Below are 53,250 nucleotides of genomic sequence, written 5' to 3' on the forward strand. Positions count from 1 at the left end.
CGGCGACCAGCGCTTCTTCTACGGCTGGGCCCAGGTCTGGCAGTCGAAGTATCGCGACGAGGCGCTGAAGCAGCAGGTCGCCACCGACCCGCACTCGGCCGCCCAGTTCCGCGTCATCGGCCCGCTGCGGAACGTGGACGCCTGGTACGACGCCTTCGACGTCCAGCCGGGAACCAAATACTATCTGACGCCGGACCAGCGCGTTCGCATCTGGTAGGCGACGGGTCTTCTATAGACGGAAAAGGCCGGGGTTCGCCCCGGCCTTTTTCTTGCCTGCCTCGTCGCTGGCCCAAGGCTCCACGGGCCTTCAACCCCAAGGTCGCAACTGGATTTCAGGCATAGAAAAGCCCGCTGCGGGGGATACATCGCAGCGGGCTATCTTGCTCTTTAAAGAGCGGACGTTTCCTCCCCGAAACGCCTTCGAGTGCTGCGCGCTTGAGCAACGCTTGCTCTCGAGTGAGTTCATTTGACGCAAGGGCCGGTCGGTCGTCAACGGCCCGTTTCACCAAAGTCGAACTTTCTTCGACTTATCGCTGATAACCCATTTTCGTCGCCCAGTATTATCGAAACTTATTCGATAATAACCTTGATCGCCGTTATCAGCCCGTCGCGTCGGATCGTCATCTGGCCCGGGCGCGCGGCCTTCCAGGCGTCGTTGTCGGCGATGGCGGCGGCGGCGGCGCGCCCGGCGTCCAGGTCCTTGATCGTGACCTCGCCCGCCGCGATCTCGTCTCCGCCCAGGATGACCACGGCGGGGGCTCCGCGCCGGTCGGCGTATTTCATCTGGGCCTTCATGCCGGCGCGACCCAGATAAAGCTCGGCGGCGATCCCGGCGGCGCGCAGTTCGGCGACGGCGTCTAGATAGTGGGACATATCGTCCTCCGAGAAGACGATGACCACGACCGGGCCCCGCGTCGCATCCTCGGCGCCGCGACCGGCAGCGCGCAGGGCCGAGGCCAGACGCGACACGCCGAAGGAGAAACCGGTCGCCGGCACGCTCTGGCCGGTGAAGCGGGCGACCAGGTCGTCGTAGCGGCCGCCCCCGCCGATGGAGCCGAACCGCACCGGCCGGCCCTTGTCGTCGACGGTGTCCAGCAGCAGTTCGGCCTCGAACACGGCCCCTGTGTAATATTCCAGGCCCCGCACGATGGTCGGATCGAACTTGACCGCTTCCTGCCCGACCGACATGGCGTTCAGCGCCCGGTCGACGGAGGCCAGTTCGTTCAGCGCCGCCTCGCCCGCCGCGCCCAGGTCGCCCGAGCGGGCCACGGCGTCCAGGGTCTCGGCCCGCGACAGGCCCGGCGTATTGGCCGAGGCCAGGAAGGCTTCGATAGCCGCCGTGACCTTGGCGGGCAGTTGCGCGCCCTTGGTGTAGTCGCCGGACTCGTCCAGGCGGCCTTCGCCCAGCAGTTGGACCACGCCGTCCCAGCCCAGGCGGTCGAACTTGTCGATGGCGCGAAGGGCCGTCAGGCGCCGACCGGCCTCGGTCACGCCGCCCGCGTCGAACAGGCCGTCGAACAGCTTGCGGTTGGAGACGCGAATCTGGGCCTGGCCGGCGTCGAGCCCGGCGCCGCCCAGGCCCTCGCAGGCCATGGCGATGATTTCGGCGTCCGCTTCCGGCCGGTCCGAGCCGACGGTGTCGGCGTCGCATTGCCAGAACTCGCGGAAGCGGCCGGGGCCGGGCTTCTCGTTCCTCCAGACGGGGCCATACGCGTAGCGCCGGAACGGCTTGGGCAGGGTCTCCCAGGTCTGGGCCGCGAACCGGGCCAGGGGCGCGGTGTGGTCGTAGCGCAGGGCCATCCACTCGCCCGGCTCGTCCGACCCCGCGTCGTCCTGAAGCGCGAAGACGCCCTCGTTGGGACGGTCGGCGTCGGGCAGGAACTTGCCGAGCGCATCGGCGTATTCGAAGGCCGGCGTCTCCAGCGGCTCGAAACCCCAGCGCTCGTAGACCTGGGACACGCGCGCCACGATGCGGCGCTCGGCGGTCAGGTCGCGGCCGCGCTTGTCGGCGAAACCGCGAGGATTGCGCGCGAGGGGGCGGGTCGGACCCGAGGCTGACGAAGGGGTGTCGGCTTTGCTCATGGCGCGCGCTTAAGCCAAGGGGAGGGCGACCGCAAATTGCGCCGGCCAGGCTAGGCCCGCTCCGCCGGGCCTTTTCGGCGCAAGGGCTTGGCTGGAAACGATAAATCGGCGCGCCGGAGGAACCGGCCCCGAGGCCCTTCGTTGAAGCGTGGCATGACGCCCCACGCCCTTCTCGTCGCCCGGACCTGCAACACCTCGGATCGCCGCACCATCCGATGGTGGGAATGCGAACTGGTGGAGGACGGCGGGGCGCGGCGTCGTCATGATGGCGCCTTCTTTTCGATACGCGAAGCCCGAACCTGGGCCTCGGCCCAGGGCTATCCGGTCGCCGACGAAGGGGCGCAGGACGACGCGCGATGAGCCAGGCGAGGCCCGGCGCGCATCAGGACTCCAGCGTCTCCACCGTCAGATTGCCATTGGTGTAGACGCAGATTTCGGCGGCGATCTTCATCGCCTTTCTGGCGATCTGTTCGGCGTCGAGGTCGGTTTCCTCGATCAGGGCGCGGGCGGCCGACAGGGCGTAATTGCCGCCCGAGCCGACGGCCGCGACGCCGTATTCCGGCTCCAGCACGTCGCCGACGCCGGTGACGGTGAAGATCGACGACTTGTCCGCCACCAGCAGCATCGCCTCCAGGCGGCGCAGATAGCGGTCGGTGCGCCAGTCCTTGGCCAGGTCGACGCAGGCGCGGGCCAACTGGTCTGGATACTGCTCCAGCTTGGCCTCCAGCCGTTCGATCAGGGTGAAGGCGTCGGCCGTGGCGCCGGCGAAACCGGCCAGCACCTTGCCGCCGGCCAGTGTGCGCACCTTGCGCGCGGCGCCCTTGACGATGGTCGGGCCCATCGAGACCTGGCCGTCGCCGGCGATCACCGTGCGGCCGTTCTTGCGCACCGCCAGAATGGTCGTGCCGTGCCAGTCGGGAAAGGCGGATGCGGTCGGGTCGAAGGATCGGGTCATGTCCGACAGATGGACAGGACGGCGCGGCCGATCAAGCCCGGGCCTCGGAACCGATGCCGACGCGCGCCTGATGGCCCGGGTCGGGGCCCCGCCAGGACGATCGCTGGACGCCGGACCCCTGCTGCAATCTATTAATGCTCTTGGCCTAGCACTCTGCGGCCGGGCCGCGGCCCACAGTTGCGTATGAGTGAGTCCATGGCCCTGTTCCGCGTCGTCTATGTCAGCGAGGCCGCCGGCCCGGCCGCGTCCGGCCTGATGCCCCTGGTCGACATCATCGGCGTGTCGGACCGCAACAACCGGCGCGATCAGCTGACCGGCGTCCTGATGCGCCACGACGGCCGCTTCCTGCAGGTGCTGGAAGGCGCCCGCGTCGACCTGGACCGGACGCTTGCGCGCGTGCGGGCGGACGGCCGCCATTCCGGCCTGCGCATTGTCGATGACCGGGCCGTCGCCGCGCGGATGTTCCCCGACTGGGCCATGGCGCGCGTCGAGGCGACGCCGGGCATAGCGCATTTCCTGGCGTCGGACTTCGAAGGGACCGACGGGGAGGCCGCGCTGGACCGACTGCTGGCCGAGATCGCGCCTGCGGCGGCGGGCGCCGTGTGACGGTCGCCCCTCGCGATCCCTCGCCGGGATCGCTAGATGGGGGCGTGATCTTTTCCGAAGACGAAGTCGAACGCTATGCGCGCCACCTGGTCCTGTCCGAGGTGGGCGGGCCGGGGCAGCAGGCGCTGAAGCGCGCGCGCGTGCTGATCGTCGGCGTCGGCGGCGTGGGCTCGCCTGCCGCCCTCTATCTGGCGGCGGCGGGCGTGGGGACGCTCGGGCTGATCGACGACGATGCGGTGGGCCTGTCCAATCTTCAGCGCCAGATCGCCTTTTCGACCGACGAGGTCGGGAAGGCCAAGGTCGCGGCGGCGGCGGATCGGCTGAGGGGGCTGAACCCTCATGTCGCCGTCGAAACTCACGCCGAACGCCTGACCCCGGCCAATGCGACCGAGCGGATCGCGGCCTACGACCTGGTGCTGGACGGAACCGACGATTTCCAGACGCGGCTGTGCGTCAACGCCGCCTGCGTGGCGGCGGGCCGCCCCTTGGTGTCGGGCGCCCTGGGGCGCTGGAGCGGACAGGTCGGGGTGTTCGCCGGCCGGCCCTGCTATCAATGTCTGGTTCCCGATATTCCGCCGGATGCGGAGACTTGCGCCCGCGTCGGGGTGGTCGGCGCCCTGGCCGGGGTGATCGGGTCCATGGCGGCCCTGGAGGCGATCAAGCTGATCGCCGGGGCGGGCCAGACGCTGACGGGGCGGCTGATGCTCTACGACGGCCTGGCGGGCGCGGGGCGCACGGTCCGGGTCGCGGCCGATCCGACCTGTCCGGTCTGCGGCGGCGGACAGGTCAGGCGGCGTTGAGGAAGCGCACGTCGGCCAGGTCCAGATCGTTCAGCGGCGCGGCGAACCCCAGGGCGGGATTGCTCAGAACCGTGACCAGCCGCTCGCCGCAATAGAGATACAGGGTCTCGAACCCGGCCCAGTTGCGCGCCACGTCCTCGAGCGCCCGATTGGCCGACTGATCGTCCGAGGCGTCCAGAACGCAGATGTCCCTGACCGGCGCGCCGGGCAGGTTGACGATGCAATAGTAGGAATCCAACGCGATACTTCCTTGAACAGGACGCCGGAAACGAAGTCCGTCCGGGGCGGTTCCGCTGATGCCCGTGGTTTTCGACAGCCGTATAAGGCGCGTTCGACAGACGTGTGAAAAGAGGAGGCCCGATGGCCCGCAGACCCGCCGCGCCCAAACGTCTGAACGCCGCCAATCTGAGCGGACTGGGGGCGGACCGGCTGGGCGAGCTGCTGATGCAGGCGGCCGATGCGGACCCGATCCTGAAACGTCGTCTGCGGCTGATCCTGGCGGGAGAGGCGGGCGCGGACGCCCTGGCGCTGGAGTTGGACAAACGATTGGCGACCCTGGCGGCCGGCCGGGCGCGGGTGTCGTGGCGCAAGCGGCCCGACCTCCTGCGCGATCTGGCGGTCCTGAACGAAGGCGTCGAGACCCTGAGCCGCCTGTCGCCCGCCGAGGGGCTGGAGCGTCGTCTGGCCTGGTTCGACCTGTTCCGCAGTCTGTCGATGCGGGTCAAGGATCCGCGCGGCGAGGTGGCGGACGCCTTCGAAACAGCCGCGCCGGCGCTTTGGCGGGCGGCCGAGGCGGCCATCGAGGGCGATTCCGGGGTCGCCGAACGCCTGGTCCAGGCGATCCAGGACCATCCGCTGGACTACGCCCGCTGGATCGGCGCGGGCGGCGAGGCCCTGACCCCGCCCGTGGCGCGTCGTCTGTTGGAGGGGTTGGACACGGCGTCCGGCGCGCGCGGGATTCGCACGGTCCTGCGGCGCCTGGCCGACCGGGCGGACGACTTGAATCTGTGGCTGTCGCTGGTCACGCCGGAGGAGCGCGGATCGCCCGACTTCGCCGCCGTCATGGCGCGACGCCTGCTGATCGCGGGCCGTGTCGCCGAGGCGCGCAAGGCGCTGGAGGCCGCGTTGCAACCGTCGCCGGCCAATCGCCATTGGACCTTCGGCCGCTCGCCAAGCGGCGCCCCGCGCCTGACCTCGGCGTGGGAGGCCGCCTCGATCGACCTGATGGAGGCGGAGGGCCGCAAGGACGAGGCGCAGGAATTGCGCTGGGCCTTGTTCGAACGCGACCTGTCGGCCCCGGCGCTGCGGGCCTATCTGGCCCGCCTGCCCGACTTCGACGACGTGGAGGCGCTGGATCGCGCCCTGGCCCATGCTGCCGCCTATGCGGATTTCGAGACGGCGCTCGGGTTTCTGATGGACTGGCCCGCCCACCGCGAGGCCGCCGCCCTGGTCGAGCGTCGGATCGGGGAGGTGCGCGCGCCTCTGCCCCTCAAGGCCGATTGGGCGGCGCGGCTGGGGCAAAAATACCCCCAGGCCGCCGAGCGGCTGCTGGCCTCGGCCTAAAGCATCGCCGGGATGACGCGGTCGGGCGGGCGGTGGCCGTTCTGATAGGTCATGACATTGGCGATGACGCGGTCGCCCATGTCCTGACGCGCCTCCAGCGTCGCCGAACCCAGGTGGGGCAGAAGCACCACGTTCGGCTGGCCCAACAGGCCGGGATGGATGTCCGGCTCGTTCTCGAACACGTCCAGTCCCACGCCGGAGACCGCCCGCATGGCCACGGCCTGGGCCAGGGCCGCCTCGTCGATCAGTTCGCCGCGCGCCGTGTTGATCAGGATGGCGTGGGGCTGGAGCCTGGACAGCCGTGCGGCCGACAGCAGGTGATGGGTGTCCTTGGTCGCCGGGCAATTCAGCGACACGATGTCCATCCGCGCCAGCATCTGGTCCAGATCGTCCCAATAGGTCCCGCCCAGTTCTTCCTCGATCAGGGCCGGGACGGGCTTGCGGTTGTGATAATGGACCTGCAGGCCGAAGGCCTTGGCGCGGCGGGCCAGGGCCTGGCCGATCCGGCCCATGCCCACGATCCCCAGCCGCTTGCCCCACAGCTTGCGCCCGCACATCCAGGTCGGGGTCCAGCCCTCGAACCGGCCCTCGGCGACGACCTGGGCGCCCTCGACGATGCGGCGGCTGACGGCCAGGATCAGGCTCATGGCCAAGTCGGCGGTGTCCTCGGTCAGGACGCCGGGGGTGTTGGTGACGATGATGCCGCGCGCCACCGCCGCGTCGATGTCGATATGGTCCACGCCCGCGCCGAAGTTGGCGATCATCTTCAACTGCTCGCCCGCCCCATTGATCAGGTCGGCGTCGATGACGTCGGTGATGGTGGGCACCAGAACCTCGGCGCGCTGGACGGCGGCGGTCAGGGCGGCGCGGTCCATCGGCTGGTCCTTCAGGTTCAACTCGGCGTCGAACAGCTCGCGCATCCGCGTCTCGACGGCGTCGGGCAGACGTCTGGTTAATACGACCTTAAGCTTGCGGGCGGACATTCTGGGCCTTGGTTTGCGGGCGGCGGTTCTTAAGGGACGAAAGCCCGCGCGACGGGTCGTTCCATCCAGTGTCTAGCAAAGCCGCCGCCATCTTCCAAAGTCTGCGACGCCGCATCGCCGCCGTTCTCGCCGTTCTGGGTCTGGGCGTCCTGCTCGGCGTGGGAACCGGCGCGGGCGCGACCATGCCCGACGGGCGCCCCACGCCCACGGGACTTCAGGTGCCGCGCTGGATCTCGCTGAAGTCGTCGCACGTGCGCGCGCGCCAGGGACCGGGTCTGGACTATCCGATCCTGTGGGAATACCGCGCCGCCGGCCTGCCGGTGCAGGTGGTCGCTGAGACCAGCGAGTGGCGCAAGATCTGCGACCCCGACGGGGCCGTGGCCTGGATCCACCGCACCGTGTCCTCGGGGCGGCGCTATGTCTTCAACACGACGGCCCAGGAAATCCCCATCCGCTCGGGCCGGTCCGAGACCGCTTCCGTCCGCGCCCGGCTGTCGCCGCGCGCCCTGATCGCCCTGGACGAATGCGAGGACGGCTGGTGCAAGGTCCGGGCGCGTCGGATGGAAGGCTGGACGCCCCAGCGCGCGGTGTTCGGCACCCAGGAACGGGCCCTGTGCAACGCCAACCGGCCGGCAGGCGCCGGCCGCAACTGACGCCCCGCTGTTGAGCGAAGCGGCGCGGTCGTGTAACCCGCGCGCAACGCCTTAAGAAACGGAAGCGCCTTGACCCAGTCCCAATATCCCTCGTCCTTCGATCACGAGGCCCTGCTCGCCTCGGGCCGCGGCGAACTGTTCGGTCCGGGCAATGCTCAGCTGCCCGCCCCGCCGATGCTGATGTTCGACCGGATCGTCACGATCAATGCGGATGGCGGCGACCACGGCAAGGGCTATGTCGAGGCCGAACTGGACATCAATCCGGAGCTCTGGTTCTTCCAGTGCCACTTCATCGGCGATCCGGTCATGCCGGGCTGCCTGGGCCTGGACGCCATGTGGCAGTTGGTCGGCTTCTATCTGGGCTGGATCGGCGGGCCAGGCCGCGGGCGCGCGCTCGGCGTCGGCGAGGTCAAGTTCACCGGCCAGGTGACGCCGGACGTCAAGAAGGTGGTCTACAGGATCCACCTGAAGCGCGTCATCAACAGGAAGCTGGTCATGGGCATCGCCGATGGCGTGCTGGAGGCCGACGGCCAGGTCATCTACACCTGCAACGACATGCGGGTGGGACTATTTGGCGCCGCCAAGGATGAGCCAATCGGCGGCTGAGCCCCTATATTCCGTCGCGAGGCGGAGGACCTTCGGGTCGAAAGCATTCAGAAGGAAACACCATGCGTCGTGTCGTCGTCACCGGCCTGGGCATCGTCTCCTCCATCGGCCATGGCGCCGAGGAAGTGACCCAATCGCTGCGGGAGGCGCGGTCGGGCGTCGTCCACGCCTCCGATCACGCCAAATACGGCTTCCGCAGCCAGGTCTGGGCGCCGCCCAGGATCGGTCCGTGGGAAGAACTGGTCGATCGTCGCGCCGCCCGTTTCCTGGCCAACGGCACGGCCTGGGCGCACATCGCCTTCGAAGAGGCGCTGAAGTCGTCGGGCATGACGGCGGACGAGATCAAGGACGACCGCATCGGCCTGATCGTGGGCGAGGGCGGCCCCTCGACCCAGGTGATCCTGCAGGCGGCGGCGACCACGGTCGAGAAGTCCTCGCCCAAGCGCATCGGCCCGTTCGCCGTGCCCAAGGCCATGGCCAGCGGTCCTTCGGCGGTGCTGTCGACCTGGTTCCAGATGCGCGGGATCAACTATTCGATCTCCTCGGCCTGCGCGACCTCGGCCCACTGCATCGGCGCCGGGGTCGAACAGATCCAGTGGGGCAAGCAGGACGTGGTCTTCGCCGGCGGCTGCGAGGACATCGACTGGTCCATGTCGAATATGTTCGACGCCATGGGCGCCATGTCGTCCGACTTCAACGCGACCCCATCGGTCGCCTCGCGCGCCTATGACAAGGATCGCGACGGCTTCGTCATCGCAGGCGGCGCGGGGATCGTGGTGCTGGAGGAATACGAGCGGGCCAGGGCGCGCGGCGCGACCATTTACGCCGAAGTCACCGGCTATGGCGCCAACGCTGACGGCTACGACATGGTGGCCCCCTCGGGCGAGGGCGCCCAGCGCTGCATGAAGATCGCGCTGGAACAGGCCGGCAATCCGAAGATCGACTATCTGAACCCGCACGGCACCTCGACCCCCGTGGGCGACGCCAAGGAGATGGAGGCCGTCCGGGCCGTCTTCGGCGACCAGACGCCGATGATCTCCTCGACCAAGTCGCTGACGGGCCACAGCCTGGGCGCGGCGGGGGCGCAGGAAGCCATCTACTGCCTGTTGATGATGCAGAACGGCTTCGCCGCCGAAAGCGCCCATATCGAAAACCTCGATCCGGCCTTCGAGGGGATGCCGATCCTGCGCCAGCGCCACGACGGCGAACTGACCCACGTCATGTCCAACAGCTTCGGCTTCGGCGGCACCAACGGCACGCTGATCCTGTCCAAGGTTTGAGGCCGCCTGCGTATTTTACGTCATCCCAAGGCTTGTCCTCGGATCCAGACTCCCCGGGCGCGCAACGGCGGCGCACCCTTTGGATAGACCGGGCGTATTCGTCTCAAGCGACATCCTGAGGGAGAACGCGGCCCTGAACGCAAGCCTGATCGCCGAGGTGCTGGCGCGGAAGCGCGGCTGACGCACCCACAGGCGGGGTTCAATCGTAGCGCACGCCGCTGAGATAGAGGCCGGCGGAAGGGGCGACGGGGCCGCAGCGGGCGCGGTCCTTCGCCTCCAGCGCCGCCTTGACGTCGCGGGCGGTCCAGCGGCCCAGGCCCACTTCGACCAGGGTGCCGGCCATCGACCGGACCTGACGGTGCAGGAAGCTGCGCGCCTGGAAGACCAGGTGCACCTCCTCGCCGAAGCGGCTGACGCGGGCCACGTCCAGCGACTTGACCGGCGACTTGGACTGGCAGGCCACGTCGCGGAAGGTGGTGAAGTCGTGATGGCCCACCAGGACCTGGGCGGCATGGTGCATGGCCTCGGCGTCCAGCGTCTTCTTGACGTGCCAGACCCGGTCGCGCTCCAGCACCGGCTGGGGGCGGCGGTTCAGGATGCGGTACAGATAGCCCCGCCCGGTGGCCGAAAACCGGGCGTGCCAGTCGGGATCGGGCGCATAGGCGGCCTCCAGCACGCAGACGTCCTGGCGCGCCAGATGGGCGTTCATCGCGTTCAGGACCGTGGCGGGGGGCCAGTCGCGCTCCAGATCGGCGTGGATCACCTGGGCCGTCGCATGGACGCCGGTGTCGGTGCGCCCGGCGGCGGCGATGCGGATGCGTTCGCCGGAAAAGGCGTGGACGGCGTCCTCGATCGCCCCCTGCACCGTCGACTGGCCGTCCTGGGCCTGAAAGCCGTTGTAGGCCGTGCCGTCGTATTCGAGGATCAGCTTGTAGCGCGGCATCAGCCGAGCACGGTCCCGGCCGTCAGGGGAAAGCCGCGCAGCATCTCCTCGGCCGATTGCGCCGCCTTGCCCTCGCGCTGGACGCGGATCAGACGCACGGCGCCGTCGCCGCAGGCCACGGTCAGGGCGTCATCCAGCACCGTTGCCGCAGCGCCTGAGCCGGCTGCCAGGGCGGACAGCAGGGCCTTGATCCGCACCGGACCCGTCGCGGAGGGCGCCTCGAACCAGGCGCCGGGGAAGGGCGACAGGCCGCGGATATGGGCGTCGATCTCGGCCGCCGGGCGGGTCCAGTCGATCCGGGTCTCGGCCGGCGTGATCTTCCTGGCGTAGGTCGGCCCGCCGACCTGATCCGATGGCGTGACCCCGCCGCGTTCGATGGCGGCCAGGGCGCGGGGCCAGAGCGCGGCGCCGACATGGGCCATGCGCTCGGACAGGGTCGCGGCCGTGTCGTCGGGATGAATGTCCATCCGTTCGCTGAGCAGGATCGGACCCTCGTCCAGCCCTTCGCTCATCTGCATGATCTGGACGCCGGTCTGCCTGTCCCCGGCCATGATGGCCCGCTGGATCGGGGCCGCTCCGCGCCAGCGCGGAAGCAGGGAGCCATGCAGGTTCAGGCACCCCAGACGCGGCGCCTCCAGGACCTCCGGCTTCAGGATCTGGCCGTAGGCGACCACGCAGGCGGCGTCCAGGTCCAGGCTCTGGAAGGTCTCGACCACCTCCCGGGCCTTCATCGATTCCGGCGTGAAGACAGGCAGGGCCATGGTCTCGGCGAAGGCGTGGACCGGCGACGGCGTCAGCTTCTGGCCCCGGCCCCTGGGGCGCGGCGGCTGCGAATAGACGGCGACGATCTCGTGGCCCGAGGCGATCAACTCGGCCAGGGACGGCACGGCGAAGTCGGGAGTTCCCATGAAGGCAAGGCGCATGGGCACGCCTTTAGAACGTTGCGGCGCTTACTGCCAGCGGGTGAAGACGCCGCCGCCTTCGTCCCACTCGCCGCCCGCGTCCAGGGCGTCGTCGAAGTCCAGCAGCCGGTCCAGCAGCAGGCCCGCGACCACGCCGATCAGGGCCACGCCCGCCAGGGTCGCCACGCCGGCGACGCCGACCTTCTGGCTGCGCGTCAGGCGACGACGGCCTTCGGTGTCGATGACCAGCGACTGGCCGCGGCGCGGAAGGGGGCGGGCGGTGCGTTTCATCAGGCGGCGATCCTGTCCTTGGCGGCCTTCTTGACCTTGGTCACGGCGCGATCCCGCTTCAACCGCGACAGGTGGTCGATGAAGAGCACGCCGTTCAAATGGTCCATCTCGTGCTGGATGCAGACGGCGTAGAGACCTTCGGCCTCCTCCTCCACCGACTGACCGTCACGGTTCAGATAGCGAATGCGGACGCGGGCGGGGCGTTCCACCTTGTCGAAATACTCCGGGATCGACAGACAGCCTTCCTCGTAGGTGAAAAGCTCGTCCGAAGCCCACAGGATTTCGGGGTTGGCGAAGAAGCGCGGGTTCTTGCGCGCCTCGGCGTTTTCGGCGGCCTCTTCCTCGGTCTCGCAGACCACGCCGTCCTTGTCGCCCAGATCCATGACGATGACCCGGTCCAGGGCCCCGATCTGCACGGCGGCCAGGCCGATGCCGGGCGCGTCGTACATGGTCTCCAGCATGTCGTCCATCAGGGCGCGGACGGCGTCGTCCACCGCCGCCACGGGCTTGGAGACCTGCTTCAGGATCGCCAGGTCGGCGGCGTTGTCGATGGTGAGGATGCGTCGGATGGCCATGGCCGGGACGTAGGCGCGCCCCGGCGCCAGGTCAAGATTTCCCAGCGGCGGGCTTGGATTTGTCGCGCCCTTTCCGCCCCGTTTCAGGCCTTGTCGGGAAGCGCGCGGGGCTTGCGATCTTGGTCGATGGCGACATAGGTGAAGACGCCCTGGGTCACGCGCGCCGAGGCGGCCTGGGGCTGGCCCCGCGCGCGCTTCCAGGCCTCGACATGGACGCGGATCGAGGTGCGGCCCGAGCCGATGACATGGGCGTAGATGCTGACCTCGTCGCCGACCGAGACGGGCTGGTGGAAGACCATGCTGTCCAACGCCACTGTGGCGCAGCGCCCGCAGGCCAGTTCGAACGCCGGGGTCGCCCCCGCCAGGTCCATATGCGCCAGCAGCCAGCCGCCGAAGATGTCGCCTTCGGGGTTGGTGTCGGCGGGCATGGCGATGATGCGGCCGACGGGCTGGAAGGCGGGCGGCTGTTCGGGGGCGTCGGACATGGGGAAAAGCCTTGTGAGCGGGGAGACGGGGTCCTTAACGCGGCTTTCGCCGCTTGTCGCGTGCGGTCGGCCTCGGCGGGGCTGACGGTTCCGGCGCGTCCGGCACGGAAAGCGACAGGCGCGAGGCGCGGATCGGCTGGGCGTCGCGCAGCGCCCGCCAGGCGGCCCCCAGTTCCATCGCCGTCAGCAGATGATCCCGGGTCAGGACCTCGCGGCGCGAGGCCCTGAGGCGGGCGATGTCGCCCAGCAGACGCGAGGCGGCGCGCAAATCCTCGCGTTCGGATCGCGCGCCCAGATCTTGAAGGCGCGCGAAGCGCCAGCCCTGCTCCGGCGGATGCTCCAGCGCCAGGGCGAACCGCTCCTGGGGCGTCAGTTCGGCGGCGACGAAACGCCAGCCGTCGCCGTCCGTCCCGCGTCGGTAGTGGCCGCCCTGAGTGGGCAACCCCCCTTTGGCGTAGATGTCCAAAGCGCCGGCCTCGATCTCGTCCAGCGCAAGGCTGAGCGGATCGGGCTCGGCCGGCGCCGCCTCCGGCCGCTCGAACGGATTGACCCGGTCGGCGGGCGGGACGTCGGCGGGCCTTTGTCGAAACAGGCCCCGGATCGACAGTCGCCCGCCTGCCACGGGCTCAGTTGTTGTTCAGCGTGCTGGTCACGGACACGTCGTAGACCACGCGCGTCAGGCTCTGCACCACTTCGAAGAATTTGCGCATCTCCGCGGCGCCGGCCAGGGGCACGTAGATCACGTCCTCGGGCATGACCTGCATATTGGTCGCGGCGAAGACATTGGCGGCGTCGGCGAAGTCCAACTGGTACACCACCGGAACACCGCGCGGGGTGGCGGGCTGGCTGATCCCCAGGGCCTGGGCCACTTCGGGGCGTTCGAAACGGAAGATCAGCACCCGGCGCGCATTGGCCGTATTGGTGTTCAAGCCGCCGACCTTGGACATGGCCCCCGTAAGGGTCATCGGACCGGCCGGCATGTCGACCTGGGTCACGGCGTTCAGACCGCCGAAAGTGGAGAAGCGGCGGGGCTTGTACTGGACGTTGACCACGTCGCCGCGTTGCAGGCGCACGTTCTCGCCGAACTCGGTCGTGACCGCCGACAAGGGGGCGGTGTAGGTGCGGCCTTCGCGCTGGATGCTGATAATCAGGTCGTCGGTGGTGCGGGCCGATCCGCCGGCCGCCGCGATGACGTCCAGGATGCGGTCGCTGTTGACGCCCAGCGGCGCGCGGCCCGGCTGGCGCACGTCGCCCAGCACATTGACGGTGTTGGAGGCATTGCCGACGACCGAGACCAGCACCTGAGGATTGGCGACCTTGCCGACCAGGGCGCGCCGGATGGCCGCCGCCGCCTGGGTGGAGGTCAGGCCCTGGACGCGGACCTGGCCGCCGAACGGGATCGTAACCGATCCGCTGCGGTCGACCGTCGCCCCCGGCAAGGCCTGATTGCCGCCCGACAGGGTCGCGGCGCTGCGGCCCGACGTCGAGCCGGCCCCCAGGCTTCCGCCGAACAGCGACCCGGACGGGTCGAAGATGGAGATGGCCAGGGTGTCGCCCTCGCCGATCACATCGGCGGGCTGGTCGCTGGAGCCGGCGGCCAGGGAGCCGAAGAATTGGGGCGGAACCTGTTTGATCCGCTCCGTCACCTCATAGGTCAGCGGCACCAGGGCGTAGCTGCCCAGGGTCGAGGCGGTGGTGGCCCCGGCGTTGACCGAGGCGCCCGACGGCCCGTCGCGCGGCAGGGTGGAGCAGCCGCCTAGGATGGCGACGATGGCAAGCGGCAGGATGGTGCGCGTCATGAAGCGGGAAAGCCCTTGTTCGCGGATTGATTACAAGCCTTTGACCGCGCTCGCCAGAGGCGAAGCGCGTCCAAGTCCGATGGCCTCGGCGACGATGCGGAAATGTCCGCTCCAGGCCGGGGCGGCGTAGACCGAGGCGGGGCCGGCCGGTGCGAAGGTCGCGCGCTCGATAGCCTCCATCCAGCCCAGCCCGTCCAGCGGGTCGATCAATTCGGCGTCCGGCGTCAGCTCGCGGTGCGGCGGAATATCGGAGGCGATCAGCCTCAGCCCCATGGCGCAGGCCTCCACCGCGGGCAGGTCGAACCCTTCGACAGACGACGGCGCCAGGACCGCCCGCGCGCCGCGCATCAGCCGGGCCAGGGCGGCGTCCGACAGGTTGGACGCCTGGTGCACCACCCCTTGCAGATTGGGCGAGCGTTGCAGGTGGTCCAGCACCGCCTCGTTCTCCCAGCCATAGCGCCCGACCAGCACCAGAGACGGCGTCCGCTCGCCCAGCCGTTCCTCCAGCCGCCGCCAGAGGGTCAGAAGCAGCGCCAGGTTCTTGCGCGCCTCGATGGTGCCGACATGGACGAAATAGGGCCGGGGCGCTGCGATCGCGTCGCCGGCGGCGAAGGCCGGCTCCAGGCCCAGGTGGGCGACGTGGATCGGCGGCCGAGGCAGGCCTTCCCTTCTGGCGAAGGCCTGCAACTCCTCGCCCGTATAGGCCGAGTTGACGATGATCCGGCTGGCGTGGCGCAGGGTGTTGGCGACGCGGGCGTGGTGTTTGTCGCCGTCGCCCGGTCGGCAGAATTCGGGATGGGTGATGGGGATCAGATCGTGGATCAGCACGACGCGTTCGATCCCCGCCGCCTCCAGGGCCTTGAGCGCCGTAGGCTCGTGCAGGGTGGTATGGCCGACATTCAGATAGAGGTCGGCGTCGGGCAAGGGCGCGACATAGCGGGAGCGGAAGAATTGCTTCAGCACCCGCCCCTTGTCGGCGGGCCTGTCCTGGACCGGCGCCGGCGGGGCCCCGATGACGGACACAGCCGGGCGCGTCGGCGCCGTCAGCGCGTCCAGCAGCCGCGCCTCGTGCGCCCGGTCGGCCGGCGCAGCGGCGGCGCCGTTCCAGCGGCGGCGCAGATCGGCGACGAAGCGGCCGAACCAGGCCGGATCGACCGGCGCGAGCCGATTCTTGCGGCCCCGCACCGGCAGGACGGCGACGCCGGGCGCTCCCAGCAACCATTCGGCATAGGCCAGACAGACCCGGTCCACGCCGGTCGGAGCGGAACGGTCGGCCCGGCTCATCAGCCGGCTGGCGTCATAGAGAATACGCATGATCAGGCGACGTAGCCGGCCTGCATCAGTTCGGCGATATGGACGATGGCGGTTGGCCGACCGTCCTCGACCACGAACAGATTGGCGATCTTGTTGGCCGTCAGCAGGTCGACCACGTCGCTCATCCGCGCGTCGGGATCGACGGTGATCGGATTGGCGCCCATGATGTCGGACGCCTTCAGATTGGTCGTGTCGCGCTGGAAGGCGCGGCGCAGGTCGCCGTCGGTGACGATCCCGGCCAGGGCGCCGTTTTCGTCCAGCACCGCCACGGCCCCCTTGCGTCCCTCGGTGATGGCGGAGACGACTTCGCCGAAATCGGCGTTCAGCGGCACGCTGGCCGGCGCGGCGGCGTTGTCGCCCATCCATTCCCGCACGCTCTGCAGGCTCATGCCCAGGGCGCCGCCCGGATGGTGCAGGCCGAAATCCATGGCCGTGAACTGGCGCCGGTCCATCAGCACCATGGCCAGGGCGTCGCCCAGCGCCAGGGTCATCAAGGTCGATGTGGTCGGCGCCAGGCCGTTGGGACAGGCCTCGGCGACGCGCGGCATGGTCAGGCAGACGGCCGCGTTGCGGCCCAGGAAGCTGGCCGGCCGTTGGGTTATGGCGATCACTGGAATGTCGTTGCGCTGGCAATAGATCAGCGGATCGCGCAGTTCGCGGCTCTCGCCCGAGTTGGAAATGGCCAGAAGCGTCACGTCGGGCCGCAGCATCCCCAGGTCGCCGTGGCTCATTTCCGCCGGGTGGACGAAGAAGGCGCTGGTGCCGGTCGAGGCCAGGGTCGCGGCGATCTTGCCGCCGATATGGCCCGACTTGCCCATGCCCGTGACCACCACATAGCCCGGCCGGCTCATGATCACGTCGACCGCGCGGGCCAGGGATACGTCGATGGACCGCTCCAGCGCCTCCAGCGCTTCGACGTTCAGCCGGACCACCTCGCGGGCGCGATCGGTCATGGCGGCGATGTCCTGGGGGGCGGAATGGACGATCTCGGTCATTGTCTCAGCGGCCCGCAACCGGGCGCTCCTTGTTTACGCGGCGCGCGCTCCGCGAGAGTTGCGGACATCGGCGCGCGTCTCCCTTTCAGACGACTTTGTCGGTTTCGGGTCAACCTTTGCCGCCCTGGCGTGTTAGCGTTGCTGGGGAAGTTGATTAAAGAGTCTGACGATCCATGCCGTCTCACGCCGGAGCCGCCGAACTGTTGCTTGCGCGCCCCCCTGTCGTCGCCGACGGGATCGCGCTGTTTCTCGACATGGACGGGGTGCTGGCCCCGATGGCCCCGACGCCCGATGCGGTCGGGCCGGTCGCGCGGCGCACCGCGGCGCTGAAGGCGGTCGAGGCCCGACTCGACGGGCGCGTGGCCATCGTCAGCGGCCGCACCATCGCGGAGATCGACCGGATTTCCGACAACGCCCTGGTGTCCGGCTCGGGCGTTCACGGCCTGGAGCGCCGGTTGAAGGACGGCTCGATCCAGCGACGCGTCGCCGACCCGGGCGTGGCGCGCGCGCTCGCCGCCTTCAGGGTCTTCGCCGCCGACCATCCGGGGGTGATCGTCGAGGACAAGGGCGTGTCGGTCGGCCTGCACTACCGCCTGGCCCCCGACGCCGCCGGCCCGGCGAAGGCGCTGGCGCGGGCACTGGTCGACCAGACGGGCCTGGCCTGCCAGCCTGGGCATATGGTGGTGGAGCTTAAGACCCCCGGCGCAGACAAGGGCGCCGCCGTAACCGCCTTCATGCACGAGGCGCCGTTCCAGGGCGCGGTCCCGGTCATGCTGGGCGACGACCTGACCGACGAATACGGATTCGAGGCCGCGGCGGCGCTGGGCGGCTACGGCGTTCTGGTCGGCCCCGAGCGGGATACGGCGGCGCGATACCGCCTGGACGACGTGGACGATGTCCTGACCTGGCTCGAAGCCGTAGCGGAGGCCTGATCCGATGACGCCCAACCTGGACCTCTTTCCCATCGGCAATTGCGCGGTCAGCGCCCTGATCGACCGCCGGGGCCGTTTCGTCTGGGCCTGCGCGCCCCGGGTCGACGGCGATCCGGTCTTCTCGGCCCTGATGGACGGATCGGACCCCGACCACGGCTTCTGGGCGATCGAGATGGACGGGATGGCCGTGATCGAACAGGCCTATGTCCGCAACACCCCCGTCCTGCGCACCGTGATGAGGGCCAAGGACGGGTCGTCGTGCGAGATCATCGACTTCGCCCCCCGCCATCCGAAACATTCGCGGACCTATCGGCCGCTGGCCTTCGCGCGCATCGTGCGGCCGTTGTCGGGCACGCCGCGCATCCGCGTCCGGCTGCGGCCCGCGACCGACTGGGGCGCGCGGCCCGCGCCCCACACCTCAGGCTCCAACCACATCCGCTATCGGTGCGCCGAGGTGACGTTCCGCCTGACCACCGACTGTCCGGTGTCGCACGTTCTGGAGGAAAGGGTGTTCCGCCTGGAACGGCCGCACGCCTTCTTCCTGGGGCCGGACGAGGGTTACGATCAGGACGTGGGTCATGGCGTCCAGGCGGCGCTGGACCGCACCGTCGCCTATTGGCAGGATTGGGTGCGCAAACTCTATCTGCCGCTGGATTATCAGGAGGCGGTGATCCGGGCGGCGATCACCCTGAAACTGTGCGCCTACGAGGAGACGGGGGCCATCGTCGCCGCCATGACGACCTCGGTGCCCGAGTTCAAGGAGAGCGGGCGCAACTGGGACTACCGCTACTGCTGGATCCGCGACGCCTATTATACGGTGCGGGCGCTGAATCGGCTGGGCGCTGTGGACATCCTGGAGAATTATCTCGTCTATCTCAGGAACCTGGTCGACGATTCCGCAGGCGGCCACGTCCAGCCGGTCTATGGCGTGGGACTGGAGCCGGGCATCGGCGAAAGCATCGTCGAGACGGTCGAGGGGTATCGCGGCATGAAGCCGGTGCGGATCGGCAATCAGGCCCACGAGCATCTGCAACACGACGTATACGGACAGATCGTCCTGCCACTGGTTCAGGCCTTCTACGACCAGCGGCTGCTGCGGCCCGGCACCATCGACGACTTCCATGCGCTGGAGAAGGTCGGCGAGCGGGCCTTCGCCATGCATGACCAGACCGACGCCGGCCTGTGGGAGTTCCGCACCATCGCGCGGGTCCACACCTATTCGTCGGTGATGTGCTGGGCCGCCTGCGACCGGCTGGCCAAGGCGGCGGAGCATCTGGGCCTGCCGCACCGGGCCGAAGTCTGGCGCGAGCGGGCGCGCCTCATCCGCGAACGGATCGAGGCCGAGGCCTATCTGCCCGACGAAGGCCGGTTCGCCGCCAGCTTCGGCGGGCGCGAGCTGGACGCCTCTCTGCTGCAGATGACCGACCTGAGCTTCCTGGAGGCGCACGACCCCCGTCAGGTCGCCACCTTCGACGCCATCGAGCGCGATCTGAAGAAGGGGCCGTTTCTGTTCCGCTATGTCGAGCCGGACGACTTCGGCGAACCGGAGACCGCCTTCAACTTCTGCACCTTCTGGTTCATCGAGGCGCTGCATCAGAACGGCCGGATCGAAGAGGCCCGCGCCATCTTCGAGGAGATGCTGAACCGTCGCACCGTCGCCGGCCTGCTCAGCGAGGATATTTCGATCGAGGACGGCGAACTGTGGGGCAACTACCCCCAGACCTATTCCCTGGTCGGCATCATCAATTGCGCCGTGTTGTTGAGCCGATCCTGGACCGACGTGCGTTGATCTGTCTGGCCCCGGGCCCGGGGTCGCCGAACGAAGTGGAATCATGAGCCGACTGATCGTCGTTTCCAACCGGGTGTCCGCCCCGACGGACCCTGCCGCCGGGTCCGCCGGCGGCCTGGCCATGGCCCTGTCCGCGGCGCTGCGAAAATACGACGGCCTGTGGTTCGGCTGGTCCGGCGAAACGGTCGAGCAATGGACCGGCGAGGTGAAGATCGAGGATCGCGCCGGCGTCACCGTGGGCCTGGTCGATCTGGAGGCCCAGGACGTCGATGAATACTACAACGGCTACGCCAACAAGACGCTGTGGCCGCTGTTCCATCACCGGATCGACCTGGCCCAGTACGAACGGTCCTATGGCGAAGGCTACGAGCGGGTGAACCGCCGCTTCGCCGAGGTGCTGGTCCCGTTGATCCAGCCGGACGACATCATCTGGATCCATGATTATCACATGATCCCGATGGCGCGGGATCTGCGCCGCCTGGGGGTCAAGAACCGGATCGGCTTCTTCCTGCACACGCCTTGGCCGGCGCGCCAGCTCCTGGTGACGCTGCCCCACCACCGCCGCCTGGTGGAATCGATGTTCGCCTTCGACCTGATCGGCTTCCACACCCGCGAATGGAGCGATCTGTTCACCGACTATGTCGTGTCTGAGGCGCAGGGCGAACTGTTCGGCCACGGCGGGCTGGAGTGTTTCGGCCGCCGCGTCCAGACCGGGGTCTTTCCGATCGGCATCGACGTGGACGGCTTCCTGGCGGCGCGCAATTCGACCCTCGGGGCGCGGACCTATGACCGGATGGCGGCCTCTGCGGCGTTTCGGTCGATGATCGTGGGCGTGGACCGGCTGGACTATTCCAAGGGGCTGGAGGAGCGGCTCCTGGGTTACGAGCAGTTTCTTCAGGACAACGCCTCGATGCGCGGCGAGGTCTTCCTGTTGCAGGTCACGCCGATCTCGCGCGACGACGTGGACAGCTATCAGGACATCCGCGCGCGGCTGGACGCCCTGGCGGGGCGGATCAACGGCGCCTTCGCCGACATGGACTGGCAGCCGATTCGCTATCTGAACCGCACCTATCGCCGGGACCAGCTGGCGGGAATCTATCGCGCGGCGCGGGTCGGGTTGGTGACGCCGCTGCGCGACGGCATGAACCTGGTGGCCAAGGAATATGTCGCCGCCCAGAACCCGGACGATCCCGGCGTGCTGATCCTGTCGCGCTTCGCCGGCGCGGCGGAGCAGATGGGCGAGGCCCTGCTGGTCAATCCCTACAGCCGCGAGGAGCTGTCCGACGCCATCCAGAAGGCCCTGACCATGCCCAAGGCCGAGCGGATACGGAAATGGGAGGCCCTGATGCAGGTGGTGCGCGACACCGACGTCGGCATCTGGCGCGACGACTTCGTGCGGGCGCTGCAGGGCGTTCAGGTCGCGGCCGAACCCCTGGCGGGCGCCGCCTGATCGTCAGCCAAGGTCGAACGCCAGCAGCAGGGTGCGCTGGGCCGGGCTGAAGTTGTCGTCCGACAGGATGTAGAGCCGCGTCTTGCCGTTCCTGGTCTCGGCGGCGATCCCTTCGAAATTATCGGTGACGCCGGGCAGCTTCAGTTCGATCAGCACCGGCCCCAGGGTTCCGTCGGGGGCCAGGCGACGCACATGGGCGCGGGCGTCGATGGGCGCGCGATAGCGGCGCTGGACGACGAACCATCCCCGCCCCGACGGATCGCGGTCGATACCGGTGATGCGGTATTCGCTGTCGGGGATCGGGGCGCCGGGCGGCGGCGTCACGACGACGCAGCGGGCGGGCGAACAGTCCCACAGGCCGCCGGCCTCGCCCGAGACCCGCCAGCCGTTCGGCGCCGCCGCCAGCCCTTCCATCCCGTCGTTCTCGGCGAAGGCGAAGTCGGGCGACCGCACCGGCGTCGGCCGGTCGCTCAGCCCGGTCAGCGGACCATAGTTCCAGATTCGGTGACGCCGCTCGAAACTGACCAGCAGATCGCCGGATTCGGTCAGGACCAGACCCTCGGCGTCGCCGTCCGACTTGTCCGAAATCGGCTGGCCGTCCTGGAGCGTCAGCCGCCGCGTGCGCAGACGGTCCAGCCCGATCAGACGCCCCTGCCCATCCAGCCGGATGTCGGCTTGCGCCAGGTCGCCCACGTCCGACACCGAGATCAGGCCGCCGTCGCCGGTCAGCTTCAGGTCCGACAGGCTGTGCAGAGGCGAGGTCGGCGCCGCGAGGATGTTCAGCCCGCCCGCGAAATGCACGCCGGACGCCAGCTTGGCCCCGCCGGGCAGACCCAGGCCGACGCTTCTCAGTTCCGCCGCGGCCGGGGTCCAGCCGTCCGCCGCCAGCGGATAGGGACGCGGCGCGCCCAGGGACGCGGCGCAGGCCGTCAGCGACAGGGCGGCCCACAGGACCGCCAGACGACGAAAACGGCTCATGCTGCCGCCTTGCGGCGCGACCGGCGCGCGGGCGCCGCCCCTTCGTTCTCGAACAATTCGGCCAGTTTCTCGGTCATGGCCCCGGCCAGCTGTTCGACGTCGACGATGGTCAGGGCGCGGCGATACCAGCGGGTCACGTCATGGCCGATGCCGATGGCCAGCAGTTCGACCGGCGATCGGTTCTCGATCTCGGCTATGACCTGGCGCAGGTGCTTGTCCAGATAAAGCGCGGCGTTGGCCGACTGGGTCGAATCGTCGACCGGCGATCCGTCGGAGATGACCATCAGGATGCGGCGCTGCTCGGAGCGGGCCAAGAGGCGGCCATGCGCCCATTGCAGGGCCTCGCCGTCGATGTTCTCCTTCAGCAGGCCCTCGCGCATCATCAGGCCCAGGCTCTTCTTGGCGCGGCGCCACGGCGCGTCGGCGGCCTTGTAGATGATGTGGCGCAGGTCGTTCAGCCGCCCCGGATTGGGGGGCTTGCCGGCGCTGATCCAGGCTTCCCGACTTTGTCCGCCCTTCCAGGCGCGAGTGGTGAATCCCAGAATCTCGACCTTGACGCCGCATCGCTCCAGCGTGCGCGCCAGGATGTCGGCGCAGACCGCCGCCACCATGATCGGCCGTCCCCGCATCGAACCGGAATTGTCAAGCAGCAGGGTGACGACGGTGTCGCGGAACGGGCTTTCGCTCTCGGCCTTGAAGGACAGGGGGGCGGTCGGGTCGGTGACGATCCGCGTCAGGCGGGCGGTGTCCAGCATCCCCTCTTCCAGGTCGAAGATCCAGGCGCGGTTCTGCTGGGCCAGGAGGCGGCGTTGCAGCTTGTTGGCCAGCCGCGACACGACGCTGGACAGGATGGCCAGCTGGCCGTCCAGCAGGGCGCGCAACCGATCCAACTCGACCGGGTCGCACAGGTCGGCGGCGTCCACCACCTCGTCGAAGGCGGTGGTGAAGACGCGGTAGACGTCGACGGCGTGGCCGTCGTCGGCGGCCTGCTGCCGGTTGGGCTGCTGGCCCTCCTGCAGTTCGGGGCCTTCGTCCGAGCCTTCGCCGTCGGGGTCGGCGGGGGCGCCGTCGGGGCGGCTTTCTCGCTCATCATCCGAAGACTGATCGTCGGCGTCGCCCTCCATCGACTGGGAGCCTTCGCCGCCGTCCTCTTCCTCCTCCTGGTCCTGATCGTCGTCGGCGGCGGGATCCTGGGGATCGGGCTCCTCGTCGCCGGGGTCTTCGGCCGCGTCCTCGCCGCGTCCGTCGCCTGGGTCCAGGTCCAGCGCGCGCAGCACCTCGTGCATCTTGCGGGCGAAGGCCTCCTGGTCGTCCGCGATCCCGGTCAGGGCGTCCAGACGGCCGCCGGCCTTGGCCTCGATCCCGGCGCGCACCAGGTCCAGCATGGCCTTGGCCCCGTCGGGCGCCGGACGCCCGGTCAGCCGCTCGCGCACCAGAAGGGCCAAGGCCTCGGACATGGGCACCCGCTCGGCCTCGTTGATCCTCAGGGCGCCGGTCTTTTCCAGCCGGGTCGCCAGGGCGGCGCCCAGATTGTCGCGCACCCCGGCCAGATGCTCCGACCCGACGGCCTCGATGCGGGCCTGTTCAACCGCATCGAACACCTCGGCCGCCTTGGCGTCGGCGGGCCGCATCCGGCCGTCGACCGCCGTGTCGTGGTTGGCCAGCCGCAGGGCCAGCCTGTCGGCCTGGCCGCGCAGGGACGCGCTTTCGGGGCCGGACGGGTCGCGCGGCGGATGGGGCAGGGTCAGGACGCCGTTCGCCAGGCGCGGCCCGTCCGAACCGAAGGCCACCTCCAGCTCGGGCTGTTCGGCCAGGGCCCGCGCGGTCTGGCCCAGCGCGCGCTTGAAGGTTTCGGCGGGGGTGTCCGGGGCGGCCATGCCCTTCAGTTAGTCGGTTCGCGCCGGCGATAAAAGCGCCGTCAGCCCGGTTTTCGCAGCGGCAGCCGCCGCCCGTGGGTCAGGCTGCGCCACAGCCATTCGGTCGGCCCCATCTGGAAGCGCGACAGCCACAGCGGCGACCAGGTCAACTGCAGGGCCCAGACGCCGATAACCACGGCCCACAGCATCGGCCGATCCACCTGTCCCATCAGCCCCAGTCCCCGTCCCCCATAGAACAGGCTGGTCATGATGATCGACTGGGCCAGATAGTTGGTCAGGGCCATCCGCCCCGTCGCCGCCAGCGGCCTCAGCGCCCCCGCCCGTCCCGCCTTCCAGATCAGGATCAGGACCGAGGCGTAGGCCAGGCCGATTAGCGGGTTCAGCAGCCCCTCGACCCCCGCCGTCCACATCATCTCCATACGCGCCACATCGTCCGTCCAGGTCAGGCCGCAGACCACGACCAGGGCCGCCGCCCCCGCCGCTGCGACCCGGCGGTACAGGCGCGCGGGCAGGGCGCCGCTCAAAAATCCGGTCTTGAACAGCCCTAGGCCGATCATCATCAGCCCCACGGTCGGAAAGACGAAGATTGTCAGACTGGACAGCTGCAACTGCGTCCAGGCCTTGAAGTTCTGGCGATAGGCGCCGGCCAGGGATCCGGCCGCATCGGCGATGTCGGCCTTCACCTGGGCGATCTGGGCGGCGGCGGGGGTCATCTGAGCGGCGATCCGCGCCTGCACATCGGCCGGCGCGAACTGCAGGCTGAGCGGCCCGGCGATCTGCACCAGGGAAAAGAGGCCGAACAACACCAGCCCGACCCGAAACAGAACGACCGGCCGCCACGACCGCGCCAGCATCACGAACAGCCCCGACCAGGCGTAGAGCAACAGCACGTCCCCCCACCAGATCGCCAGCCCGTGGATCAGGGCGATCGCGACCAGCCAGGACAGCCGTCGCCGCAACAGGCGCCCGCGCCGGACGTCTCCGCGCTCCCCGCCGACCAGAAACAGCGAGGCGCCGAACAACATCGAGAACAGCGAGATGAATTTCTGGTGGAACAGGGCGTCCACGATCCACTGCGCCGCCGCCGAGACGCCTGTCTCTGGAAAGGGCCACAGTCCCGGATTTCCATAGGCCGACAGGGTGACGGCGAAGCCGTCCGCATTGACCGCCAATATGCCCAGCACCGCCAGTCCGCGCACCAGGTCCAGGGTGGCGATGCGTTCCGCGGCGGGCTCGGCCTGCGCGTCCGGCCGGGTTTGCGAGTGCGGCATTCTGCGGACCCCCCGATCCTCGATCGGCTCCAGCTTTCCGCGCGCCACGCCTTCCCGTCAATCCCCGCGTCGATTCCCGGCGCGACGCCGGGCGTCGGCGATCAACCCTTGGGCATCAAGCCCAGGCGATCCTTGACCGCAGGCCGGGTGTCGAAGGCGATGAAGGCCGCGCACAGGCCGGCCCACAGGGCGTAGCTGACGCCCACGACCATGGCGATGGGCAGGCCGCCGACGCCGAAGATCAGCAGGGTCGTCTCCGTGGCCCCCAGGGCCTGCATGACGTCGCCGGCCTCGAACCAGCCCATCACGCTCATGGCCACGGCCATGACGATCTGCACCGCGGCCGCCGCTAGGCCGCCGTACAGCATGAAGCGCCACACCACGCCCAGCCGCGTGCCCGGCCGTCCGTCGCGCCGGCGCTCGGCCAGGATGCGATAGAGGGCCAGGGGAACCGCGATCAGCCCGATCAGCAGCACCACCAGCCGCCAGTCCATGTCACGTCCCGGCAGGACCGCATGCGGCGGCCAGACCAGAAGCGTCGCCCACAGGGGCGGCCAGGCCGCCCCCGCCAGACAGGCCAGGATGGGATACAGCGGCGCCGGGCGCGCCGCGATGACCGCCTGTCCCGGCAGGTCGGAATAGGTCTCGAACCGGCTCATCGCGTCGGCGCCGGCGTCGAACCGGAATAGTCGTAGAAGCCGCGCCCGCTCTTGCGTCCCAGCCAGCCCGCCTCGACATATTTCACCAGCAGCGGGCAGGGCCGGTATTTGCTGTCGGCCAGGCCGTCGTAGAGCACGTTCATGATGGCCAGGACGACGTCCAGCCCCATGAAGTCCGCCAGTTCCAGCGGCCCCATCGGATGGTTGGCCCCCAGCTTCAGCGCCTTGTCGATGGAGGCGACGTTGCCGACGCCCTCGTACAGGGCGAAGATCGCCTCGTTCATCATCGGCACCAGGATGCGGTTGACGATGAAGGCGGGGAAATCCTCGGCGTCCGTGGTCGTCTTGCCCAGGCTCTCGGCGAAGGCGACGGCGGCGGAGTGGGTCTCGGCCGAGGTGGCGATGCCGCGCACGATCTCGACCAGTTTCATGGTCGGGGCCGGCTTCATGAAATGCAGGCCCACGAACCGATCGGGCCGGTCGGTCGCGGACGCCAGACGGGTGATCGCGATGGAGGAGGTGTTGGACGCGATTAGCGTCTGGGGCCTCAGGTGGGGCACGACCTCGGCGTAGATGGCCTTCTTGACCGTCTCGTCCTCGACGGCCGCCTCGATGACCAGATCGGCGCCCGCGACCGCCTCGGCGATCCCGCCGGTCAGGACGATGCGGGCCAGGGCGTCGTCGGCGGCCGCCCGATCCACCAGGCCCCGCCCCGCCTGCCGGGCCAGGCTGGCGGCGATCTCCCCCTGGGCCAGCGGCAGACGTCCGGCGGCGACATCGTACAGCCGCACCGAATAGCCCCCCAGCGCGACGGCCTGGGCGATGCCTGCGCCCATCTGTCCGGCGCCCAGAATGGCGACTGTGGAGATCGTGCTCATGAACCGTGGTCGAAAGTGGTCGGGCGGGCACCTTTAGGAAGGACGGCGCGCGGCGCAAGAGCGGATCGACGCTCGAAGGCCAGATTCCGCCCGCCCGTGTCGCCTCAGCCCAACAGCTGGATCAGCGCCGGCGCCGCCGTGCGGTTGAACAGCACGCTGAGGAACTGCAGCAGCAGGATCACCACGATGGGCGAGATGTCGATGCCGCCCAGGTTGGGAATGATGCGCCGGAACGGCTCCAGCAGGGGGGCGGTGATCCGGTCCAGGAAAGTCCCGACCGAATAGACGAAGCGGTTGCGATAGTTGACCACGTCGAACGCCACCAGCCAGCTCAGAATGGCCTGGGCGATGATGAGCCAGATCATCAGACTGACGATGGTGTTGATCAACCAGACGATCGCGTAACCCATGAACCCTGCCTCCTTGCCGGAACGGCGCTTCTAGCCTGTTCGTCCCCCGCCCGACAACGCCCGTGTCGCCCCTGCGCCGATTGCGCGCACAAGCCCGTTGACACCACGGCCGCCCGCCTTCTATGTCCGCCCTCGCCTGTGAACCCGATCCAGCCGGACGGGGCCGTAGCTCAGTTGGTAGAGCGCGTCGTTCGCAATGACGAGGTCAGGGGTTCGACTCCCCTCGGCTCCACCAGGCGTAGAATTCTTCCAGTAAAGACAACAATTTAACGGTAGTTATGGATCTCGCTTCCGGGGTGCAAGCGGAGATCCCAGACTCTGATAAGCGCTGGATAAGCAGGAAGCGATGACGATCCTATTTGCAGCCGCACTCGAGGACGCGGCGATCCTTGGCTCAGATGGTCGGCGATCGAACCTGACAACCGGCCAGGTCGAGTCTTTCGATAAGACGTTGCAGATCTCGTCGACTATTGCGGCGGCCAAGTTCGGCTATGGGGGACCCGAAGCCGACGTTGTGTGGGAGCGCGTAAGAGATCTACCACCTCTGGATCTTGAAGATATCGAAGGGCTATTACCCAAAATTCAGCCCTTAGGCGCCGTGGTGTACGAACAGCAGCGAGCACTATTCGCGGCCCGCGGCCAGCCTGACTGGGGAATGACGTTGATCTTCGCTAGCTATGACGAGCGTGGCGCTGGCATTCACTGGATTGATTATCGGGATGGTGAGGGCAAGCCGAACTCGGCATGGCGTCGCAACAGCGCCACTGAGATGGTGATTGCCAAGGGGCCGCCGGGGTCAGATCGAGTTGCCATCGACGCCATGGCCAGAAGCCTACGGGACGATCCTACGCACAGCACGGTAGCACCCCGACGCTGGGCGCAAGACGTGGTCAAGGCGGCCGGATCGCTTGGCTCCACGATCGGCCCCCCGGCGTTCGTGCGTGTCATTTCTGCCGCCGGGCAAATCCACAGCACGATCACTCCACACGAGTTGGTCAGCGACCCAATCCGTTACCACCTTTAGTCGCGGCACCCTTGGGGGGCAGGTGGCCCCACTCGCGCGCCAGTTGGGCGGCGGGCTGTCGATCGGGAGCCGCGCTCATGGGGACATTATCGGATCCGTACACTGCGAAGCGCGACCGGTTCGCGGGTCCTTCCCCGTCCCCTGAGCAATACGGTCGAGCTGGGCGTGTGCGTTTTCTAGTACGCGGGTTTACAAAACTGGTTGACGGTTGACCGAGCGGTTGACGTTTCGGATGGGAACGCCGGGAACTCTGGGAACCGAGGCGTATGGAGGCGGCGGGTCAGGACAATCTGCGGTGCCATAGTTCCCACTATTCTCTTCTTTAGTGGGAACTAGTGGGAACTATTGTTCGGGCTAAAATCCACGCGCGATGATGCTTCGTCCCCACTTTCAGACGGCGGGATGTTTTTGTGCGTGTCTAGAAGAATTGGCATGTTCTCCTGCGTATCGGTCGGGTAAGTTTGCGGGATGTCTCCCGATCCAAATCAGGTGAATCTTCCAGCTAAACTTCCTGGTCGAGGTGGAGCTTCTGTTGTCGCGCACTGGCAGCCCCTGTTGATACCCACGCAGCCTGCGCCCCGGCCAGTACCCCTGGATGTTCGTTTCGGGCTGGCGGCGGGGGCGACTAAGCGTCGAATGGAGAAGTTAAGTGCCGGCTTCAAGCCAGCCGGTCAGTTCAACCCTGCTGTGTCGGTCACTGAGTTCGGAGGCATGGAGTTGCATCAGGAGCTGGATCGACCTTGGGCATATGACGAGCTGCCAGCCATGGCTGAACGAGCTGGCGATCTACTCTCGCGAACCGGGTTCGTTCGGGGGTGCGGTCAGCATTTCATCGGACGAGATGTAGACGGCTTGTGGTTCATCTTCGCGGACGAAGACCACGAAGTGTGGCCGGACCGCGCTTCAGAAGAGGCTCGCGTGGCCTTTGTGCTCGGCTATCCGCCAGAGTTCTTCGATTTGCCTTCAGATCTGCGCGCTGAGGCGGGCGGTCCATATGGCGCGCTTGCTTGGGCGATCGAGGCGAGCAAGGCGGCCGTTAAGGCACGGCAAATGGCGGCCATATCGCGTAGAATGACTTCACCGGGAGGAGTGCTTGCCGATGCCTTCAAGAGCGGCGATCTCGGCGCAGCGAGCCGCCACTTAGAGTGGATGGTAACATCGGCTTCTGCCCAAGCGTGGGAGCAGGGGGCGTTCTTCCGCGCGGTCCAAGTCAGCGACATCGTGGCCGAAGATCGTAGAGACAGCCACCGAAAGGGGGCGTTCGCCTCAGCTCGATCAGTCGGCCCGAGCAACCTTGCCGAAGTGCTCCAGCGCTTCATTGCAGATCTTGAATCTGAACTCGCAGAGCCTCCATCCAATACTGACGTTGCCCGCAGGGCGTGGGAGGCAAAGACAGCACGCGATCCTCGTTTTCACGGTGTGTCCTTGCCCGGTGAAGACGCTCTCATGCGGAAGGTCTCCAAGTTACGGAGGGCGGCGTCCCGCGCAGCGCCAGCGCCTACTGCGGATCTCGGCGCCGCCTACATTCGTCTGGTCAGCGACAATAGTTAGGTGCGCCGGCCGAGGTAAGTTCCGCCGTAGTCGTCAACCGCCGTCGCTGTGATGGTCTCTCCCGCGCAGGTGAACGGAGAGCACGATGAAGGCACGGCATGGGGCGTGGGAGCCAAGGTGGTACCCGATGGCGCCTGGGGTGAGGTGGCAGCTCGAAGTGCCATCTGGCCTTGTTAAGCTAAGAGTGGCGCGCCAGGTGGCGGACGCTATGCGGCGGATCCACGACCCTGCCGAGCTTCTGGCGATAGAGCAGGCCCCCGTGTCGGCTGATGGCGTCGCTGGCGACGTCGTGGGCCGCGCCTCGATCATCGCCGCCTGCTTCTACGCCCAGGCTCTTTTACGCGGCTGGGAAGGAATGGAAGACTCTGTCACCGGCCGGGCGCTGAAGTTCAACGACGCGGCCGACATCCAAAGGGCGCTGATCTACAACGAACCGGGTTCGCCACTGGTGTTGACCGCCTTCCTGGCCTGGCTGGAAAGCCGCGCTGTCGCGGGACCTGAGTACCGCGCTATGGCCAAGCCGTTGGCGGCGCGGGCTGCCGGCGAGGTCGTGGAAGTCACTTCCGAAACCTGTCGCCTGTGCTGGTCCATATTCGATAGCTCGCCGGACCTGTGGGTCGCGGGCGTGGGCTTAGACTTCCATAACGCGCTCCTCACGTTCGAAGATCGTCGGCCGGATCTGGATGGCTACGACATCGGCGCCGCCTATCTCGCGTTTGAAGCGATCGACGAAGGTCGCCGGAGCGTGGCCCATGGCTGATGGCGGCGGCATCAATCTTCGGATCGCCCTGAAGGGCGCCGACGAGGTCAAGGCGGGTCTGCGCAGCATTGGGCCAGAAGGCAGCCGAATGGCCAGGGAACTGGATCGCTCGATGCGCCAACCCTCTCGCGCCATCAGCGCTTTGGACAATGTGGTCGCCGGCGCTCGGGGGGAGTTAGCAGCTTTCGCCGGGCCTTTGGGAGGGCTTGGCCCTGTCGGCATCGCCGCTGGCGCTGGACTGGCTGCCGCAGGTCTGGCCGCTGCTGCGGCGGCTGTGCAGTTCCGGGAGGCGGCCTCGTGGGCGGCTGGCTTGACGGATGTCGCGGATCGCATCGGCGTCTCTGTGGAGGCGCTTCAAGAGTTGCGCTACAGCGCTGATGAAGCGGGTGTTCCGATTGAAGCCATGGAGGGTGGGCTAGAGCGGTTGAACGCCAGCCTTGGCGCCCTCCTGACGGGAGTCGGGGACGGCAAGGTGAAGGCTGCTTTTGCAAAGCTCGGGATCAGCGAAGAGGATCTAAACGGTGTCGATACGGCTGCTGAGCTGCTGCCTATCGTTGCAGACCGACTGAAGGATGTTCAGACGCAGGCCGAACGCGTTCAGCTGCTGAAGCGGCTCGGTATCGCGGAGCTCGAGCCGATGTTGCGAAATGGCGGCGACGCCTTGCGCGGTTGGGCGGACGCGCGATGCCTGATCCCGGCTGATGGCTTCTACGAGTTCACCGATGCAGAGCCTGGACAGAAGCGAAAAACCAAGTGGCGGTTTACGATGACGGGCAAGGATTGGTTCTGGATTGCCGGGATCGTGAAGGATGGGGCATGGGCCATGCTGACAACTGAACCTGGGTCGGACATAGCACCGTATCATGATCGTCAGATCGTCGTGCTGGATCAGGCGCGCGGCGTTGGCTGGTTGGACCTCCGGCGTCCGCAGCGCGAGCTGCTGGTGTCGTCGCCAGCCGGCAGGTTCAACGTGGAGAAAGCCTTCCCCTGAGCGGACGTGCTGTATGTCGGCTATGGGTGGAAAGCGGATCTAAGTGAGTGCAATGCTTCAAGCTATGCAGGCTACGCCGCTGCAACTCACTGGAGGACCTGCCGTGCGGAAATACCTGATTATCGGAACTGCCGCTTTACTAGCCAACTGCGATCAAGCACCGGAAGTTTCTACGGTGGCTGCTCTACTGCGAGATGGCCTTCCGGCTGCCTGCTCACATCAGGCGACTCTGGCGGCACTCACTTCCGAAACGAGCGAATATAAGGGTGCCGTAAGCTCCATCACCTTCGCGGGGCGAGACGCGTCTCTTTCTCAAGTCACGTGCGACGCAACGATAGGGGATGCGTCGATAACCTATCAGGTCAGAGAGAACTTGGCTCTGCCGGGCACTGTCACGGTAGTCGTCACCCACCCGCCGGCTTCTTCCGTCCCTTCTCCTGCTAACAGCGCTCCACCGGCTCTGCAGCCACGCCCGACGTTGGTATCGGCGCGGGGTCACACCTTCAACGTCCCTACCAACTATCCTGCGGCATACTCCCTCTGGCGTCAGCAGACGGCCAGCCTTCCACTTCAGGGCCGTCCTTGGGTTAGATCGCTCAGCGGGACCGCTGCGGAGGTCAGAAATGTGCGCGTGAACGGTGATGAGTATCTGTATGGGTGGGTCTGCGAGCCCCACAACTGTGGTGGGAACGAAGCCGTCCTGCTGTTGACTCGCGATCAAGGCAGAGTGGTCGGCCTCGTGCGACTCACCAATGAAAGGCGCGAAATCAACGACTATCGAGTGGGAACGCCAACTGAGCCGGAAGCCCGCTGTTTACAGTTCTTCCTTGAGGATCGTTCCGACGCCACAACGTGTTTCTGATCCGGATCAACAGTGTAGAGCAGGCGAATAGGGACTAGCCCGGGTCGTCCGCCTTCTACCTTGTGGCCCGCCGCAGAAGGCGTTGTAGGGCCTTTACGGGTCGTTTTGCGAAATAGGCGTTCGCGTTGAAACTGGATGTTCGGCTCGTCCAGCGCTCCCCGATCAGAAGACGATATTATCGCCGAGCGCGCTTGCCACGTCTGAGATCAGGTCGGAGGGACGCAGCCCGAGCGCATGTGCGTAGGCGACGAACTCCACGAAATCGAGCCGCCGCCCCTTCGTTTCAACCTTCGCCACGAACGAGTATGGCTTCCCCATCTTCGCCGCCAAGTCTCGCTGCGAAAGCCCGAGCGACTGACGGCGTTCTACCAAGAGGCTAACCGCCGTCTCGTAGGAGGGGGGCTGAACCCACACTCGTTGCATCGTCGCCTTCCCCTCGTGGAAGGCGTTGGCTAGAGGTCGGCGCGACTGCTTCTATCATGGGAGCGTATGTGGGATTTGGAGCGAGTATGGACACGATCAAACGCAGGGGCGGCGCTAGGACTGCGCACGGGAAATCGCCGACGCCGCTGTCTGAGTTCTTGGATAGCCGGTGGTCATCGCTGGGCCTGACCAACGCCGAGGCCGCCGATCGCCTCGGCATGGGGGCACCAAACATGATCAGCATGTGGAGGACCGGACAGACGCCAGTCCCGCTCGCCCGGATCCCTGCTCTGGCAGCGTTGCTCGGTCTCGATCCAGCGGAGCTTTATCGCCTATGGCTCGCTCAGCAGCGCGACCGGGATAAGGAAGTTCCGGCTGATTTCGTCGAACTGCTCCAGCGCAGGACCGTCTCGTCCAATGAGGCGCTGATGATCGACGCCCTACGGCTCGCCACGAAGAACGCCGACCCCGAGTTCAGCCCGGAGCAGATCGGCAGGCTGGTCGCCACGCTTCAAGGGTGATGAAGATCGCCAACGTCGAGAGTGTCGAAGCCAGAACCAGCGAGTCCGTGAACAGATAAGGTCGTCCGAAATCAAGCACGGAGCGACTATGACGACCTACAACCTCATCACCATGCTCGGAGACCAGGTTTCCGGCATCGAACCGATCGTCTGTGACGTGCAGCAAGACGCCGTTGCGTATTCCTGCGGTGTCCTGACCGAACGGACGAGGGTTCATGCGGAGATGTATGCGAACCTCGGCGTTCACTGGACGATCGACGAGGGGGAACGTTCACTAGGCGATGCGACAGTTCCTGCTGATCGTAGGGTTGGCACATGGCGACTGGCCTTCGCCGGGGGTCAACCGAGGCTGGTGTGGGCCGATCACAAACGAAGCTGACGCTGCTACGCACTTCTGCTACGCACACTGCAACAGGCGCTGATCTTTGGTCATTAGCTTTGAACCTTCGCTTAGCGAGGGAGTTTGGTGGAGCCTCCCCTCGGCTCCACCAGGCGTTTTCTGAGCGATGGGTCAGGGGCGGGGCGGCGCGCGGCGTCTCAGCGCAGGGCGACGTAGCCGCGTTCGATCATGCGGCGCAGCGCCTCGTAGGCTTCGGCCAGTTCGTCGAAGGCGGTGCGGGCCCAGGTCAGGCGGGCGATCTGGTCGGGGGTCGCGGCCGAGCCGGAATGGGCCAGGCGCAGCGATTCCGCCACCCATTTGGCGCGGGCGGCGGCGGTCATGACCGCCAGTTTTTGAAGCGAGGCGGCGTCGACCCCGGTCAAGGCCTGGCCGATCACCTCCTTGTTGGCGACATAGGCGGCGTAGTCGATCTGCTCCAGCTGGCCGCGCAGGCGGCGCTGCTCCTGCGGGTCGGCGTCCTGCGGCTCGAAATGATCGCTGTGGCGGCGGACGCCCGAGGTCATCTTTGTCGACATGGGGCTAGGCCCTCCCCGGCCTGTCCCGGCGGCCGTCGCGGGCCGCTCGGGGACAAGGGTTGCGCCGCATCGGTTAACGCGCCGTTGCCTCGGCGGGGCGGGCGCCCGATATCGGGATCGCCTTCTTGTTCGGAGACGACGATGGACCTGAAACTTCAGCATAGACGCGCCCTGATCTGCGGCGGATCGTCCGGCCTGGGGCGGGCGGTGGCGACGGCTCTGGTCGCCGAGGGCGTCCATGTGATCCTGCTGTCGCGCCACGCCGCTTCCCTTTCGGAGGCGGCCGAGGCGCTGAACGCCATGGGGCCGGGCCGCGCCGGCTTCGTCACGGCGGACCTGGCCGATCACGAGGGGCTCCTTAAGGCGGTCGACCAGGCCGAGGCGCAACTGGGCGGGCCGGTAGAGATTCTGCTGAACAACACCGGCGGCCCGCCACCGTCCGGCGTGTCGGGACTGGAGCCGGCGGTGTGGCGCGATCATTTCGAATCCATGGTGCTGTCGATCTTCCGCCTGACCGACCGGGTTCTGCCGGCCATGCGCGCGGCCGGCTGGGGGCGGATCCTGAACGTGGCCTCCATCACCGTGGTCGAGCCGTCGGCGGCTCTAGGGGTGTCCAATACGCTCAGGGCCTCGGTGGCGGCCTGGGCCAAGACCCTGGCGAACGAGGTCGGGCCGGACGGAGTGACGGTCAACACCCTGCTGCCCGGCCGGATCGACACCCCGCGCATCGACCGTCTGGACCGGGCGGCGGCCGAACGGACAGGCATGACGCCGCAGCAGGCGCGCGCGGACTCGGTCAAGTCCATCCCTGTCGGCCGCATTGGCTCGACCGAGGAGTTCGGCGCGACCGCCGCCTTTCTGGCCAGTCCCCTGGCCGCCTATATCACCGGCTCGCTGATCCGGCTGGACGGCGGGGCGGTCAAGTCGATCTAGGCGATCGCAGGTTGTGGGTGTAATCTGTCGCCTCAGGTCGGAGGTTTGCGATGCTGTCCCTGCTGATGCGGATCGTCGTCGATGGCGCGGCCATCCTTCACTCGGCCCCTGTCGTCGATCCGGCGACGGTCAGGCCGTCGCCGGTCGTGAACCGCGCCATGCCGGCCTGCGGTTCCGAACGGCGCCGGGCCGGCGCGGCGACCGATCGCCCCGGTCCTCTGTCTCGGGACGAGGGCGAGGCGAGACGCTATCTGCTGTTCGACCTGCGCGACCGGAACAACTGTCCGACGCCGATCAGCTATGACGTGCCCGGGCAGGGCCGGGCGCTGGGACGCAACCTGCTTTCGTCCGATCCAGCGCGGCCGCAGACGCCTATGCCGCGCGCGCCCTCGGGGCGTTGATCAGTCGGGAACGGGGTTGACCGCCGGGCGGCCCGACAGAACGGCCTCCAGATTGGCGATCATCAGATCGGCCATGGCCTGGCGCGTCTGGACAGTGGCCGAGGCGACGTGGGGCGCCAGGACGCAACGCTCGCTGTCGATCAGGGCCTGGGGGACGTTCGGTTCGTCGGCGAAAACGTCCAGGCCGGCGCCGCCTAGTCGGCCCGAGGCCAGGGCCGCGATCAGGGCGTCCTGATCCACCACCTCGCCGCGCGCCACATTGATCAGCACGCCGTTCGGTCCCAGGGCGTCCAGCACCTCGGCCGAGACCAGGCCGCGAGTCGAGGCGCCGCCGGGCACGATGACGACCAGCACATCGACCTGGCCCGCCAGTTCCACCAGGTCCGGCACGTGCCGCCATGGCGCGTCTCCGACCGGGCGACGGGTGTGATAGGCGATCTCTCCCGCCAGGGGCGCCAGGCGCTCGGCGATGGCCCGGCCGATGCGGCCCAGACCCAGAAGCCCGTATTTCAAACCTGTCGCGCGGCGCGACAGCGGCGGCGGCCCCTCCGACGCCCATCGGCCGGCGCGCACATAGGCATCCATCGCCGGCAGGCGCCGCAGCGTCCCCAGCGCCAGCAATAGCGCCATGTCCGCAACGTCGTCGTTCAGAACGTCGGGCGTATGGGTCACGACCACGCCGCGCGACCGGGCGTGGGCGACGTCGGTCAGGTCGTAGCCGACGGCGTGGACGGAAATGACCTTCAATGCCGGCAGGGCGTCGATCAGCCGGGCGTCCACGCTGACGGCGCCCGAGGCCGCGACGGCGACGATCCGCTGGGCGATCTCGGGCGGCGCCAGGCCGTCGGCGCCCGGACGATGCAGGGTCCAGCCCCGCTCCGTCGCCTGTCGGGTCAGGATGTCGTCGGCCAGGGCCGGCAGGCCGATCACCAGGATGTCGATGCTCATGAAACGCTGTCCAGGGCCGCTGTCGGATGCTGTTGTCGGGGGCTGCCGTTGACCCGCTCAGGCCGCGCAGGCCTCGAAGCCGCGACGCAACTCGGCCTCGTCCAGATCGCGGCCGATGAAGACGGCACGGCTCCAGCGGCGCTCGGCGGCGCCCCATTCGCGTTGCAGATCGCCCTCCAGGATCATGTGAACGGCCTGGAAGACCAGGCGGCGGTCCTCGCCCTTGACGTCGATGATGCCCTTGGCGCGCAGGATGTTCTGGCCCTGCTCGCCCAGCAGTCTGTCCAGCCAGGCGGTGAACCTGGCGCCGTCCAGCGGCCGGTCCAGAGACAGGGATATCCCCTTGATGTCGTCCTGGTGGGCGTGTCCGCGCGCGCCGCGAGCACGGTCGTGGTGGCCATGCCCGTGATCATGGTCATGATCATGATGGTCGTGGTCGTGGCCGCAGTGCTCGTCGTGGACATGGCCGTCCGCGCCGTGCGGCGGGTTCACGAAGTCCGGCTTGACCTCGAGAATCCGCTCCAGGTCGAAGGCGTGGACGCCCAGCACCTGGTCCAGCGGCACGTTCGACCGTTCGGCCCGCACGATGGGCGCCAAGGGGTTCAGCGCCCGCAGACGCGCCTCGACCGCATCCAGCTCCTCGGGCGTGGCCAGATCGACCTTGTTCAGGATGATCCGGTCGGCGAAGGCCACCTGTTCGCGCGCCTCCTTGGAATCGTCCAGACGGGCCATGACGTGTTTGGCGTCCACCAGGGCGGTCACGCTGTCCAGTTGGGTCTTGGCCTTGACGTCCTCGTCGACGAAGAAGGTCTGGGCCACCGGGCCGGGATCGGCCAGACCCGTCGTCTCCACGATGATGGCGTCGAAGGCGGGCTTGCCGGGGCGCTGGCGCTTCATCAGGCCGGCGACGACGCGGATCAGGTCGCCGCGCACGGTGCAGCAGACGCAGCCGTTGTTCATCTCGAACACGTCCTCGTCGGCGCCGACCACCAGGTCGTTGTCGATGCCGATCTCGCCGAACTCGTTGACGATCACGGCGTAGCGCTTGCCGTGGTCCTCGGTCAGGATGCGGTTCAGCAGGGTCGTCTTGCCCGCCCCCAGATAGCCGGTCAGGACGGTGACGGGGATCTTGCCATGCGTGGCGGCGGGGGCGGGGGCGGCGAGGGTGTCGGTCATGGCCGCTAGATGGCGGCTGACGCAGCGCTTGGGAAGAGGGTCAGGCCTTCTTGACGAACTCGGTGCGCAGAACCAGGCCGCGCACCTTCTCGACATTGGCCTCGATCTCGTCGGGATCGCCGGTCAGGCGGATGTTCTTGACCATCGTGCCGCGCTTCAGCGTCACCCCGCCCGACCCCTTGACCTTGAGGTCCTTGATCAGGGTCACGCTGTCACCGTCGGCCAGGATGTTGCCGTTGGAATCCTTGGTCGGGTCGTCGGTCATGCCGTCATGCTTCTCAAAAAGGGCGGTCAATCCGCGCTGGAGAAGCGTATTACGCCGATCAGGCCGGCGCGCCAGACGTGGTCGTCGCTGACCAGGGGGCTGTCCTTGACGTCCCCCAGCCGCTGCTCGTAGTTGACGAAGCCGCCGACGCCGAAACGCTTGCCGACCGGAACAGCCAAAAAGGCGACGGCGCCGGCGCCCGACAGGCCGCCCGAGGCCTCATAGGGCTGGTAGCCGCTACCCGGCGCCTGTTCGGCGGTTACGCCGTAGTAGCGCTGGATGCGTTCGTCGCTGCCGCCCGTGACATAGCCGCTGACGCGCAGCAGGCCGACGGGCGTGACGCGCTGATGACCGACGGAGGCGAAATACTGGGTCCCGGCGTCGTCGCCCGAGACATCCTGGGATATCCGGCCGCCGACGACGATTCCGCCGAACCGCTTGTAGGCGTAAAGGGCCGCGTCGGCCCCCAGACCCGGGCGATCCAGGCTGGAGCCTTCGATGTCGCCGGCGGCGAAGCGGGGCCGGATCTGCACCCCGGCGCGCAGGTCGTCGGTCTTCAGCGCGTTCCAGCCCACGCCGTCCAGGCCGTTGGCGTAAACGACGTCCTTGTAGCTGGCGGAACCCCAGGCGGTGTAGTTGACGTCGTCGCCCGTATTTCCCGTGGCGCTGAAGCCGTGAGTGATCCCCCCGCCGACATCCACGCGCCAGGTCTTGGGCGCCTCGACCTGCTCATAGGGTTGGGACTGGGCCAGGGCGGAACCGGCGACGGCGGCGAAGGCGACGGAGAGCAGCAGGGGACGAAGCACGGGCGTTTCCATTGGCGGCGCCCGATCCGACAGGTCAGGCCGGGTCAGAATGCGCAAGCGCCGCCTTTGGCTCCAACAGCGCCAACGAAGCCGTCTCGATGCGACTTTCCAGCAACGCCATCATGGCCCCGCGCTTCATCCCGGCGGGGATCGGCTCCAGGAATTCGAACACCGCCACGCCGGGGCGGCGGCGGAAGCCGTGGGCAGGCCAATGGAGGCCCGAGTTGGTGGCCACCGGCCAGCATGGCCCCTCCAGGTCGCGGTAGATGGCGGCGACGCCGGGCTTGTAGTCGCCGGGCACGCCCGGATCGTTGCGCGTCCCCTCGGGGAAGATCACGATCTGGCGGCCTTGGGACAGGCGGGCCCGGGCCTGGCGGGTCATGTCCTTCAGCGCCCTGGCGTGGCCGGCGCGGTCCACGGCGATCATCCCGGTCTTCCAGGCGAACCAGCCGAAGAAGGGCAGGGGCATCAGCTCCTTCTTCATCACGAAACAGGCGTCGGGCAGCACCGCCAGCAGAGCCACGATGTCCAGCATCCCCTGGTGTTTGGACGCGACCAGGGCGGCCCCGGACGGCCGGTTCTCCAGACCCCGGAAATCGACCTTGACGCCGGCGATCCAGCGCAGGCCGAACAGCACCGTCCTGGCCCACAGCTTGACGACGCCCATGGCGAACCGATGCGGCATCACAAGCGCCGGCGACAGGCCGATGGCGAAGATCGGCATCGACAGATAGAGCCAGGCGGTGAACAGGAGGGAACGCAGCATATTCACCTAGGCGGGGCCTTTTCGGCGGAAACGGAAGGGACGGGCCGGTCCCCGGTCAGGCGGCGCACGCCCTCGCGGCCCAGCACGGCGAGATACTTCATATACTCCAGCGTCATCCGCCGCGCCGTCACCGCCGCCCGCCACCAGCGCGCATTGTCCAGCGAGGGGGTCGAGACGGCGTAGGGCGTCAGGATCGCGCCCGGCAGCTGGCCCCTGATCTCCACCAGGGAGCGCGGCATATGATAGTCGGAGGTCACGACAATCAGGCTGCGATAGCCCTTGGACCGCGCCCAGGCGGCGATCTCCTGGGCGTTGCCCACCGTGTCCTCGGCCTCGAAGCCCAGATCGACGCAACAGTTGAACAGGCGGCTGGAGCCGGGGGTCAGTTCGCGCAGTTCGCGGCGGCGCACCTCGCGGTTGACGCCCGAGATCAGCACCCGCTCGCCCTTGCCCTGTTCCAACAGGCGGATGGCGGCGTTGACGCGCTCGGACGAGGGGCCGGTCAGGGCCACGATGGCGTCGGCGCGGGCGGGGTCTTCGGCCGGCGTCAGTTCGCGCACCCGATGGGCGAAGGCGAACAGGCCGACCAGCCAGATCAGGCCGCCGATGAAGACGACGCTCAACAATCTCATGCGTCCCCCCCGCCCGCATCCGAGGTCAATACCCGCATGGCGGCGAATCTCGCGGCCAGAACCGCGACCGTAGCGGCCAGCAGCGGGCATGGCGAGAGCAGCAGGAGGTCGCCCCACGCCACCGGCAGGGCCGCCGTCAGACCGCCCGATCCGCCCAGCAGGCGCAGACCGGCGACAAGGACGGCGGCCAACCCCGCCCCGATCACGCCGGCGCCGGCCGCAAGCCCGCCGAATCGGCGCTGGAACAGGCCGGCGATCCGCCCGTCAGTCGCCCCGTTCAGGTTCAGGGTCTCGATCACGCCGCGTCCGGCGGCCAGTCCCGCGCGGGTGGCGTAGGCGATGGCGGCGGCGGCGGCGAAGGCCGTGGCCAGGAAGGCCGCGCCGGCCAGAACGGTGATCAGATTGGCCGAGCGCTCGACCTCGCCGCGCCACAGGCTGTGGTCGTCGACCGTGGCGTCCAGCCCCGCCTCGGCCAAGGCGCGGCTCAGGGTCACGGCGCTGGCCGGCGCCTCGGGGTCCAGCCGAACCGTGACCAGGTGGGGCAGCGGCAGGTCGGGCAGGATCGCATCGCCCAGCCAGGGGCGCAGCAGGTCTTCGGCCGCCTTGCGGTCAAGGGCGGCGGCCTCCTCGACCCCTTCGACGCCGGCCAGGGTCTCGGCCGCGCGACCGGCGGCGGTGTCGCCGGTCTCGCCGACGCGGGGGCGCACCTGGACCGTGGCCTCGGCGCCCAGCTGCCTGGCCCAGCCGTGGGCGGCGCGGTCGGCGGCGGAGGCGGCGACGGCGGCCAGGCAGGCCAGGAAGCACAGGACCGCGATCACCGTCATCAGCCACGGCTCGCCAGCCGCGGCCGGCGGCAACAGGCCGGGCCGCCCCCGCCCGAACGGCGAACGCAGCTTCGGCAGGGCCCAGCGAGGCGTGAAATCCGAAAGGCGGATCATGCGGCCGCCGGTCCCGGCGCGTGCAGCCGACCGCCCTCCAGCCGCAGGACGTGCGCGCCCGACCGTTGGGCCAGGGCCTCGTCGTGGCTGGCGATCAGGACCGTGGCCCCCAGCCTGTTCAGCGACTGGAACAGGCGCATTAGTTTGTCGGCCATGACCGCGTCCACGCTGCCGGTCGGCTCGTCCGCCACGATCAGGCCGGGGCGGGCGATGACGGCCCGCGCGATGGCCAGGCGCTGCTTCTCGCCGCCCGACAGGGCGGGGGGACGGGCGTCCATGCGCCGCCCCAGCCCGACCCATTTCAGCATCTCCTCGACGTCGGCGGCGTAGTCGGCCTCTCGTCCGCCCGCCAGGCGCAGCGGCAGGGCGGCGTTGTCGAAGGCGGACAGATGGTCCAGCAGGCGGAAGTCCTGGAACACCACACCCATCCGCCGGCGGAAGGCAGGGATGTCGCGCCGGTCGATCCGCGAGACATCGGCCCCGAACAGACGAAGACCGCCCCTCAGCGGCCGGTCCGCCAGGGTCAGGAGCCGAAGCAGCGAGGACTTGCCAGCCCCGGAAGGCCCGGTAAGAAAGTGGAAAGAGCCGCGGGGCAGAATGAGGTTAACGTCCCGCAGCACGTCGGGCGCGCCCGCATAGCCGAAGCCGACGCCCGACAGGCGCGCGGTCTCGGTCATGGTCTCGGTCATGGCGGCGGGTTCGGCGGACGGCATGGACAGGGTTCAGGAACAGGGGGCGCGACGTCGCGCCTCGCGGGAGGGGGCGACAGCCTCGCAGTCAGCCACATGATACTGACCTGCCCCGCCTGCGCCACCAGCTATTTCATTCCCGACGACGCCGTGGGGCCGCAGGGACGCAAGGTGCGCTGCCAGTCCTGCGGCGAGGTGTGGCGCGCGACCCCCGACGAGCCGCTGGAACTGATCCTGACGCCCGAGGCGACGCCCGCTGCGCAGCCGGCGCCTCAAGAGCCGGAACTGCCCCGCGCCTTCCGCGCCCGCGCCGAGCGCCAGAAGAAGCTGAGGCGGGCCGCCGCCCAGGGCGTGGTCTGGGCCGCGCTGGCGGCGGTCTTCATCGGACTGGTCGTCGCCGCCTTCGTCTTTCGGGTGGAGATCGTCCGGGCCTTCCCGCGCGCGGCGTCGGCCTATGCGATGGTCGGGGCGCCGGTGAACGTCGTGGGTCTGGACTTCGAGGCCCTGACCGCCAAGTCGGCGCCGAACCGGCCGGGCATGGTCCTGGTGTCCGGCGCCGTGCGCAATGTGCGCGACGCCGAGATCGTGTCGCCGCCCATCCGCGTCGCCCTGCTGGACGCCCAGGGCGCCGAGGTCGGCTTCAAGATCGTCAGGATCGACGGACCGCCCGTCCTGCCGGGCAAGGTCCAGGGGTTCGCCGCCCTGATCCCCGATCCCGGCGGGCACGGGGCCGGCATCGGCGTGGACTTCGCGCCCGCGCCGCCCGCACGCGCCAAGGCTTCGATCGGTCATGGAGAAAAGCCCGCGACGCTCCCCGGCGCCGATCACGCCCCTTCGCCTGCGGCCTCCCCGGCAGCGCCTGCGGGCCAGGCGGGCCAGGCCGCCGCGCACGGCCTGCGCTCGGCGACCGCGCCCGGCGCCGATGCGTCCCACGCCCCCCCGGTCGAGGCGCGGCCGGCGAACGCCGCCCCGGCCAAGGCGACGGTAGGCAAGGCGACGGTGGACAAGCCCCGCGGCGAGGCGGTATCGGCCTCGCATCATGGCTGATCCTTCCCCGACGCCGACCGTTCTCCTGCCCGAGGCCGATGTCGCCCGCATCGTCGCCGAACTGGCCCGGCGCATCGCGCCCGCGATCGACGACGAGACGGTCGCCGCCGTCCTGCTGACCGGCGGCCTGTGGTTCGCCGCCGACCTGACCCGCGCCCTGGCCCGCGTCGGCCGCAACGTCCGCTTCGACGCCCTGTGGCTGGCCTCCTATGGCGACGAACAGTCCAGCCGGGGCCGGATCGACGTCTACGCCCCGTTCCAGCGGCCCATCGCCGGCCGTCGCGTCCTTATATTGGACGACGTGTTCGACACCGGCCTGTCCCTGGCGGAGGCGGTCCGCATCGCGAGGGAAGCCGGCGCGTCCGAGGTTCTGACCTGCGTCTTCGCCCGCAAGCCCTGGCCCAGGCCCCGCGCGCCCGAACCCGACTTCGTCGGCTGGGAGGCTCCCGACCGCTTCCTGGTCGGCTATGGCCTGGACCACGCCGGCGCCCTGCGCGGCCTGCCGGACGTCTGCGCCCTGGATTGAGGCGCGCCGTCGGGGCGCGTAATCCGGCGGGGGCTCAATTTCCGCCGGGTTCGGCGTTGACTCTGCGGCGGCCTTCCGTATATGTCGCCGCTCTTCGCCCGCGGGGGTCACTCCAGCGGGCGCATTCTTTTTTGCGTTTGCGCTGAGGCTTCAACATGTACGCGGTGATCAAGACCGGCGGCAAGCAGTACCGGGTTCAACCGGGCGACACCATCGTCGTCGAAAAGCTCGACGGCGACGCCGGCGCCGAGCTGAAGTTCGACAGCGTCCTGATGCTGGGCGGCGACAAGGGCGTGACCCTGGGCGCCCCGCTGATCGACGGCGCCTTCGTCGGCGCGACCCTGGTCGAGACCCGCAAGGGCGAGAAGATCAAGATCTTCAAGAAGACCCGCCGGCAGGGCTATCGCCGCACCAACGGCCACCGCCAGATGGAATCGGTCCTTCGCATCACCGGCATCGAAGGCGCCGGCGAGACCGCCAAATGGGACGGCAAGGTCGAACTGACCACCAAGGCCGAGATCAACATGCGGGCCCGCAACCTGGCTGCGCGCGGCGACACCTCCTCGCTGGGTTCGACCGAGACGGTCGTGACGGACGTGGACGGCGCCGAGGTCAAGGGCGCCGTGGTCGAGAGTTCGGCTCCCCCCAAAAAGGCTCCGGCCAAGAAGAAGGCCGCGCCCAAGGCGGAAGCCGCCGGCGACGAAGCCTAAGACATTCACCGGCGCTTCATGGCGCCATATGATATCATGGACGCGCTCAAGCAGGCCGAACGGCCGGTAGCGCACCAAGAAGGAGCGGCAAGATGGCTCACAAGAAATCCGGTGGCTCGTCGCGTAACGGTCGCGACTCCGAGTCGAAGCGCCTGGGCGTGAAGAAGTATGGCGGCGAGCGCGTGCTGGCCGGCAACATCATCGTGCGCCAGCGCGGCACCACCTTCCATCCGGGCGAGAACATCGGCATGGGCCGCGATCACACCTTGTTCGCCCTGACGCCGGGCGCCGTGAAGTTCACCACCAAACGTGGCGGCCGTTGTTACGTGTCGATCCTCGCGGCCAACGACGACGCCGCTCAGGCGATGGCCGCCGAGTAACGCAGTCTGGATTTCACCGGATCGCGTTGCTCCTCCAGCAGCCGATCCGGACCAGGGAAATATTCCGCGGGGAGTCTGGATCACCAGGCTCCCCGTTTGCGTTCCCCGCCTCGAAGACCGTCCGAGCCCTTCAAGGAGACGGTCGAAGAACGAGGCGATCGCCATGTGCGTCATTGAAACCTCTCCCGTCGTCGAGACGCGGCGTCTGGTGCTGCGCGCGCCCGCGCCCCAGGATGCGCCGCGCATCGCCGCCCTGGCCAACGACCTGGACATCGCGCGCATGACCAAGCGGATGCCGCATCCGTTCAGGATGCGCGACGCCGACGACTTCGTGCTCCAGGTCGCGTCGCAGGATCCGGCGCGCGCCAACACCTTCGTCATCGACCACGAGGACGTCGGTCCCATCGGCGTGATCGGCCTGTTCGAGGGCGAGGATCGGGTCCCGGAGACGGGCTATTGGATCGGTCGGGACTACTGGGGTCGAGGTTTCGCCACCGAGGCGCTGGACGCCGCTCTGGTCTGGGCCAGCCGCAAGTGGAAGCGCCGGGCCCTGGTCGCCGGACACTTCGCCGACAATCCGGCGTCCGGCCGCGTTCTGGAGAAGGCCGGCTTCCTCTACACCGGCGAGACGCGCCGGGCGTGGAGCCTGGCCCGGGGCGCCCAGGCCGATACGCGGATGATGGTCTGGCTGGCCTAAGGCCTGCTGGGGGCCTCTAACTGGCCAGGGCCGGCCCATAGATCGCCACGGCGGCGATCAGGCCGGCCGCCAGCATGACGCCGGCGCCGGCGATGAAGGCAGCCGCCGTCCTGACGCGCCGCCGGCGCATGCCGCCGGACTTGTATTTGCGGATGATGACCGAAGGCCCGCGGGTGAAGGCCTCGGACCCGATGATGTTGTGTTGGGACAAGAAACGCTCCCCGAACTGCCGCAGATCGCCCGATCACTCCGGGGCGCTCGCGGCCAGAAGATGGCGACCCGCGTTACCGGGGTCGCATCTTTGCGCCCCCCAGGCGCCGGAGTCACAGTAATAGGCGGGTCACAGGGTCAGGGCGACGACACGTCCGCCGCGCGTCTGCACATGGCGCATCAGGACGATGGGGTCGCCATCGGCCTTGACCGGGGCGATCACGAACCAGCCGCCGTCCGGCAGGCCGTCGAACTGGAATCGGCCGTCCTGGCAACGCGTGTCGCGGACGTAGGTCGAATAGTTGGCGTTGGCGTCCGCCACGGTGCGGGCGCGAACCACGGCGGCGGGCACGGCCGCGCGCTCGGTTGAGCCGTACAGGGTGCGAAAGCGCGCGCGGGTGTAGGGGGTGTCGGGCGTCAGGCCGACGTTGGCCACGCAGGAAAAGGCCTTGCCATCCTGGGCGAAGGCGATCCGGCCCTGGATGCTGTTGCGGCCAGGCGCCTGGGACCAGGCGAAGTCGGCTTCGTCGAAGGCGGCCGGGCCGGCGGTCGGCAGGGCGCCGCTTCCCGCCGTGGGCGCGCAGGCGGACATGGCCGCCGCCGACAGGACAAGCGCCAGGGCAAGAGCCGGTCTGGGGGCGGCGAGAGAGCGAATCGACATGGGCGTTCCTCCGGGGAATGGGACGGCCGTTCGATCCGGCCGTTCGAGGGGCGTGCGTTTCGGGGTCGCAGGGGACGACCGCCGCCACTATCGCACAGGCGCGGCGGGGACTTCCACGGCCAAGATCGCCTGGCTCTGGACCGCAAGGCGACAACGCGCGAAACAGGCGCCGATCAACTCGCCCGCCTTCGAGGCGAGAGCCCGGAAACCGCCGCATGACCGTCGCCTTCGCCGATATCCAAGCCGCCCGCGCCCGGATCGCCGGCCAGGTCGACCACACCCCGACCCGCTACTCCCGCCGGCTGTCGCAGCTGACCGGGGCCGAGGTTTGGGTCAAGTTCGACAATCTGCACTTCACCGGCAGCTTCAAGGAGCGCGGGGCGCTGAACCGCCTGCTGCTGCTGAGCGAGGACGAGCGCAGGCGCGGGGTGGTGGCCGCCAGCGCCGGCAACCACGCCCAGGCCCTGGCCTATCACGGCGGACGGCTGGGCGTGCCCGTCACCATCGTCATGCCCGAAGGCACCCCCTTCGCCAAGATCAACGGCACCCGCTCGCACGGCGCGACGGTGGTGATCCACGGCCTGGACTTCACCGGCTCGACCGAAGAGGCCAAGCGGCTGGAGGCCGAGAAGGGCTTTGTCTTCGTCTCGGCCTTCGACGACGAGGGGATCGTGGCGGGCCAGGGCGTCTGCGCCATCGAATTCCTGGAGGACGCGCCCGAAATCGAGGCTCTGATCGTGCCGATCGGCGGCGGCGGCCTGATCGCGGGCTGCGCCATCGCCGCCAAGGCGATCAAGCCGGACATCCAGGTCTATGGGGTGGAGGCTGCGCGCTATCCCTCCTTCACCGCCAGACGGGCGGGCCTGCCGCCGGTCTGCACCGGCCAGACCATCGCCGAGGGGATCGCCATCAAGGCGGTGGGCGACATCCCCTTCGCCCTGGCGGACCCGCTGATCGACGAGGTCTTCGTGGTGGACGAGGCCGATTTCGAACGCGGCGTCTCCTACATGGCCACGCTGGAGAAGACTGTGTGCGAGGGCGCCGGGGCCGGGGGGCTGGCCGTGCTGTTGCGCAATCCCGAGCGTTTCAAGGGGATGAAGGTCGGGATCGAACTGACGGGCGGCAACATCGACGCGCGAATGCTGGCGGTGGTGCTGAACCGCGAGATGGTCCGTGAACGGAGATTGCTGGTCTATCGCATCCTGGGCGACGACCGGCCGGGGATGCTGTCGGCGATGGCGGCGGTGATCGGCGGCCTGGGCGGCAACATCATCGACGTGGTCCACAACCGTCTGGCCCTGGACGTGCCGGCCAAGGGCGCCGAGTTCGACATCATGGTCGAAACGCGCGATAGCGCCCACGCCGACGAGATCGGCGAGGCCTTGAAGGAACGCGGCTATGAACTTCGGATGGGTTAGGGCGGCGCTGCTCTCCAGCTTTTTGGGCGGCCTGCTGCTGGCGGGCTGCGGCCGGGCCGAGCCGGTCGATCCGAATGTGGGCAAGGCCGAGGCGGCCGCCTTCATGGCGAAGAACGCCAAGGCGGAGGGCGTCCAGACCTTGCCCAGCGGCCTGCAGTACAAGGTGATCCAGTCCGGCCCTGCCGGCGGGGTCAGCCCGGACCGCAACGACTTGGTCAAGGTCGATTACGAGGGCAAGCTGGTCGACAACACCGTGTTCGACAGCTCGTTCGCGCGCGGGGCGCCGGCGATCTTCACCCCGGAAGAGGTGGTCAAGGGCTGGACGGAGGCGCTGCAGAAGATGCGCGTCGGCGACGAATGGCTGCTCTATGTGCCGCCCGAACTGGGCTATGGCGAACAGGGCAACCCCAAGATTCCGGCGAATTCGGTGCTGATCTTCCGGCTGAAGCTGCTGGACGTAGCCAAGGCGCCGGGCGGCGGATCGGGCGCGGCGACCGCGATGGGGTGATGGTTGCCGTCTCCTCCCCATGAAATGGGGAGGTGGCGCGGCGCTTCTTCAGCGGCGTGACGGAGGGGTTCTGAACCGCATCACGGGCGCCTGTGAGGTTTCAAGAGCCACTCCACCGCTACGCGGTCCCCCTCCCCGCGAAGCGGGGAGGAAACGTAAAAAGTGCACTGCGAATTTTTTGAGTGCACTTTAGTGCAGATTTTTGAGAGCGGTTCGCAGTCCTGTCGTGCGGCGGATGTCAAAGACCAGGCGGCATCATAACTCAGCGCGCGAGGGCGGTAGGGTAGCGGTCGCTGGTCCGCTTCAAGGCATTGAAATCGCTGCGGTTCGTCTGCGCGATTACGCTGGCTAGGCCGGTTCAAGCCGCCGCCACTCGGACAGAACCTGGGGGTCGGTCTCGGTCGCGGCCGCTGAAAGCGCCGCGAAATCGTCAGGCGTCATCAGCCGCGACAGGGCCCAGACGGCGGCGCCGCGCACCAGGGGCGAGGGGTCGGCCAAGAGCGCCTGCGCCGGGGCGATCAGGGCCACGTCCTGCGAATTGCCGACGGCGTAGAGGACGTTCCTCAGGAAACGGTCGCGGCCGATCCGCTTGACCGGGCTTTTGGTGAACAGAGCGCGAAACGCCGCGTCGTCCAGCGCCAGCAGGTCGTTCAGGCGCGGGCTTTCGAAAGCCTCGCGCGGCAGCAGCCGGATCTCGCGGCTTGCTTGCGCGAACTTGTTCCACGGGCAGGCGGCCAGACAGTCGTCGCAGCCATAGATGCGCGACCCGGTCAGGGCGCGGAACTCGACCGGCCAAGGCTCGGCGAATTCGATGGTCAGATAGGACAGGCAGCGCCGGGCGTCTAGTTGGAAGGGGGCCGGGAAGGCGTTGGTCGGGCAGGCGTACAGGCAGGCGGTGCAGCGGCCGCAATGTTCTGTCTCGGCCTCGTCCGGTTCGATCTCGGCGGCGGTCAGTATGGTCCCCAGGAACAGCCAGTTGCCGTGGGTGCGGCTGAGCAGATTGGTGTGTTTGCCCTGCCAGCCCAGGCCCGCGCGCTGGGCCAGCGGCTTTTCCATCAGGGGGGCGGTGTCGACGAAGACCTTGATGTCCGCGCCGTTGCGGGCCGCGATCTGGCCCGCCAACTGTTTCAGCCGGCCCTTGATGACATCGTGATAGTCGTCGCCGCGCGCATAAACCGAGATATAGCCGGCCGAGCGGTCGGCCAACTGATCCAGCGGGTTCTCGGCGGGGCCGTAGTTCATGCCCAGGACGATGGCGGTCCTGGCCCCGTCCCACATGGCGGTCGGGTGCTGGCGGCGATCCAGCGTGGTCTGCATCCAATCCATGTCGCCATGCCGGCCCGCATCCACGAAGGCGCGCAGCCGCTCGCCCGCCGGCCAGGCGTCCGCCGCCGAGGCGAACCGGCAGACATCGAAGCCCAACTCGGCCGCGCGCTGGCGGATGAAGGTTTTCAGGCGGTCGGACACGGGGCGGGGGATAACACAGAATTCGATCTCGGCGTTCACGCGCAACAGGCGTCAGTCGGCGGGCGCCGCGCCGTCGAACAGTTCGATGATCTGCGCCCGGACATCCACGGGCCAGGGCGCGATCAGGGCGATCAGACGCTCGCGGTCGGCGGCGAACAGGGCGCGGCTGGCCTCTTCGAAATCGGGGGCGTCGCCGGCCATTTCGACCATGAAGCCATAGGCGGCGTCGGTGCGACGGCGGCGCGCATCGTCGTCCGCGCCGATCTTGCGCGCCTGTTCCACCAGCCGACGCAGGGCAGCCGAGGCCCCGCCCGGCTGGGTCGCCAACCAATCCCAATGGCGCGGCAGCAGAGTGACCTCGCGCGCAGCGACGCCCAGGCGCGGGCGGCCGCGTCGCGGCGTCGCCGGCCGCAGATCGAGATCGACCGGACGGCCGGTCCCCAGGTCGAAGACGCGCAGCGACGCCTGGGGCGAAGCCGACAGGGCGGTCTGGAAGGCGGCCGACACGGCTGTTTCCGGTCCCTTGGCGATCCGATCCGAGCCGTCGAACAGGACCAGCTGGCGAAGTTCGTCGTCCATATATTTACCCGGATAAATTTAACGCCTAGGATAATACCCGGATAATAAGGAAAGCCGCCATGACCACAAGCCGCAAGGCCCTGATCGCCGAATACAAGGAGCGGCCGACCATCGCCGGAATCTACGCCGTGATCTGCAGTGCGACGGGCCAGGTCTGGGTCGGCAAGAGCCGCCACATCGACACCGAACAGAACGGCCTGTGGTTTGCGCTGCGCCATGGCGGCAGCCCGTACCGGTCGCTTCAGGCGGCGTGGACGGCGCATTCGCCCGAGGATTTCCGCTTCGAACAGCTGGACCGTCTGCCCGAGGACATTTCCGATCTGCGACGCAAGGACGAACTGGCGGGACGCGCCAGGCTGTGGATCGCGCGGCTGAACGCCGAGGCGCTTTAGAAATCCAGATCCGCATACCACCCCGACGGCGGCACGCCGACGAAGCGGTCCGCCAGCAGGGGGCGGAAGCAAGGGCGGGATTTCAGCTTGGAGTACCAGGTCTTCAGCGCGGGCCAGGTCTGCCAGGGGATTTCGCCGAAATAGTCCAGGACCGACAGGTGGGCGGCGGCGATCAGGTCGGCCTGGGATAGGCGGCGCCCGGCCAGCCAGTCGCGGGCGGCGACCAGGTCTTCCAGCATCGCCAGGTGGGATTTCAGGGCGTCGCGGCCGTCGCGCAGGGCGCGGGCCTCGGGCGGGCCGAGCTTGAGCAGGGGTTTCTCCATCCTCTCGTGCAGCAGAACGGCGTCGACCTCGTCGGTGAACCGGCGCTCGAACCAGCCGGTCAGGCGGCGCGCCTCGGCCCGTTCGCCCGCGTCGGCGGGCAGGAGCAGCGGCCCCTTCTGCTGATCCTCGACCCAGCCCAGGACGGCGGGCAGTTCGCACAGGGTCAGGGGGCGGCCCCGGTCGCTGGTCTGGATCACCGGCGGCAGGCCCGAAGGATTGAAGTCGTTGACCGGACAGTCGTCCTCCCACGGACGGACGGGCGTATCGGTCCAGTCGATCCGCGCCTCGCCCAGCGCCAGGCGCGCGGCGCGCGAGGCGGGCTGGAAGGCGAAGTGGAAGAGAACGCAAGGATCGGCCATCGCGGCTTGATGCGCCCCGACCCGTTAAATCGCCGTTTACCGCGTCAGGACCAGGGGCCCTTGGCGACGGGGGCGGAGGGGGCTTCGGTCAAGGCCTCGGTCGGCGATGCGGCGGCGGCCGGTTCGGCGGCCGGGGCCGAGGGGCGGGCGAGGCCGCGCGGATCGGCGTGGATCAGGATGTCGGCGGCGGGGAACCGCTCCAACACCCGGCGTTCGGCCTCGACCACGATGGCGTGGGCGGCGTCAAGCGTCAGGGCGCCGTCCAGATCGACGTGCATCTGGACCATCATCACCGGCCCGACCATGCGGGTGCGCAACTGATGCACGCCCGACACGCGCGGGTCGGCCAGGACGGCCTGGGCGACGGCGGCGCGGTCGGCCTCTGGCGCGGCGCGGTCCAGGAGGTGATCGGCGGCGGCCTTCAACATGCCGGTCGCGCCCCAGAACAGCCAGACGGCGACGACCACGCCGGCCGCCGCATCCAGCCCCGGCGCGCCCAGGAAGGCGCCCGACGCCACCCCGATCAGAACCACGACATTGGCGGCCAAGTCGGCGGCGTAGTGGGCGCGGTCGCCGGCCACGGCCAGGGAGCCGGTCTTCTTCAGCGCCCGGGTCTGCATCCACACCAGCCAGCCGGTGATGGCGATGGCTGCGACCACGACGCCGGTCGCCCAGACGCCGGCCGTGACGGGGCGGGGATCGAAGATGCGCTGCATCCCCTCCCAGCCGATGAAGACGGCCGAGGCGAAGACCAGACCCGCCTGGACCAGGGCGGCCAGGGCTTCGCCCTTGCCGTGGCCGTAGCGGTGATCTTCGTCCGGCGGGGCGGCGGCCCAGCGCACGGCGAAGAAGGTGGTCAGGGAAGCCGCCAGGTCCAGGGCCGAATCCGCCAGACTGGCCAGGATGGAGACCGAGCCGGAGGCGCCTAGGGCGAACGCCTTGAGCGCGATCAGCGCCACCGCCACCCCCACCGACAGGCGGGTGATGCGCCGCGTGGCGAGATGGGCGTCTTCCAGGGGCGCGGGGGCGGGGGCGGGCGTCGTCATTTGACGCCTCTTCTCGCGCAATCGTGGCGGAAAGCCAACCGCTCGCCTAATCGGGGGCGATTGCGCTAAAGGCAGGCAGGCCGGGCGCGCGGCGTCCGGGTTCATGTGTTTTCGGGGTTTTCATGTCGGACTGGCTGGCGGTTATCATCCTGGGTCTGGTCGAGGGGCTGACCGAGTTCATACCGGTGTCCTCCACCGGCCATATGCTGCTGCTGGGCCATTTCATGGGGTTCGAGAGCGCGGGCAAAACGTTCGAGATCGTCATCCAGCTGGGGGCGCTGCTGGCCATCGTCAGCGTCTATTTCAGGAAGCTGTGGACGCTGGCGACGCGCTGGCCGTTCGACCCGGAGGCGCGGCGGTTCCTGATCGGGCTCCTGGTCGCCTTTCTGCCGGCGATGGTGATCGGCTTTGCCGCCTACGACTTTATCAAGGGGGTGCTGTTCGAGACGCCCCAGGTGATCTGCATCGCCCTGATCGTGGGCGGCGTGATCCTGCTGGCCTTGGACCGGATGGACAAGGCGCCCCGCTGGCTGGACGCAGAGACCTATCCGATGCGGATATATTTCCTGATCGGCCTGTTCCAGTGCCTGGCCATGATACCCGGCGTGTCGCGATCCGGCGCCACCATCGCCGGCGGCCTGCTGCTGAAGACCGACAAGCGGTCGGCGGCCGAGTTCAGCTTCTTCCTGGCCCTGCCGACCATGGGGGCGGCGGTGGCCTATGACCTTTTTAAGAACCACAGGACGCTGGACTTCAGCGACGTCGGCCTGATCGCCGTCGGTTTCGTGACGGCCTTCCTGGCGGCCCTGGCGGTGGTGCGGTTCCTGCTTGATTTCGTGTCCAGGCGCGGGTTCGGCGTCTTCGCCTGGTGGCGGATCGCGGTCGGGGTCGTGGGGCTGGTGCTGCTGCAAGCCGGGTTCTGAGGCCATGACCACGCTGCTCTATGGCCGCCCGCCGGCCGTCTTCGATCCGCCCGGCGACGCGATCCAGACCTCGCCCCTGATCCCGGATTCGGCGGCGCTGGAGGCGCAGGCGCCCGGATCGGCCGATGCGGCGATGATCTACGCCCCGCCCGGCGTGCTGGAGCGGCGCTATGTGCTGGCCCTGGCGCTGAGGGCGCTGAAGGTCGGCGGGCGGCTGGACGTCATGGCGCCCAAGGATCGGGGCGGCGCACGCCTGGGCAAGGAGCTGAAGGGCTTCGGCCTGGAGGTCGCCGAAACGGCCAAGGCGCATCACCGGCGCTGCGTCG

The 53,250-nt window shown here is 68.5% G+C and carries 65 protein-coding genes and 1 tRNA gene (1 of these 66 only partly in view); 31 read left to right on the top strand and 35 right to left on the bottom strand.

What is annotated here, in order from left to right; all coding sequences use genetic code 11:
* The coding region (locus tag DI624_RS07165; RefSeq protein ID WP_291537061.1) for a M13-type metalloendopeptidase at positions 1-217 on the top strand (217 nt) is incomplete at its 5' end.
* 353 nt (positions 218-570) lie between these two features.
* Here the strand turns inward: DI624_RS07165 and hisS are convergent.
* On the bottom strand, positions 571-2,082 hold the full coding sequence (gene hisS / locus DI624_RS07170; protein ID WP_291537063.1) for a histidine--tRNA ligase: 1,512 nt from the start codon (positions 2,080-2,082) through the stop codon (positions 571-573).
* Between the two features lie 153 nt (positions 2,083-2,235).
* Here hisS and DI624_RS07175 point away from each other — a divergent pair, with 153 nt between their 5' ends.
* A complete protein-coding gene (locus DI624_RS07175) occupies positions 2,236-2,442 on the top strand; it encodes a hypothetical protein (protein ID WP_291537064.1) in 207 nt (68 codons plus the stop codon).
* A gap of 22 nt (positions 2,443-2,464) precedes the next feature.
* Here DI624_RS07175 and hslV read toward each other — a convergent pair whose 3' ends face one another.
* Positions 2,465-3,037: an ATP-dependent protease subunit HslV gene (gene hslV / locus DI624_RS07180; protein WP_291537065.1), complete on the bottom strand. Its 573-nt coding sequence runs from the start codon at positions 3,035-3,037 to the stop codon at positions 2,465-2,467.
* Between the two features lie 195 nt (positions 3,038-3,232).
* Here hslV and DI624_RS07185 point away from each other — a divergent pair, with 195 nt between their 5' ends.
* Positions 3,233-3,643: a BLUF domain-containing protein gene (locus DI624_RS07185; RefSeq protein WP_291537067.1), complete on the top strand. Its 411-nt coding sequence runs from the start codon at positions 3,233-3,235 to the stop codon at positions 3,641-3,643.
* A gap of 44 nt (positions 3,644-3,687) precedes the next feature.
* Positions 3,688-4,443 (top strand): molybdopterin-synthase adenylyltransferase MoeB, encoded by a 756-nt coding sequence (locus DI624_RS07190; RefSeq protein WP_291537068.1) that lies wholly within the window; start codon positions 3,688-3,690, stop codon positions 4,441-4,443.
* On the opposite strand, the gene DI624_RS07195 is transcribed toward DI624_RS07190, so the two are convergent.
* The gene (locus DI624_RS07195) at positions 4,430-4,681 is read right to left on the bottom strand and encodes a hypothetical protein (protein ID WP_291537069.1); all 252 of its coding nucleotides are present in this window, start codon (positions 4,679-4,681) and stop codon (positions 4,430-4,432) included. The two genes, DI624_RS07190 and DI624_RS07195, sit on opposite strands and share 14 nt — an antisense overlap.
* A 122-nt stretch (positions 4,682-4,803) precedes the next feature.
* Here DI624_RS07195 and DI624_RS07200 point away from each other — a divergent pair, with 122 nt between their 5' ends.
* On the top strand, positions 4,804-6,006 hold the full coding sequence (locus DI624_RS07200) for a DUF6880 family protein (RefSeq protein WP_291537070.1): 1,203 nt from the start codon (positions 4,804-4,806) through the stop codon (positions 6,004-6,006).
* On the opposite strand, the gene DI624_RS07205 is transcribed toward DI624_RS07200, so the two are convergent.
* The gene (locus DI624_RS07205; protein WP_291537072.1) at positions 6,003-6,989 is read right to left on the bottom strand and encodes a D-glycerate dehydrogenase; all 987 of its coding nucleotides are present in this window, start codon (positions 6,987-6,989) and stop codon (positions 6,003-6,005) included. The two genes, DI624_RS07200 and DI624_RS07205, sit on opposite strands and share 4 nt — an antisense overlap.
* 68 nt (positions 6,990-7,057) lie before the next feature.
* Here DI624_RS07205 and DI624_RS07210 point away from each other — a divergent pair, with 68 nt between their 5' ends.
* The 3 genes from DI624_RS07210 (at position 7,058) to fabB (ending at position 9,528) form a co-directional block, all read left to right on the top strand.
* Entirely contained in the window at positions 7,058-7,642 is a 585-nt protein-coding gene (locus tag DI624_RS07210) for an SH3 domain-containing protein (RefSeq protein WP_291537073.1), read from the top strand.
* 69 nt (positions 7,643-7,711) lie between these two features.
* Positions 7,712-8,248, top strand: a complete 537-nt coding sequence (fabA, locus tag DI624_RS07215) for a 3-hydroxyacyl-[acyl-carrier-protein] dehydratase FabA (RefSeq protein WP_291537074.1) — start codon at positions 7,712-7,714, stop codon at positions 8,246-8,248.
* A 62-nt stretch (positions 8,249-8,310) separates the two neighbouring features.
* A complete protein-coding gene (fabB, locus tag DI624_RS07220) occupies positions 8,311-9,528 on the top strand; it encodes a beta-ketoacyl-ACP synthase I (RefSeq protein ID WP_291537075.1) in 1,218 nt (405 codons plus the stop codon).
* Between the two features lie 199 nt (positions 9,529-9,727).
* On the opposite strand, the gene truA is transcribed toward fabB, so the two are convergent.
* From truA to DI624_RS07265, 9 genes are all read right to left on the bottom strand, one after another.
* On the bottom strand, positions 9,728-10,471 hold the full coding sequence (gene truA, locus DI624_RS07225; protein WP_291537076.1) for a tRNA pseudouridine(38-40) synthase TruA: 744 nt from the start codon (positions 10,469-10,471) through the stop codon (positions 9,728-9,730).
* Entirely contained in the window at positions 10,471-11,394 is a 924-nt protein-coding gene (gene fmt / locus DI624_RS07230; protein ID WP_291537077.1) for a methionyl-tRNA formyltransferase, read from the bottom strand. Before fmt ends, truA begins: the two co-directional genes overlap by 1 nt.
* Before the next feature lie 27 nt (positions 11,395-11,421).
* On the bottom strand, positions 11,422-11,664 hold the full coding sequence (locus DI624_RS07235) for a hypothetical protein (RefSeq protein ID WP_291537078.1): 243 nt from the start codon (positions 11,662-11,664) through the stop codon (positions 11,422-11,424).
* Positions 11,664-12,239 carry a peptide deformylase gene (def, locus tag DI624_RS07240; RefSeq protein WP_291537079.1) on the bottom strand — a complete coding sequence of 192 codons (576 nt, stop codon included), beginning with the start codon at positions 12,237-12,239 and terminating at the stop codon, positions 11,664-11,666. Before def ends, DI624_RS07235 begins: the two co-directional genes overlap by 1 nt.
* Before the next feature lie 83 nt (positions 12,240-12,322).
* Entirely contained in the window at positions 12,323-12,724 is a 402-nt protein-coding gene (locus tag DI624_RS07245; RefSeq protein WP_291537080.1) for an acyl-CoA thioesterase, read from the bottom strand.
* Positions 12,725-12,758: 34 nt separating this feature from the next.
* Positions 12,759-13,346 carry a hypothetical protein gene (locus tag DI624_RS07250; protein WP_291537081.1) on the bottom strand — a complete coding sequence of 196 codons (588 nt, stop codon included), beginning with the start codon at positions 13,344-13,346 and terminating at the stop codon, positions 12,759-12,761.
* A gap of 4 nt (positions 13,347-13,350) precedes the next feature.
* Positions 13,351-14,523: a polysaccharide biosynthesis/export family protein gene (locus DI624_RS07255; RefSeq protein WP_291537082.1), complete on the bottom strand. Its 1,173-nt coding sequence runs from the start codon at positions 14,521-14,523 to the stop codon at positions 13,351-13,353.
* Positions 14,524-14,553: 30 nt separating this feature from the next.
* Entirely contained in the window at positions 14,554-15,837 is a 1,284-nt protein-coding gene (locus tag DI624_RS07260; RefSeq protein ID WP_291537083.1) for a glycosyltransferase family 1 protein, read from the bottom strand.
* A gap of 2 nt (positions 15,838-15,839) precedes the next feature.
* A complete protein-coding gene (locus tag DI624_RS07265) occupies positions 15,840-16,832 on the bottom strand; it encodes a KpsF/GutQ family sugar-phosphate isomerase (protein WP_291537085.1) in 993 nt (330 codons plus the stop codon).
* Positions 16,833-17,005: 173 nt separating this feature from the next.
* Here DI624_RS07265 and otsB point away from each other — a divergent pair, with 173 nt between their 5' ends.
* Genes otsB through DI624_RS07280 form a run of 3 tightly spaced genes read left to right on the top strand, consistent with a single transcriptional unit; the run spans position 17,006 to position 21,003 of the window.
* Positions 17,006-17,764: a trehalose-phosphatase gene (gene otsB / locus DI624_RS07270; protein ID WP_291537086.1), complete on the top strand. Its 759-nt coding sequence runs from the start codon at positions 17,006-17,008 to the stop codon at positions 17,762-17,764.
* Between the two features lie 4 nt (positions 17,765-17,768).
* Entirely contained in the window at positions 17,769-19,553 is a 1,785-nt protein-coding gene (locus DI624_RS07275) for a glycoside hydrolase family 15 protein (protein WP_291537087.1), read from the top strand.
* 43 nt (positions 19,554-19,596) lie between these two features.
* Complete coding sequence (locus DI624_RS07280) at positions 19,597-21,003, top strand: trehalose-6-phosphate synthase (protein ID WP_291537088.1); 1,407 nt, start codon at positions 19,597-19,599, stop codon at positions 21,001-21,003.
* A 3-nt stretch (positions 21,004-21,006) separates the two neighbouring features.
* Here DI624_RS07280 and DI624_RS07285 read toward each other — a convergent pair whose 3' ends face one another.
* From DI624_RS07285 to DI624_RS07310, 6 genes are all read right to left on the bottom strand, one after another.
* The gene (locus DI624_RS07285; RefSeq protein ID WP_291537089.1) at positions 21,007-21,981 is read right to left on the bottom strand and encodes an esterase-like activity of phytase family protein; all 975 of its coding nucleotides are present in this window, start codon (positions 21,979-21,981) and stop codon (positions 21,007-21,009) included.
* Complete coding sequence (cobT, locus tag DI624_RS07290) at positions 21,978-23,858, bottom strand: cobaltochelatase subunit CobT (RefSeq protein ID WP_291537090.1); 1,881 nt, start codon at positions 23,856-23,858, stop codon at positions 21,978-21,980. Before cobT ends, DI624_RS07285 begins: the two co-directional genes overlap by 4 nt.
* 41 nt (positions 23,859-23,899) lie before the next feature.
* Complete coding sequence (locus tag DI624_RS07295) at positions 23,900-25,129, bottom strand: DUF418 domain-containing protein (RefSeq protein ID WP_291537091.1); 1,230 nt, start codon at positions 25,127-25,129, stop codon at positions 23,900-23,902.
* Between the two features lie 101 nt (positions 25,130-25,230).
* Positions 25,231-25,788 carry a phthalate transporter gene (locus DI624_RS07300; RefSeq protein ID WP_291537092.1) on the bottom strand — a complete coding sequence of 186 codons (558 nt, stop codon included), beginning with the start codon at positions 25,786-25,788 and terminating at the stop codon, positions 25,231-25,233.
* Positions 25,785-26,666, bottom strand: coding sequence for a 3-hydroxybutyryl-CoA dehydrogenase (locus DI624_RS07305; RefSeq protein WP_291537100.1), 882 nt, complete (start codon positions 26,664-26,666; stop codon positions 25,785-25,787). The genes DI624_RS07300 and DI624_RS07305 overlap by 4 nt, the downstream gene beginning before the upstream one ends.
* Positions 26,667-26,770: 104 nt before the next feature.
* The gene (locus DI624_RS07310) at positions 26,771-27,076 is read right to left on the bottom strand and encodes a YggT family protein (RefSeq protein ID WP_291537101.1); all 306 of its coding nucleotides are present in this window, start codon (positions 27,074-27,076) and stop codon (positions 26,771-26,773) included.
* A 159-nt stretch (positions 27,077-27,235) separates the two neighbouring features.
* On the opposite strand from DI624_RS07310, the gene DI624_RS07315 reads away from it, so the two are divergent.
* The 6 genes from DI624_RS07315 to DI624_RS16110 all read left to right on the top strand — a co-directional run bounded on the left by DI624_RS07315 (position 27,236) and on the right by DI624_RS16110 (position 32,264).
* Positions 27,236-27,311 (top strand) — tRNA-Ala (locus DI624_RS07315).
* Positions 27,312-27,422: 111 nt separating this feature from the next.
* Positions 27,423-28,100, top strand: a complete 678-nt coding sequence (locus DI624_RS07320) for a hypothetical protein (protein WP_291537102.1) — start codon at positions 27,423-27,425, stop codon at positions 28,098-28,100.
* 636 nt (positions 28,101-28,736) lie between these two features.
* On the top strand, positions 28,737-29,651 hold the full coding sequence (locus DI624_RS07325; protein ID WP_291537103.1) for a hypothetical protein: 915 nt from the start codon (positions 28,737-28,739) through the stop codon (positions 29,649-29,651).
* Positions 29,652-29,835: 184 nt separating this feature from the next.
* Positions 29,836-30,411 carry a hypothetical protein gene (locus tag DI624_RS07330; protein ID WP_291537105.1) on the top strand — a complete coding sequence of 192 codons (576 nt, stop codon included), beginning with the start codon at positions 29,836-29,838 and terminating at the stop codon, positions 30,409-30,411.
* Positions 30,404-31,402, top strand: a complete 999-nt coding sequence (locus DI624_RS07335; protein WP_291537107.1) for an SOS response-associated peptidase family protein — start codon at positions 30,404-30,406, stop codon at positions 31,400-31,402. The genes DI624_RS07330 and DI624_RS07335 overlap by 8 nt, the downstream gene beginning before the upstream one ends.
* Before the next feature lie 64 nt (positions 31,403-31,466).
* Positions 31,467-32,264, top strand: a complete 798-nt coding sequence (locus DI624_RS16110) for an Ivy family c-type lysozyme inhibitor (RefSeq protein WP_367142097.1) — start codon at positions 31,467-31,469, stop codon at positions 32,262-32,264.
* Between the two features lie 162 nt (positions 32,265-32,426).
* On the opposite strand, the gene DI624_RS07340 is transcribed toward DI624_RS16110, so the two are convergent.
* Positions 32,427-32,687 carry a helix-turn-helix transcriptional regulator gene (locus DI624_RS07340; protein WP_291537109.1) on the bottom strand — a complete coding sequence of 87 codons (261 nt, stop codon included), beginning with the start codon at positions 32,685-32,687 and terminating at the stop codon, positions 32,427-32,429.
* A gap of 86 nt (positions 32,688-32,773) precedes the next feature.
* Between DI624_RS07340 and DI624_RS07345 the strand changes: the two genes are divergently transcribed.
* Positions 32,774-33,208 carry a helix-turn-helix transcriptional regulator gene (locus tag DI624_RS07345; protein WP_291537111.1) on the top strand — a complete coding sequence of 145 codons (435 nt, stop codon included), beginning with the start codon at positions 32,774-32,776 and terminating at the stop codon, positions 33,206-33,208.
* Positions 33,209-33,296: 88 nt separating this feature from the next.
* The gene (locus DI624_RS07350) at positions 33,297-33,587 is read left to right on the top strand and encodes a hypothetical protein (RefSeq protein ID WP_291537112.1); all 291 of its coding nucleotides are present in this window, start codon (positions 33,297-33,299) and stop codon (positions 33,585-33,587) included.
* A gap of 158 nt (positions 33,588-33,745) precedes the next feature.
* On the opposite strand, the gene DI624_RS07355 is transcribed toward DI624_RS07350, so the two are convergent.
* Positions 33,746-34,123 (bottom strand): hypothetical protein, encoded by a 378-nt coding sequence (locus DI624_RS07355; RefSeq protein WP_291537113.1) that lies wholly within the window; start codon positions 34,121-34,123, stop codon positions 33,746-33,748.
* A 141-nt stretch (positions 34,124-34,264) separates the two neighbouring features.
* Between DI624_RS07355 and DI624_RS07360 the strand changes: the two genes are divergently transcribed.
* Both DI624_RS07360 and DI624_RS07365 read left to right on the top strand, forming a co-directional pair.
* Complete coding sequence (locus DI624_RS07360) at positions 34,265-35,056, top strand: SDR family oxidoreductase (RefSeq protein WP_291537114.1); 792 nt, start codon at positions 34,265-34,267, stop codon at positions 35,054-35,056.
* Between the two features lie 50 nt (positions 35,057-35,106).
* Positions 35,107-35,457: a hypothetical protein gene (locus DI624_RS07365; protein ID WP_291537116.1), complete on the top strand. Its 351-nt coding sequence runs from the start codon at positions 35,107-35,109 to the stop codon at positions 35,455-35,457.
* On the opposite strand, the gene DI624_RS07370 is transcribed toward DI624_RS07365, so the two are convergent.
* Genes DI624_RS07370 through DI624_RS07405 form a run of 8 tightly spaced genes read right to left on the bottom strand, consistent with a single transcriptional unit; the run spans position 35,458 to position 41,701 of the window.
* Entirely contained in the window at positions 35,458-36,405 is a 948-nt protein-coding gene (locus DI624_RS07370) for a 2-hydroxyacid dehydrogenase (RefSeq protein WP_291537118.1), read from the bottom strand.
* A gap of 57 nt (positions 36,406-36,462) precedes the next feature.
* Positions 36,463-37,581, bottom strand: a complete 1,119-nt coding sequence (locus DI624_RS07375; RefSeq protein ID WP_291537120.1) for a GTP-binding protein — start codon at positions 37,579-37,581, stop codon at positions 36,463-36,465.
* A gap of 40 nt (positions 37,582-37,621) precedes the next feature.
* Positions 37,622-37,846 (bottom strand): alkylphosphonate utilization protein, encoded by a 225-nt coding sequence (locus tag DI624_RS07380; RefSeq protein WP_291537122.1) that lies wholly within the window; start codon positions 37,844-37,846, stop codon positions 37,622-37,624.
* 26 nt (positions 37,847-37,872) lie between these two features.
* Entirely contained in the window at positions 37,873-38,652 is a 780-nt protein-coding gene (locus DI624_RS07385; RefSeq protein ID WP_291537123.1) for a MipA/OmpV family protein, read from the bottom strand.
* 34 nt (positions 38,653-38,686) lie between these two features.
* Positions 38,687-39,424, bottom strand: coding sequence for a 1-acyl-sn-glycerol-3-phosphate acyltransferase (locus tag DI624_RS07390; protein WP_291537124.1), 738 nt, complete (start codon positions 39,422-39,424; stop codon positions 38,687-38,689).
* Entirely contained in the window at positions 39,421-40,050 is a 630-nt protein-coding gene (locus DI624_RS07395) for a YdcF family protein (RefSeq protein WP_291537126.1), read from the bottom strand. Before DI624_RS07395 ends, DI624_RS07390 begins: the two co-directional genes overlap by 4 nt.
* Entirely contained in the window at positions 40,047-40,988 is a 942-nt protein-coding gene (locus tag DI624_RS07400) for an ABC transporter permease (protein WP_291537128.1), read from the bottom strand. The genes DI624_RS07395 and DI624_RS07400 overlap by 4 nt, the downstream gene beginning before the upstream one ends.
* Positions 40,985-41,701 (bottom strand): cell division ATP-binding protein FtsE, encoded by a 717-nt coding sequence (locus DI624_RS07405; protein WP_291537130.1) that lies wholly within the window; start codon positions 41,699-41,701, stop codon positions 40,985-40,987. Before DI624_RS07405 ends, DI624_RS07400 begins: the two co-directional genes overlap by 4 nt.
* A gap of 72 nt (positions 41,702-41,773) precedes the next feature.
* Here DI624_RS07405 and DI624_RS07410 point away from each other — a divergent pair, with 72 nt between their 5' ends.
* The 5 genes from DI624_RS07410 (at position 41,774) to DI624_RS07430 (ending at position 45,037) form a co-directional block, all read left to right on the top strand.
* A complete protein-coding gene (locus DI624_RS07410; protein ID WP_291537131.1) occupies positions 41,774-42,724 on the top strand; it encodes an MJ0042-type zinc finger domain-containing protein in 951 nt (316 codons plus the stop codon).
* Positions 42,717-43,250: a phosphoribosyltransferase gene (locus DI624_RS07415; RefSeq protein WP_291537133.1), complete on the top strand. Its 534-nt coding sequence runs from the start codon at positions 42,717-42,719 to the stop codon at positions 43,248-43,250. The genes DI624_RS07410 and DI624_RS07415 overlap by 8 nt, the downstream gene beginning before the upstream one ends.
* 155 nt (positions 43,251-43,405) lie before the next feature.
* Positions 43,406-43,960 carry a 50S ribosomal protein L21 gene (gene rplU / locus DI624_RS07420; protein WP_291537134.1) on the top strand — a complete coding sequence of 185 codons (555 nt, stop codon included), beginning with the start codon at positions 43,406-43,408 and terminating at the stop codon, positions 43,958-43,960.
* Positions 43,961-44,052: 92 nt separating this feature from the next.
* A complete protein-coding gene (rpmA, locus tag DI624_RS07425) occupies positions 44,053-44,340 on the top strand; it encodes a 50S ribosomal protein L27 (protein ID WP_291537135.1) in 288 nt (95 codons plus the stop codon).
* Between the two features lie 163 nt (positions 44,341-44,503).
* Positions 44,504-45,037 (top strand): GNAT family N-acetyltransferase, encoded by a 534-nt coding sequence (locus tag DI624_RS07430; RefSeq protein WP_291537136.1) that lies wholly within the window; start codon positions 44,504-44,506, stop codon positions 45,035-45,037.
* Between the two features lie 16 nt (positions 45,038-45,053).
* Here DI624_RS07430 and DI624_RS07435 read toward each other — a convergent pair whose 3' ends face one another.
* Entirely contained in the window at positions 45,054-45,248 is a 195-nt protein-coding gene (locus DI624_RS07435) for a hypothetical protein (RefSeq protein WP_291537137.1), read from the bottom strand.
* Positions 45,249-45,377: 129 nt separating this feature from the next.
* Complete coding sequence (locus DI624_RS07440; RefSeq protein WP_291537138.1) at positions 45,378-45,908, bottom strand: hypothetical protein; 531 nt, start codon at positions 45,906-45,908, stop codon at positions 45,378-45,380.
* 215 nt (positions 45,909-46,123) lie between these two features.
* Here DI624_RS07440 and DI624_RS07445 point away from each other — a divergent pair, with 215 nt between their 5' ends.
* Complete coding sequence (locus DI624_RS07445) at positions 46,124-47,326, top strand: threonine ammonia-lyase (RefSeq protein ID WP_291537140.1); 1,203 nt, start codon at positions 46,124-46,126, stop codon at positions 47,324-47,326.
* Positions 47,307-47,834, top strand: a complete 528-nt coding sequence (locus DI624_RS07450) for an FKBP-type peptidyl-prolyl cis-trans isomerase (protein WP_291537141.1) — start codon at positions 47,307-47,309, stop codon at positions 47,832-47,834. The genes DI624_RS07445 and DI624_RS07450 overlap by 20 nt, the downstream gene beginning before the upstream one ends.
* 348 nt (positions 47,835-48,182) lie before the next feature.
* Here DI624_RS07450 and queG read toward each other — a convergent pair whose 3' ends face one another.
* Both queG and DI624_RS07460 read right to left on the bottom strand, forming a co-directional pair.
* Positions 48,183-49,301 (bottom strand): tRNA epoxyqueuosine(34) reductase QueG, encoded by a 1,119-nt coding sequence (gene queG, locus DI624_RS07455; RefSeq protein WP_291537191.1) that lies wholly within the window; start codon positions 49,299-49,301, stop codon positions 48,183-48,185.
* A gap of 51 nt (positions 49,302-49,352) precedes the next feature.
* Entirely contained in the window at positions 49,353-49,880 is a 528-nt protein-coding gene (locus tag DI624_RS07460; protein WP_291537143.1) for a DUF2239 family protein, read from the bottom strand.
* A gap of 59 nt (positions 49,881-49,939) precedes the next feature.
* On the opposite strand from DI624_RS07460, the gene DI624_RS07465 reads away from it, so the two are divergent.
* Positions 49,940-50,272, top strand: coding sequence for a GIY-YIG nuclease family protein (locus tag DI624_RS07465; protein ID WP_291537145.1), 333 nt, complete (start codon positions 49,940-49,942; stop codon positions 50,270-50,272).
* Here the strand turns inward: DI624_RS07465 and DI624_RS07470 are convergent.
* Together DI624_RS07470 and DI624_RS07475 are read right to left on the bottom strand one after the other, a co-directional pair.
* A complete protein-coding gene (locus tag DI624_RS07470) occupies positions 50,269-50,955 on the bottom strand; it encodes a glutathione S-transferase family protein (RefSeq protein WP_291537146.1) in 687 nt (228 codons plus the stop codon). The two genes, DI624_RS07465 and DI624_RS07470, sit on opposite strands and share 4 nt — an antisense overlap.
* Before the next feature lie 44 nt (positions 50,956-50,999).
* Positions 51,000-52,001: a cation diffusion facilitator family transporter gene (locus DI624_RS07475; RefSeq protein ID WP_291537147.1), complete on the bottom strand. Its 1,002-nt coding sequence runs from the start codon at positions 51,999-52,001 to the stop codon at positions 51,000-51,002.
* Between the two features lie 122 nt (positions 52,002-52,123).
* Between DI624_RS07475 and DI624_RS07480 the strand changes: the two genes are divergently transcribed.
* Positions 52,124-52,924 (top strand): undecaprenyl-diphosphate phosphatase, encoded by an 801-nt coding sequence (locus tag DI624_RS07480; protein ID WP_291537149.1) that lies wholly within the window; start codon positions 52,124-52,126, stop codon positions 52,922-52,924.
* A 4-nt stretch (positions 52,925-52,928) separates the two neighbouring features.
* Positions 52,929-53,250, top strand: partial view of a class I SAM-dependent methyltransferase gene (locus tag DI624_RS07485; protein WP_291537151.1) — the 5' end (the start) only. 578 nt of this gene lie beyond the right edge of the window; the window shows 322 of its 900 coding nt (coding positions 1-322); its start codon is at positions 52,929-52,931; the stop codon falls past the right edge of the window.

It is taken from the genome of Brevundimonas sp. (assembly GCF_003248455.1).
Classification (GTDB): domain Bacteria; phylum Pseudomonadota; class Alphaproteobacteria; order Caulobacterales; family Caulobacteraceae; genus Brevundimonas.

Bases quoted from the DNA above. Each gene is read 5' to 3' on its own strand.
- DI624_RS07440 (WP_291537138.1), bottom strand. From the start codon at position 45,908: ATGTCGATTCGCTCTCTCGCCGCCCCCAGACCGGCTCTTGCCCTGGCG.
- DI624_RS07400 (WP_291537128.1), bottom strand. From the start codon at position 40,988: ATGATCCGCCTTTCGGATTTCACGCCTCGCTGGGCCCTGCCGAAGCTG.
- DI624_RS16110 (WP_367142097.1), top strand. From the start codon at position 31,467: ATGCAGGCTACGCCGCTGCAACTCACTGGAGGACCTGCCGTGCGGAAA.
- DI624_RS07245 (WP_291537080.1), bottom strand. From the start codon at position 12,724: ATGTCCGACGCCCCCGAACAGCCGCCCGCCTTCCAGCCCGTCGGCCGC.
- DI624_RS07415 (WP_291537133.1), top strand. From the start codon at position 42,717: ATGGCTGATCCTTCCCCGACGCCGACCGTTCTCCTGCCCGAGGCCGAT.
- DI624_RS07365 (WP_291537116.1), top strand. From the start codon at position 35,107: ATGCTGTCCCTGCTGATGCGGATCGTCGTCGATGGCGCGGCCATCCTT.
- DI624_RS07405 (WP_291537130.1), bottom strand. From the start codon at position 41,701: ATGCCGTCCGCCGAACCCGCCGCCATGACCGAGACCATGACCGAGACC.
- DI624_RS07205 (WP_291537072.1), bottom strand. From the start codon at position 6,989: ATGTCCGCCCGCAAGCTTAAGGTCGTATTAACCAGACGTCTGCCCGAC.
- fabB (WP_291537075.1), top strand. From the start codon at position 8,311: ATGCGTCGTGTCGTCGTCACCGGCCTGGGCATCGTCTCCTCCATCGGC.
- DI624_RS07445 (WP_291537140.1), top strand. From the start codon at position 46,124: ATGACCGTCGCCTTCGCCGATATCCAAGCCGCCCGCGCCCGGATCGCC.
- DI624_RS07345 (WP_291537111.1), top strand. From the start codon at position 32,774: ATGGACACGATCAAACGCAGGGGCGGCGCTAGGACTGCGCACGGGAAA.
- rplU (WP_291537134.1), top strand. From the start codon at position 43,406: ATGTACGCGGTGATCAAGACCGGCGGCAAGCAGTACCGGGTTCAACCG.
- DI624_RS07235 (WP_291537078.1), bottom strand. From the start codon at position 11,664: ATGAAACGCACCGCCCGCCCCCTTCCGCGCCGCGGCCAGTCGCTGGTC.
- DI624_RS07470 (WP_291537146.1), bottom strand. From the start codon at position 50,955: ATGGCCGATCCTTGCGTTCTCTTCCACTTCGCCTTCCAGCCCGCCTCG.
- hisS (WP_291537063.1), bottom strand. From the start codon at position 2,082: ATGAGCAAAGCCGACACCCCTTCGTCAGCCTCGGGTCCGACCCGCCCC.
- DI624_RS07430 (WP_291537136.1), top strand. From the start codon at position 44,504: ATGTGCGTCATTGAAACCTCTCCCGTCGTCGAGACGCGGCGTCTGGTG.
- hslV (WP_291537065.1), bottom strand. From the start codon at position 3,037: ATGACCCGATCCTTCGACCCGACCGCATCCGCCTTTCCCGACTGGCAC.
- DI624_RS07265 (WP_291537085.1), bottom strand. From the start codon at position 16,832: ATGACCGAGATCGTCCATTCCGCCCCCCAGGACATCGCCGCCATGACC.
- DI624_RS07480 (WP_291537149.1), top strand. From the start codon at position 52,124: ATGTCGGACTGGCTGGCGGTTATCATCCTGGGTCTGGTCGAGGGGCTG.
- DI624_RS07275 (WP_291537087.1), top strand. From the start codon at position 17,769: ATGACGCCCAACCTGGACCTCTTTCCCATCGGCAATTGCGCGGTCAGC.
- DI624_RS07475 (WP_291537147.1), bottom strand. From the start codon at position 52,001: ATGACGACGCCCGCCCCCGCCCCCGCGCCCCTGGAAGACGCCCATCTC.
- DI624_RS07200 (WP_291537070.1), top strand. From the start codon at position 4,804: ATGGCCCGCAGACCCGCCGCGCCCAAACGTCTGAACGCCGCCAATCTG.
- DI624_RS07375 (WP_291537120.1), bottom strand. From the start codon at position 37,581: ATGACCGACACCCTCGCCGCCCCCGCCCCCGCCGCCACGCATGGCAAG.
- DI624_RS07340 (WP_291537109.1), bottom strand. From the start codon at position 32,687: ATGCAACGAGTGTGGGTTCAGCCCCCCTCCTACGAGACGGCGGTTAGC.
- rpmA (WP_291537135.1), top strand. From the start codon at position 44,053: ATGGCTCACAAGAAATCCGGTGGCTCGTCGCGTAACGGTCGCGACTCC.
- DI624_RS07465 (WP_291537145.1), top strand. From the start codon at position 49,940: ATGACCACAAGCCGCAAGGCCCTGATCGCCGAATACAAGGAGCGGCCG.
- DI624_RS07325 (WP_291537103.1), top strand. From the start codon at position 28,737: ATGGAGAAGTTAAGTGCCGGCTTCAAGCCAGCCGGTCAGTTCAACCCT.
- DI624_RS07320 (WP_291537102.1), top strand. From the start codon at position 27,423: ATGACGATCCTATTTGCAGCCGCACTCGAGGACGCGGCGATCCTTGGC.
- truA (WP_291537076.1), bottom strand. From the start codon at position 10,471: ATGCCGCGCTACAAGCTGATCCTCGAATACGACGGCACGGCCTACAAC.
- DI624_RS07335 (WP_291537107.1), top strand. From the start codon at position 30,404: ATGGCTGATGGCGGCGGCATCAATCTTCGGATCGCCCTGAAGGGCGCC.
- DI624_RS07175 (WP_291537064.1), top strand. From the start codon at position 2,236: ATGACGCCCCACGCCCTTCTCGTCGCCCGGACCTGCAACACCTCGGAT.
- otsB (WP_291537086.1), top strand. From the start codon at position 17,006: ATGCCGTCTCACGCCGGAGCCGCCGAACTGTTGCTTGCGCGCCCCCCT.
- DI624_RS07300 (WP_291537092.1), bottom strand. From the start codon at position 25,788: ATGAGCCGGTTCGAGACCTATTCCGACCTGCCGGGACAGGCGGTCATC.
- cobT (WP_291537090.1), bottom strand. From the start codon at position 23,858: ATGGCCGCCCCGGACACCCCCGCCGAAACCTTCAAGCGCGCGCTGGGC.
- DI624_RS07310 (WP_291537101.1), bottom strand. From the start codon at position 27,076: ATGGGTTACGCGATCGTCTGGTTGATCAACACCATCGTCAGTCTGATG.
- DI624_RS07360 (WP_291537114.1), top strand. From the start codon at position 34,265: ATGGACCTGAAACTTCAGCATAGACGCGCCCTGATCTGCGGCGGATCG.
- DI624_RS07450 (WP_291537141.1), top strand. From the start codon at position 47,307: ATGAACTTCGGATGGGTTAGGGCGGCGCTGCTCTCCAGCTTTTTGGGC.
- DI624_RS07350 (WP_291537112.1), top strand. From the start codon at position 33,297: ATGACGACCTACAACCTCATCACCATGCTCGGAGACCAGGTTTCCGGC.
- DI624_RS07255 (WP_291537082.1), bottom strand. From the start codon at position 14,523: ATGACGCGCACCATCCTGCCGCTTGCCATCGTCGCCATCCTAGGCGGC.
- DI624_RS07260 (WP_291537083.1), bottom strand. From the start codon at position 15,837: ATGCGTATTCTCTATGACGCCAGCCGGCTGATGAGCCGGGCCGACCGT.
- DI624_RS07280 (WP_291537088.1), top strand. From the start codon at position 19,597: ATGAGCCGACTGATCGTCGTTTCCAACCGGGTGTCCGCCCCGACGGAC.
- DI624_RS07285 (WP_291537089.1), bottom strand. From the start codon at position 21,981: ATGAGCCGTTTTCGTCGTCTGGCGGTCCTGTGGGCCGCCCTGTCGCTG.
- def (WP_291537079.1), bottom strand. From the start codon at position 12,239: ATGGCCATCCGACGCATCCTCACCATCGACAACGCCGCCGACCTGGCG.
- DI624_RS07295 (WP_291537091.1), bottom strand. From the start codon at position 25,129: ATGCCGCACTCGCAAACCCGGCCGGACGCGCAGGCCGAGCCCGCCGCG.
- DI624_RS07185 (WP_291537067.1), top strand. From the start codon at position 3,233: ATGGCCCTGTTCCGCGTCGTCTATGTCAGCGAGGCCGCCGGCCCGGCC.
- fmt (WP_291537077.1), bottom strand. From the start codon at position 11,394: ATGCGCCTTGCCTTCATGGGAACTCCCGACTTCGCCGTGCCGTCCCTG.
- DI624_RS07395 (WP_291537126.1), bottom strand. From the start codon at position 40,050: ATGAGATTGTTGAGCGTCGTCTTCATCGGCGGCCTGATCTGGCTGGTC.
- DI624_RS07370 (WP_291537118.1), bottom strand. From the start codon at position 36,405: ATGAGCATCGACATCCTGGTGATCGGCCTGCCGGCCCTGGCCGACGAC.
- DI624_RS07305 (WP_291537100.1), bottom strand. From the start codon at position 26,666: ATGAGCACGATCTCCACAGTCGCCATTCTGGGCGCCGGACAGATGGGC.
- DI624_RS07380 (WP_291537122.1), bottom strand. From the start codon at position 37,846: ATGACCGACGACCCGACCAAGGATTCCAACGGCAACATCCTGGCCGAC.
- DI624_RS07460 (WP_291537143.1), bottom strand. From the start codon at position 49,880: ATGGACGACGAACTTCGCCAGCTGGTCCTGTTCGACGGCTCGGATCGG.
- DI624_RS07410 (WP_291537131.1), top strand. From the start codon at position 41,774: ATGATACTGACCTGCCCCGCCTGCGCCACCAGCTATTTCATTCCCGAC.
- DI624_RS07355 (WP_291537113.1), bottom strand. From the start codon at position 34,123: ATGTCGACAAAGATGACCTCGGGCGTCCGCCGCCACAGCGATCATTTC.